The organism is Vibrio celticus, assembly GCF_024347335.1.
Classification (GTDB): Bacteria; Pseudomonadota; Gammaproteobacteria; order Enterobacterales; family Vibrionaceae; genus Vibrio; species Vibrio celticus.
Window position 1 is genome coordinate 519,045 of the sequence record NZ_AP025464.1, and the last position, 57,671, is coordinate 576,715.

52 protein-coding genes and 3 pseudogenes (2 of these 55 cut by a window edge) are annotated in these 57,671 nt (G+C 43.0%); 29 read left to right on the forward strand and 26 right to left on the reverse strand.

The genetic code is table 11. The annotated features are described in order from the left end of the window. Together OCV19_RS18315 and OCV19_RS18320 are read right to left on the reverse strand one after the other, a co-directional pair. Positions 1-263 carry the start of a 5-oxoprolinase subunit B family protein gene (locus tag OCV19_RS18315; RefSeq protein ID WP_065675323.1) on the reverse strand. Its footprint begins 490 nt before the window's first position, so the window shows 263 of its 753 coding nt (coding positions 1-263); the start codon lies at positions 261-263; its stop codon lies beyond the left edge, outside the window. A 163-nt stretch (positions 264-426) separates the two neighbouring features. Continuing rightward, positions 427-1,170, reverse strand: a complete 744-nt coding sequence (locus OCV19_RS18320) for a 5-oxoprolinase subunit PxpA (protein ID WP_065675322.1) — start codon at positions 1,168-1,170, stop codon at positions 427-429. Between the two features lie 170 nt (positions 1,171-1,340). On the opposite strand from OCV19_RS18320, the gene OCV19_RS18325 reads away from it, so the two are divergent. From OCV19_RS18325 to OCV19_RS18350, 6 genes are all read left to right on the forward strand, one after another. Then, positions 1,341-3,404 (forward strand): TonB-dependent receptor plug domain-containing protein, encoded by a 2,064-nt coding sequence (locus tag OCV19_RS18325; RefSeq protein ID WP_065675321.1) that lies wholly within the window; start codon positions 1,341-1,343, stop codon positions 3,402-3,404. After that, the gene (locus OCV19_RS18330; RefSeq protein ID WP_065675320.1) at positions 3,394-3,930 is read left to right on the forward strand and encodes a YfiR family protein; all 537 of its coding nucleotides are present in this window, start codon (positions 3,394-3,396) and stop codon (positions 3,928-3,930) included. The genes OCV19_RS18325 and OCV19_RS18330 overlap by 11 nt, the downstream gene beginning before the upstream one ends. Beyond that, positions 3,930-5,903 (forward strand): diguanylate cyclase domain-containing protein, encoded by a 1,974-nt coding sequence (locus OCV19_RS18335; RefSeq protein WP_065675319.1) that lies wholly within the window; start codon positions 3,930-3,932, stop codon positions 5,901-5,903. Before OCV19_RS18330 ends, OCV19_RS18335 begins: the two co-directional genes overlap by 1 nt. 85 nt (positions 5,904-5,988) lie before the next feature. After that, positions 5,989-7,002: a UDP-glucose 4-epimerase GalE gene (gene galE / locus OCV19_RS18340; RefSeq protein ID WP_065675318.1), complete on the forward strand. Its 1,014-nt coding sequence runs from the start codon at positions 5,989-5,991 to the stop codon at positions 7,000-7,002. Between the two features lie 344 nt (positions 7,003-7,346). Then, complete coding sequence (locus OCV19_RS18345; RefSeq protein WP_261875683.1) at positions 7,347-7,697, forward strand: transposase; 351 nt, start codon at positions 7,347-7,349, stop codon at positions 7,695-7,697. A gap of 112 nt (positions 7,698-7,809) precedes the next feature. Then, positions 7,810-8,691, forward strand: coding sequence for an IS3 family transposase (locus tag OCV19_RS18350; protein WP_261875730.1), 882 nt, complete (start codon positions 7,810-7,812; stop codon positions 8,689-8,691). 75 nt (positions 8,692-8,766) lie between these two features. On the opposite strand, the gene OCV19_RS18355 is transcribed toward OCV19_RS18350, so the two are convergent. Further along, complete coding sequence (locus OCV19_RS18355; RefSeq protein ID WP_065677680.1) at positions 8,767-10,914, reverse strand: TonB-dependent hemoglobin/transferrin/lactoferrin family receptor; 2,148 nt, start codon at positions 10,912-10,914, stop codon at positions 8,767-8,769. Between the two features lie 225 nt (positions 10,915-11,139). Between OCV19_RS18355 and OCV19_RS18360 the strand changes: the two genes are divergently transcribed. Then, positions 11,140-12,027: a LysR family transcriptional regulator gene (locus OCV19_RS18360; protein ID WP_048612676.1), complete on the forward strand. Its 888-nt coding sequence runs from the start codon at positions 11,140-11,142 to the stop codon at positions 12,025-12,027. On the opposite strand, the gene OCV19_RS18365 is transcribed toward OCV19_RS18360, so the two are convergent. Then, a complete protein-coding gene (locus tag OCV19_RS18365; protein WP_048660170.1) occupies positions 12,019-14,700 on the reverse strand; it encodes a bifunctional acetate--CoA ligase family protein/GNAT family N-acetyltransferase in 2,682 nt (893 codons plus the stop codon). The genes OCV19_RS18360 and OCV19_RS18365 overlap by 9 nt on opposite strands. Before the next feature lie 216 nt (positions 14,701-14,916). Here OCV19_RS18365 and OCV19_RS18370 point away from each other — a divergent pair, with 216 nt between their 5' ends. The 4 genes from OCV19_RS18370 (at position 14,917) to ltrA (ending at position 18,727) form a co-directional block, all read left to right on the forward strand. After that, positions 14,917-15,480: an SPOR domain-containing protein gene (locus tag OCV19_RS18370; RefSeq protein ID WP_065677681.1), complete on the forward strand. Its 564-nt coding sequence runs from the start codon at positions 14,917-14,919 to the stop codon at positions 15,478-15,480. Between the two features lie 179 nt (positions 15,481-15,659). Continuing rightward, entirely contained in the window at positions 15,660-16,655 is a 996-nt protein-coding gene (locus OCV19_RS18375) for a D-alanine--D-alanine ligase (RefSeq protein WP_055319530.1), read from the forward strand. A gap of 221 nt (positions 16,656-16,876) precedes the next feature. Then, positions 16,877-17,020, forward strand: a complete 144-nt coding sequence (locus OCV19_RS18380) for a hypothetical protein (RefSeq protein WP_162497971.1) — start codon at positions 16,877-16,879, stop codon at positions 17,018-17,020. Between the two features lie 234 nt (positions 17,021-17,254). Then, the gene (gene ltrA, locus OCV19_RS18385) at positions 17,255-18,727 is read left to right on the forward strand and encodes a group II intron reverse transcriptase/maturase (RefSeq protein WP_065675544.1); all 1,473 of its coding nucleotides are present in this window, start codon (positions 17,255-17,257) and stop codon (positions 18,725-18,727) included. A gap of 232 nt (positions 18,728-18,959) precedes the next feature. Here the strand turns inward: ltrA and OCV19_RS18390 are convergent, their stop codons facing one another. Further along, complete coding sequence (locus tag OCV19_RS18390) at positions 18,960-19,928, reverse strand: tyrosine-type recombinase/integrase (RefSeq protein WP_065676911.1); 969 nt, start codon at positions 19,926-19,928, stop codon at positions 18,960-18,962. Positions 19,929-20,028: 100 nt separating this feature from the next. On the opposite strand from OCV19_RS18390, the gene OCV19_RS18395 reads away from it, so the two are divergent. Both OCV19_RS18395 and yciH read left to right on the forward strand, forming a co-directional pair. After that, positions 20,029-20,397 (forward strand): DUF3319 domain-containing protein, encoded by a 369-nt coding sequence (locus OCV19_RS18395; RefSeq protein WP_065676912.1) that lies wholly within the window; start codon positions 20,029-20,031, stop codon positions 20,395-20,397. 3 nt (positions 20,398-20,400) lie between these two features. Next, positions 20,401-20,712: a stress response translation initiation inhibitor YciH gene (gene yciH / locus OCV19_RS18400; RefSeq protein WP_008221404.1), complete on the forward strand. Its 312-nt coding sequence runs from the start codon at positions 20,401-20,403 to the stop codon at positions 20,710-20,712. A gap of 168 nt (positions 20,713-20,880) precedes the next feature. Here yciH and OCV19_RS18405 read toward each other — a convergent pair whose 3' ends face one another. Next, positions 20,881-21,249 carry a DUF3693 domain-containing protein gene (locus OCV19_RS18405; RefSeq protein WP_061038269.1) on the reverse strand — a complete coding sequence of 123 codons (369 nt, stop codon included), beginning with the start codon at positions 21,247-21,249 and terminating at the stop codon, positions 20,881-20,883. 212 nt (positions 21,250-21,461) lie between these two features. Here OCV19_RS18405 and OCV19_RS18410 point away from each other — a divergent pair, with 212 nt between their 5' ends. From OCV19_RS18410 to OCV19_RS18440, 7 genes and pseudogenes are all read left to right on the forward strand, one after another. Then, entirely contained in the window at positions 21,462-21,758 is a 297-nt protein-coding gene (locus OCV19_RS18410; protein ID WP_065676913.1) for a hypothetical protein, read from the forward strand. Between the two features lie 2 nt (positions 21,759-21,760). After that, positions 21,761-23,791, forward strand: coding sequence for a replication endonuclease (locus OCV19_RS18415; protein WP_065676914.1), 2,031 nt, complete (start codon positions 21,761-21,763; stop codon positions 23,789-23,791). Positions 23,792-23,866: 75 nt separating this feature from the next. After that, on the forward strand, positions 23,867-24,178 hold the full coding sequence (locus OCV19_RS18420; RefSeq protein WP_065676915.1) for a chemotaxis protein: 312 nt from the start codon (positions 23,867-23,869) through the stop codon (positions 24,176-24,178). 269 nt (positions 24,179-24,447) lie between these two features. Continuing rightward, a complete protein-coding gene (locus OCV19_RS18425) occupies positions 24,448-24,684 on the forward strand; it encodes a major coat protein (RefSeq protein WP_016789825.1) in 237 nt (78 codons plus the stop codon). Positions 24,685-24,759: 75 nt separating this feature from the next. After that, positions 24,760-26,256: a hypothetical protein gene (locus tag OCV19_RS18430; protein WP_065676916.1), complete on the forward strand. Its 1,497-nt coding sequence runs from the start codon at positions 24,760-24,762 to the stop codon at positions 26,254-26,256. After that, positions 26,257-26,622 carry a DUF5455 family protein gene (locus tag OCV19_RS18435; protein WP_016789823.1) on the forward strand — a complete coding sequence of 122 codons (366 nt, stop codon included), beginning with the start codon at positions 26,257-26,259 and terminating at the stop codon, positions 26,620-26,622. Continuing rightward, positions 26,622-27,287 (forward strand): annotated as a pseudogene (locus OCV19_RS18440) (zonular occludens toxin domain-containing protein); the annotation flags it as partial. The gene OCV19_RS18435 and the pseudogene OCV19_RS18440, both read left to right, overlap by 1 nt. Before the next feature lie 73 nt (positions 27,288-27,360). Here the strand turns inward: OCV19_RS18440 and istB are convergent. Together istB and istA are read right to left on the reverse strand one after the other, a co-directional pair. Then, the gene (gene istB, locus OCV19_RS18445) at positions 27,361-28,101 is read right to left on the reverse strand and encodes an IS21-like element ISVch3 family helper ATPase IstB (RefSeq protein ID WP_065677598.1); all 741 of its coding nucleotides are present in this window, start codon (positions 28,099-28,101) and stop codon (positions 27,361-27,363) included. 10 nt (positions 28,102-28,111) lie between these two features. Next, a pseudogene (gene istA, locus OCV19_RS18450) lies at positions 28,112-29,642 on the reverse strand (IS21 family transposase). 299 nt (positions 29,643-29,941) lie between these two features. On the opposite strand from istA, the gene OCV19_RS18455 reads away from it, so the two are divergent. From OCV19_RS18455 to OCV19_RS18465, 3 genes are all read left to right on the forward strand, one after another. Continuing rightward, complete coding sequence (locus OCV19_RS18455; protein ID WP_206377713.1) at positions 29,942-30,292, forward strand: P-loop NTPase family protein; 351 nt, start codon at positions 29,942-29,944, stop codon at positions 30,290-30,292. Further along, positions 30,292-31,488: a secretin N-terminal domain-containing protein gene (locus OCV19_RS18460; protein ID WP_065677733.1), complete on the forward strand. Its 1,197-nt coding sequence runs from the start codon at positions 30,292-30,294 to the stop codon at positions 31,486-31,488. Before OCV19_RS18455 ends, OCV19_RS18460 begins: the two co-directional genes overlap by 1 nt. Before the next feature lie 188 nt (positions 31,489-31,676). Beyond that, positions 31,677-32,318: a DUF2726 domain-containing protein gene (locus OCV19_RS18465; protein WP_065677732.1), complete on the forward strand. Its 642-nt coding sequence runs from the start codon at positions 31,677-31,679 to the stop codon at positions 32,316-32,318. A 240-nt stretch (positions 32,319-32,558) separates the two neighbouring features. Here the strand turns inward: OCV19_RS18465 and OCV19_RS18470 are convergent. Continuing rightward, positions 32,559-33,824, reverse strand: a pseudogene (locus OCV19_RS18470) (IS4 family transposase). A gap of 133 nt (positions 33,825-33,957) precedes the next feature. On the opposite strand from OCV19_RS18470, the gene OCV19_RS18475 reads away from it, so the two are divergent. Beyond that, a complete protein-coding gene (locus tag OCV19_RS18475) occupies positions 33,958-34,764 on the forward strand; it encodes a DUF2971 domain-containing protein (protein WP_065677043.1) in 807 nt (268 codons plus the stop codon). An 85-nt stretch (positions 34,765-34,849) separates the two neighbouring features. On the opposite strand, the gene OCV19_RS18480 is transcribed toward OCV19_RS18475, so the two are convergent. Then, entirely contained in the window at positions 34,850-35,218 is a 369-nt protein-coding gene (locus OCV19_RS18480; RefSeq protein ID WP_065677044.1) for a phage protein, read from the reverse strand. 1,179 nt (positions 35,219-36,397) lie between these two features. On the opposite strand from OCV19_RS18480, the gene OCV19_RS18485 reads away from it, so the two are divergent. After that, positions 36,398-37,669 (forward strand): GGDEF domain-containing protein, encoded by a 1,272-nt coding sequence (locus tag OCV19_RS18485; RefSeq protein ID WP_065677045.1) that lies wholly within the window; start codon positions 36,398-36,400, stop codon positions 37,667-37,669. Positions 37,670-38,372: 703 nt separating this feature from the next. Here OCV19_RS18485 and OCV19_RS18490 read toward each other — a convergent pair. The 9 genes from OCV19_RS18490 to OCV19_RS18530 all read right to left on the reverse strand — a co-directional run bounded on the left by OCV19_RS18490 (position 38,373) and on the right by OCV19_RS18530 (position 47,314). After that, positions 38,373-38,525: a YoaH family protein gene (locus OCV19_RS18490; protein WP_004731009.1), complete on the reverse strand. Its 153-nt coding sequence runs from the start codon at positions 38,523-38,525 to the stop codon at positions 38,373-38,375. Between the two features lie 41 nt (positions 38,526-38,566). After that, positions 38,567-39,694, reverse strand: a complete 1,128-nt coding sequence (locus tag OCV19_RS18495) for a conjugal transfer protein TraF (protein ID WP_065677046.1) — start codon at positions 39,692-39,694, stop codon at positions 38,567-38,569. A gap of 49 nt (positions 39,695-39,743) precedes the next feature. Then, positions 39,744-40,631 (reverse strand): DUF2861 family protein, encoded by an 888-nt coding sequence (locus OCV19_RS18500; RefSeq protein WP_065677047.1) that lies wholly within the window; start codon positions 40,629-40,631, stop codon positions 39,744-39,746. Next, positions 40,631-41,290, reverse strand: a complete 660-nt coding sequence (gene vxrB, locus OCV19_RS18505) for a response regulator transcription factor VxrB (RefSeq protein WP_017060099.1) — start codon at positions 41,288-41,290, stop codon at positions 40,631-40,633. Before vxrB ends, OCV19_RS18500 begins: the two co-directional genes overlap by 1 nt. Further along, the gene (vxrA, locus tag OCV19_RS18510; RefSeq protein ID WP_065677093.1) at positions 41,265-42,737 is read right to left on the reverse strand and encodes a sensor histidine kinase VxrA; all 1,473 of its coding nucleotides are present in this window, start codon (positions 42,735-42,737) and stop codon (positions 41,265-41,267) included. Before vxrA ends, vxrB begins: the two co-directional genes overlap by 26 nt. A gap of 631 nt (positions 42,738-43,368) precedes the next feature. After that, positions 43,369-44,766 (reverse strand): Re/Si-specific NAD(P)(+) transhydrogenase subunit beta, encoded by a 1,398-nt coding sequence (pntB, locus tag OCV19_RS18515; RefSeq protein WP_065677048.1) that lies wholly within the window; start codon positions 44,764-44,766, stop codon positions 43,369-43,371. 10 nt (positions 44,767-44,776) lie between these two features. Continuing rightward, the gene (pntA, locus tag OCV19_RS18520; RefSeq protein WP_065677049.1) at positions 44,777-46,324 is read right to left on the reverse strand and encodes a Re/Si-specific NAD(P)(+) transhydrogenase subunit alpha; all 1,548 of its coding nucleotides are present in this window, start codon (positions 46,322-46,324) and stop codon (positions 44,777-44,779) included. A 300-nt stretch (positions 46,325-46,624) separates the two neighbouring features. Further along, a complete protein-coding gene (locus tag OCV19_RS18525; protein ID WP_004731023.1) occupies positions 46,625-46,906 on the reverse strand; it encodes an HlyU family transcriptional regulator in 282 nt (93 codons plus the stop codon). A gap of 39 nt (positions 46,907-46,945) precedes the next feature. Beyond that, a complete protein-coding gene (locus OCV19_RS18530) occupies positions 46,946-47,314 on the reverse strand; it encodes a late competence development ComFB family protein (RefSeq protein ID WP_017060104.1) in 369 nt (122 codons plus the stop codon). A gap of 394 nt (positions 47,315-47,708) precedes the next feature. Between OCV19_RS18530 and OCV19_RS18535 the strand changes: the two genes are divergently transcribed. Further along, positions 47,709-48,950, forward strand: coding sequence for a GGDEF domain-containing protein (locus OCV19_RS18535; RefSeq protein ID WP_065677050.1), 1,242 nt, complete (start codon positions 47,709-47,711; stop codon positions 48,948-48,950). 144 nt (positions 48,951-49,094) lie between these two features. Here the strand turns inward: OCV19_RS18535 and OCV19_RS18540 are convergent, their stop codons facing one another. Together OCV19_RS18540 and OCV19_RS18545 are read right to left on the reverse strand one after the other, a co-directional pair. Then, positions 49,095-50,105 carry a Solitary outer membrane autotransporter beta-barrel domain gene (locus OCV19_RS18540; protein ID WP_065677051.1) on the reverse strand — a complete coding sequence of 337 codons (1,011 nt, stop codon included), beginning with the start codon at positions 50,103-50,105 and terminating at the stop codon, positions 49,095-49,097. Positions 50,106-50,183: 78 nt separating this feature from the next. Beyond that, positions 50,184-51,134: a GGDEF domain-containing response regulator gene (locus OCV19_RS18545; RefSeq protein WP_065677052.1), complete on the reverse strand. Its 951-nt coding sequence runs from the start codon at positions 51,132-51,134 to the stop codon at positions 50,184-50,186. Between the two features lie 152 nt (positions 51,135-51,286). Between OCV19_RS18545 and OCV19_RS18550 the strand changes: the two genes are divergently transcribed. Then, on the forward strand, positions 51,287-51,724 hold the full coding sequence (locus OCV19_RS18550; RefSeq protein WP_017069091.1) for a DUF3069 domain-containing protein: 438 nt from the start codon (positions 51,287-51,289) through the stop codon (positions 51,722-51,724). Positions 51,725-52,036: 312 nt separating this feature from the next. Here the strand turns inward: OCV19_RS18550 and modC are convergent, their stop codons facing one another. The 4 genes from modC to OCV19_RS18570 are packed head-to-tail and all read right to left on the reverse strand — an operon-like array spanning position 52,037 to position 56,120. After that, positions 52,037-53,143 carry a molybdenum ABC transporter ATP-binding protein ModC gene (gene modC / locus OCV19_RS18555; protein ID WP_065677053.1) on the reverse strand — a complete coding sequence of 369 codons (1,107 nt, stop codon included), beginning with the start codon at positions 53,141-53,143 and terminating at the stop codon, positions 52,037-52,039. Continuing rightward, the gene (gene modB, locus OCV19_RS18560) at positions 53,140-53,838 is read right to left on the reverse strand and encodes a molybdate ABC transporter permease subunit (protein WP_065677054.1); all 699 of its coding nucleotides are present in this window, start codon (positions 53,836-53,838) and stop codon (positions 53,140-53,142) included. Before modB ends, modC begins: the two co-directional genes overlap by 4 nt. Further along, positions 53,839-54,597: a molybdate ABC transporter substrate-binding protein gene (modA, locus tag OCV19_RS18565; RefSeq protein ID WP_065677055.1), complete on the reverse strand. Its 759-nt coding sequence runs from the start codon at positions 54,595-54,597 to the stop codon at positions 53,839-53,841. A gap of 56 nt (positions 54,598-54,653) precedes the next feature. Further along, positions 54,654-56,120, reverse strand: a complete 1,467-nt coding sequence (locus tag OCV19_RS18570) for a cobyric acid synthase (protein WP_086738375.1) — start codon at positions 56,118-56,120, stop codon at positions 54,654-54,656. A gap of 286 nt (positions 56,121-56,406) precedes the next feature. Between OCV19_RS18570 and OCV19_RS18575 the strand changes: the two genes are divergently transcribed. Both OCV19_RS18575 and OCV19_RS18580 read left to right on the forward strand, forming a co-directional pair. Further along, positions 56,407-56,799: a YgiW/YdeI family stress tolerance OB fold protein gene (locus tag OCV19_RS18575; protein ID WP_065677057.1), complete on the forward strand. Its 393-nt coding sequence runs from the start codon at positions 56,407-56,409 to the stop codon at positions 56,797-56,799. A gap of 98 nt (positions 56,800-56,897) precedes the next feature. Then, positions 56,898-57,422, forward strand: a complete 525-nt coding sequence (locus OCV19_RS18580) for a hypothetical protein (protein WP_065677058.1) — start codon at positions 56,898-56,900, stop codon at positions 57,420-57,422. Between the two features lie 166 nt (positions 57,423-57,588). On the opposite strand, the gene OCV19_RS18585 is transcribed toward OCV19_RS18580, so the two are convergent. Next, positions 57,589-57,671, reverse strand: the 3' end of a protein-coding gene (locus tag OCV19_RS18585) for an ABC-F family ATPase (RefSeq protein WP_081090187.1). It continues 1,525 nt past the right edge of the window; only the last 83 of its 1,608 coding nucleotides appear in the window; its start codon lies beyond the right edge, outside the window; it ends in the stop codon at positions 57,589-57,591.

Here is a 57,671-nt window from a genome sequence, read left to right on the forward strand (position 1 = left end):
TGACTCAACAAATTATTGAGCTGTTCAATAAGCTGCTGTTCTGATATTCGATAAGGGAGGTAGTCGACCAATATTGTTTGGTAAGCAGGCGTCACATTCATCAACACTGATGCTAAATTTTGGCGAATGGCATCGGAAAAGTGAGCCATATACTGCACATATTCAGCGCTAGATTGATTATTTGAAGGCGATAGCGTCAAGGTCACCAAAACGCTGCATTCCGCGACTGGCGCTATATTGAATTCAATCTTATTCGTCGTCATTTCGTTTCCATACGTTTGTTTGTTTGCCCTTTGTTTGCTTACTTGGCATGTCTCACTTCCGCGAATAAACCAATACAAAGCAATTGAATCTTACGAGCGATTGATTAGGTGCTTGGTTAGGCGAACGAACAGGCCATGCGTCATACCAATCACACGCTTCATACTAATTAAAAGCGTTGAGGTCTTGTCTAATTTTTCTAATTAATGCAATAGATTGAGGGTTATCGCCATGAACACAGATGGTATCGGCTTCAATAGGCAGTCTTTCGCCCTCTAAAGTCGTGACCGAACCGTAGTTAATGATTTGCATGACTTGGTTGTAGATGTCGTCTTGATTGACGTAAACCGAGCCTTTTTGGGTTCGCGGCGATAACTGCCCATTATTCAAGTATGCACGGTCGGCAAACGCTTCAAACAATAGGGGTAAGTCATGATCGTCAGCAATATCTAAATACTGCTGATTGTCTGACGAAGAGAGGATCATTAAGGGGATGTTAAATTCAGCGACGGCTTGGGCTACCGCATTAAACACATCAATGTTCGCCATCATATCGTTGTAAAGGGCGCCATGAGGTTTCACATATCCAACAGATGCATGGTGATATCGGCAAAGGGCTTGTAATGCACCGACTTGATAGCACACCAGTTCACTGATTTCGTCCATGGTGTGTGGAATAGAACGGCGACCAAAACCAACGAGATCTTGATAACCGGGATGAGCACCAATTTGGGTGTGATAGTGCTGTGCCAGTTTTATCGTCTTGGACATAACGTGCGGATCAGACGCGTGGAAGCCACAAGCGATGTTTGCCATATCGACCCATTCCATGACCGACTCGTCATCGCCCATCTTCCAATTGCCGAAACTTTCTCCCATGTCGCAATTAAGCAAAATCTTCGTTGTCACGTGGTGCTAATCCTTTACGTTGAGGTAAGTAATGACGGTCTTATAAATACCATAAATAAACAGTGACCTAACTCAAACTTTCGACACCGTAAATTTACCAGTATGGCATTTTATATATAGTTGAACTATTGATTAAAGGATTAATATCTATCTGTATATTAGGTGAGCACATGATATCCCGCCAGGTTTGCTTAGGACTAGCATTAACGACACCTGTTTTTGTCTCTGCTCAAGAAAACTATCTAGACCAGCTCATGTCGATGAGCCTTGAAGAGTTGTCTATGTTAGATGTCGAAATGGAAACGGCTTCGAAAGTAACACAAAAACTCACTGATATTCCTTCGTCGGTGTACGTGCTTTCTAATGAGCGAATTCAGCGCAGTGGGGCGAAAACCATTGCTGAAGTCCTAACGCTTGTACCCGGACTCAAAGTCACCAAATTCAATGAAACCTCATGGTTTGTTTCGACACGCGGCTTTCATGATGGGCTGTATAACAAGATGCTCGTGATGATGGATGGACGAAGCTTGTTTAGCCCAGTCTATGGCGGTACGTATTGGAGCGACGTTGATTATGTACTTGCCGACATCGAACGTATCGAAGTACTAAAAGGCCCCGGTGGAACAATTTGGGGAGGCAACGCGGTTAATGGTGTGGTGAATATCATTACTAAGTCTGCCAATGATACTCAAGGGACGTATCTCTCTGGTGTCGCCTCTAATACTGATAATTACGAGTTTAGTGTTCGTCAGGGTTTAAGCCTGAATGACGATGTGAATGCGCGTGCATTCTATAAGTACCGAGAAGAGCCCACATATCGCACAAACGAATCTGAAAAATGGAAAGCGCAAACGGCAGGGATGGTATTTCAGCCAAGCAATGCAGAAGAAAATTGGTCATTACGTATTGGTGGTGAGAAGAGCTTTTATGAGTCGGAGTTGTATACGTTCCAATATGATAACTCAGGATCGTTTGTCGGATCACAAGCCAACGATTTTGATAATAAGAGCCAATCTGTTTACGTCCAGTTCAACGATTCTCGCCATTTTGATGAAAGTTCTACACTCTCATATTCGTTATGGGGTGAATATAATGAGGATAACGCGCCAGACGCTCCAGGAAGCTACTCGACCCTCGATTTTGACTCTACTTATATCAACCAGCTGTCGGCAAACCATCAGCTAACACTCGGTGGTGGCCTGCGATATATGTACCTTGATTTCTCCTCAAGCCAAGTTTCGGACGTGGATTGGTATAATCCCGATTACTACGGTCGAGCTTACAACATCCAATCTGCCAACGATTATATTGCGAACGCTTTTATACAGTCTCAAATTCAAATGACGGAAGCGCTGTCTATTACTCTTGGTGCCAAGGTTGAACACTTTACACAGAATGATTCAACTGAGCTTTCACCTCAACTGCGTGGTTTATATAAGTTCACTCAACGTAACTCCGTATGGGCGGGGCTTAGCCGTGCAGTTGTTGCACCATCTTATATGGATTCCAATTCCACCTATTATTTCAATAGTTACAATGCTGATTCAAACAACAGCTACTTAGATGTATATAAATCAAGCTCGAATCTTGAAACCGAGAACGTCGTAACGGCGGAAATGGGTTATCGCTATTCAAACAATTCAAATTTTGAACTCGATGTAACGATTTACCTGAGTGAACATGACAACCTTCGCTTCCACAGTTATGACCCAAATGATATCCCCGCTAATCATGTCTATGTTGGGGCGTTGTCTGACGATTATAAAGCAAAAACTTATGGCTTAGAGTTAGGCGCGAGTTACCAACTCACCGCAGATCTAGCCAGTTACCTGAGCTACGCCTATGCGACGTTAGAAGGTAAGAATAAAGGTGATGCCCCTAAATCTAGTCCTCAAACGAGTGTTTATTACGATATTGATAATGAACATTTAGCCACGGCACAGTTGATGTGGAATATCACAGAAAGTTGGCAATTCGATGTGATTGGCCAATACATTAATGTGAATTACCCAGACTATTGGGTAGCAGGCGATGGCACTCAATATGAATGGCAGTCTTACCCACATGAAATAACCTTTGATGCACGTCTTGCATGGAAAAAATCATCCGCAGCACCTTTAATTGAAGTGGTCGTTGAAAACATTGGTAAGAGTGACGGCTATCAAGCTGAATTCACGTCTGAGAAAAGTGTTAACCAAGAGTCTGTATATGTGAGGGTCTCTCATGAATTCTAAGTGGCTCAAGTACCGTATTAAACTCGGTTTTAATAAACTCAGCCTTGCCACTTTAGCTATGTTTATTGTGCCTTTGAATACATCGGCGGCTAGCTTCAAGCCTTATGAAGTGAAAGCAGTGTACCTTTTTAGAATTGCCAACTTTATTCGTTGGAACGACGAAAGCACCATGAATACGGTTAACTTCTGTGTGATTGGCGATGAGAAGGTAAGCAAAGCACTGACGTCGATTACACAAGGGAAATCTATTCGTTCTCTCGCTATTCAAGTACATCAATTGGTGACTCCGAAGTGTGATATCACTTATCTATCTGTTCTCGATAATGATAAATTTAGCCGTAAAGCCCACTCACCACATACTGTGACGATTAGCGATATCCCAAACTTTACGGACATGGGAGGAGTCATTGAGCTAACGCACATCGATAATAAGTTAAAGCCTAAGATCAACTTAGTGAATGCAAGACGCGGTGAATACGTCATCGGCTCAAACCTGTTACGAATCGCTATAGTGGAGGGCCAATAATGTTGTCTTTCATTAATAATTTATCGATTAAAAACAAGCTGATATTACCGATTGTCATCTTCATCGCGGTTACTTTTGTGACGATTCAATCAGTTAATTACACTGTCACTTTGGAGCGAGAAAAAGAGAGTCTTATTCAGCGAGTTAAAGTGTTAGCACAAGGTGTTGCTTATAACCTACAAGCCGCGATTCTATTTGAGGATAAATCTTCGGCTCAGGAGATTTTGTCAGCCTTCGTTGCGGATAAAGATATCGTCAGGGTGAAGCTCTATGACATTAATGAACAGATTTTTGCGAGTTATCAAGTCAGTAATACGCTGGTTCCAAGGCCGAATACAGATGAATTAAATGACATCGCGGATCACCAATTTGCCATCTCCGAGAATTTCATCTTTTTGCTTGTTCCGGTGACGCTGGATGACGCTGTGATCGCTAACTTGAGAGTGACAATATCAAAAGAAACGTTTAATACGATCTTAACGAATATTTTCAAGGTTGCGGCCGTCTACTTGCTGTTTCTGGTGATCTTAGGCGGGGTACTGGTCAAATTGGTTCAACGCTTGATTATCGATCCAATGTTTGACCTTAATGAGGCGATGCAAGCCTTTGTTGAACGTCGTTCAGAACAACCAAAATTAGTCGCAACGAACCACGATGAGATAGGGGATCTTGTTCGAGCTTTTAATACCATGCTCGAAAGACTTCAACATCGTGACAATCAAATCAATTTTACGCTAGATAAACTACAAGAAGAAAAGTCGTTTGCGAATGAGGTAATTGAAACCGTTCAGCACTCGTTGTTGGTAGCAGATGAAAAAGGGTTCATCGTTCATGCGAACGCTGCCACTCGTGACATTTTTAAGTGTACCGAAGCGTTTCTTGAAAATTTATTGATCCAAGAGTTGATCGCGACAAAGCAAACTGGGTTCTTACAAGAGGTTATCGACGCTAATATTGAGCTGAATGACGAACTACTCGAAACCACCGATCTCTTTAACTCAAAACGCTGGCTTCGTGTGAGCAGCCGTTCGTTGTTAAAGCACGGTCGTATTCTTTATGCAATCCAAGATGTCACGGGGATAGAAACTGCCATGAGTCGCCAGCGTATAGCCGCGGGTGTTTTTGAGAACAGTAAAGACGGCTTAATCGTACTGAATTCATCCAATGTAATTACCATGGTAAACCCAGCGGTCACCCAACTTCTTGGTTATCACGCTGATCTGCTGGTGGGCAAAACACCATTTGACGTTTTTTCTTGGCAACAGTTTTCATCCCTAATGCCGACAATTCGCAGTTCATTGGAAAATTATGGGCAGTGGCAAGGCGAGGTATGGGAGAAGAGTGCATCTGGCACTTTGGTTCCAATGTTTGTAAAAGTGAATCGAGTTTCGTCAGACAACGAGAAAGACGAGTTTGATATGGTACTCACACTGTCTGATTTATCTAATGTCAAAGAGATGGAAAGGCTTGAACACTTGGCTCATCACGACGCATTAACGGGTTTGGCCAACAGAGCTCAGCTGTATAAGGTGATGGATGATGTCGTCACGTCTAGCCATTATTCTAATCAGCATTTTGCGGTTATCTACTTGGATCTCGATGGCTTTAAACACGTTAACGATAACTATGGACACGATGCGGGCGACGAAATCCTCAAAGAAGTATCGAGCCGGTTGCTATCTCAAGTTCGTCCAGGAGATTTGGTAGCACGTTTGTCGGGGGATGAATTTGTTCTTATTATTAAACAGACCAACAAAGTTTTGTTAGCAAAGTTAGCGGAGCGACTGTTGGACCTGATCGGGCAAGAAGTGACCCATAAACAGCGTTCGCTTCATGTTGGAGCGAGCTTGGGCATACACTTAGTTGATGGTTCAGAGCGTGATATAGACGTGATTCTAAAGGTTGCCGATGAGGCGATGTACCAAGCAAAACGCAAAGGAAAAGGTCAATTTGTGTTCTCTCGTGATAGCTAATAGCCATAGGCGTTTGTGACCTCTACCTAAGTTGTTGTATCATAAGTGATAGGTTGAATATTTTTAATTAAAAGGTCTGCTAAACATGAATGTTTTAGTTACAGGTGGTATGGGTTACATCGGTAGCCATACAAGTATCCAGATGATCAACGCAGGAATGACACCTGTACTTTTTGATAGCTTGTATAACAGTAAACCAAGCGTTCTAGAGCGTATCGAAAAAGTATCCGGTGTTCGCCCTAATTTCATTGAAGGTGACGTTCGTGATAAAGCGCTTTTGACTGAAACCATGAAGCAACACAACATTGAAGCCGTTATTCATTTCGCTGGCCTAAAGGCGGTTGGTGAATCTGTGGCTAAGCCTCTGGAATACTATGACAATAACGTAAACGGCACGTTAGTTCTTGTTGATGCAATGCGTGACGCTAGTGTGAAAACCTTAGTATTCAGCTCTTCAGCAACGGTCTATGGCGATCCTGCGAGTGTGCCTATCACAGAAGACTTTCCAACAAGCGCAACCAATCCTTACGGTCGTAGTAAGCTAATGGTTGAAGAGTGCTTAACCGATTTCCAAAAAGCCAATCCAGATTGGAGCATTACGCTGCTGCGTTACTTTAACCCAGTAGGTTCACACCCAAGTGGTGAGCTAGGTGAAGACCCGCAAGGTATTCCAAATAACCTAATGCCATTTGTCTCTCAAGTAGCCGTGGGCCGCCGTGAATTCCTATCGGTATTTGGTAGCGATTATCCAACAAAAGACGGGACTGGTGTTCGTGATTACATCCACGTCATGGATCTGTCTGATGGACACATCGCAGCGCTTGAAAAAGTAGGGAGTAAAGACGGTCTTCATATCTACAACCTTGGCACTGGTAACGGTTCGAGTGTATTAGATATGGTTAAAGCGTTCGAGAAAGCGAGCGGTAAACAAGTCCCTTATAAACTGGTCGATCGTCGCCCAGGTGATATCGCAGAATGTTGGGCAGACCCTGCTAAAGCTCAGAAAGAGCTCGGCTGGAATGCGACGCGTACATTGACTGAAATGACGGAAGATACATGGCGCTGGCAGTCAACCAATCCTGATGGTTTCCCTGGTTGATCTAGTTGTTTCATGAATAGTTAACTTACAAAAAGATGCTTTAGGGCATCTTTTTTGATCTAAATCGAATAAAAAGTAAATTAGTGGTTAAAAAGTATCATTCTGTATCTGTTGTGTTATCATGCACGCGAATTATATGTTTAATGTTAATTTTCTTTGGAGTTAATCATGGAACTAGGCCTAATCATCACTTTCATCATTGCTGCAGCAGTAATGGTTAAGAAAGAAATGGCAGAGAAGTAATTTCACTTTATCCCTTTTTGATACAATTTTTAGTGAAATAATAAAAGCCAGCATTTGAACTGACCCCCAATAGTTGGACACCAATTATTGGGGGTCTTTTTATGTCCAAATATAGCCGAGAGCTAAAATGTATCATTGCTAAGCAATACTTAGATGGCACGTCATCTCTCTACTTAGCAAAACAATATTCAATTTCTTCAAGGCAGATACGGTATTGGGCTCAAGTCTTTGCCATCCATGGTACTGATTCATTTTTACCAACTAAGCATGCCGCGACTGCTCAAACAAAACGAAAAGCATTGAATTTAATGTGGACGAATGAATGGTCTCTCACGCACACTAGCGCAGTATTAAACCTCTCATCCCTGGGACACTGTCTGCCTGGCTCAAACGATTTAATGAGCTCGGTATCAAGGGGCTCAAAATGCGCCAGAAAGGAAGACCCTCAATGAAACAGCAACCTCAACGAACCACTAAGCCTGATAATGAAATGACACTTGAGGAGCTAAAAGAGGAGTTAGTCTACTTACGAACCGAGAATGCTGTTTTAAAAAGTTGGAAGAGTTGGAGCAGGAAAAACCGTCGAACAAAGAAAAAGCGGTCATAGCTCTAACTCTTAAAGGCAAGTACCTGTTGAAGCACTTACTGCAGACTCTACAGCTGGCAAAAAGTGTCTTTTATTATCAGGCTCAAACGAGCAAGCGCCCAAATAGCTACGAACGTGAGCTGCGGTTGATAAAGTCAATTTATCATGAACATAAGGGCCGATACGGTTATCGTCGTATTCATTTAGAACTAAAAAATCAGGGGGTCTCGCTTAATCACAAAACGGTTCAAAGGCTTATGGCTCAGCTCAACCTTAAATCGACGGTCAGGATTAAAAAGTATCGTTCATACCGAGGAGAGTCAGGAAAAGCTGCTCCCAACGTGCTTGAAAGAGATTTTAGTGCGACTCAACCCGATGAAAAGTGGGTAACTGATGTCACGGAGTTCAAAGTCAAAGAGCAGAAAGTATACTTGTCTCCAGTTGTCGACTTGTTTACTCAGGAAGTGGTAGCTTATAGAGTGGCCAAAAATGCCTGCTTGCCGCTTGTCACGGATATGTTGACGGAGGCTATATCAACGCTGAAACCCAACTCAAAGCCAATTATACACAGCGATCAAGGTTGGCAATATCGCCATCGACAGTATCAGAAAAAGGTAGCGGAGAGTGGGTTAACGCAAAGCATGTCGAGAAAAGGTAACTGCTTGGATAATGCTGTTGCTGAAAACTTTTTTGCTTTACTCAAAACCGAGATGTATCACAACCAAAGCTTTGAAGATGCAGATGCTCTGATAGAGCAAATTAAAGAATACATCGAGTACTACAATACCAAACGTATAAAAGTGAAACTAAAAGGCCTGACTCCGATAGAATATCGAACTCAGGCCTTGAAAGCCGCTTAACAGAAATGTCCAACTTTATGGGGTCACTTCAATTTAGCTGGCTTTTTAGTATCTGCAATTCAGGTTTTTAACGAATTAGAATTCGTATTTAGCTGAAATACCGTAGTTTCTTTCCGCTTGTGAGTTCTCTTTATAAAGCTCATCATCGCCGCGAATGTCGTTCCAACGGTAGTACTCTTCGTTAGTTAAGTTGAATACACCACCACGAATAGTAAGATCTTTCATTGGCTTGTAGTAAGCTGTCAGATCAACAACCGTAGCACTCGGAAGCTCAGCTTGATCAGCGTTGCCGCCGCTTTCGTCCTCGAAGTTGATGTCTGAACCAGACTTGCTAGCTGTGTAGTTTAACTTAAGGCTAGTACCCCAGTTTTGGTTTGGCGCATCATAGTTAAGACCAAATACTGCATTCCAAGGATTAACACTATTCAGTGCATTACCGTTTCCATCTTCACCTTCTGTGTATGAAGCAACGAAGTGAGTTGAAATACCCTTAGGTGCACCAACCAAAACATCCCATAGTAACATGTTAGAGAATTCAACCCCCTTAATTGTTGCCGAATCTAGGTTAACGTTAGAGTAGTGTGTCGTTCCGCCAACTTTTTTCGTTACCACTGTTTCGATGAAGTCATCGTAATCACTGTAGTAAGCCGCAATTTCAGACGATGAACCCTGTGTATTATGACGGTAACCTAGCTCGTAAGAGATACTGGTTTCTGACTTAAGGTCCGGGTTTGGATCGTTTACGTAACCATGTCCTGGGTTATCATACGTGTAGTACAGTTCATCGAAAGAAGGGGCTCTAAAGCCTTGGCTAATCTGGCCAAAAATGGTGCCTGTATCAGTAAGTTTGTATGTTGAGCCTAAACGTCCAGTTACCGCAGAATCAGAGAAGTCCGTAAGTGACTCACCCGTATTTTTACCAGGGTCTGTAGAGAAGTAATCGAAACGAACACCTGGAGTAACAACAAGTTTGTCGTTCATTAAGCTAATTTCGTCTTGTACAAACAGACCAAACTTTTGCTCTTTAGCATCAGGAGTGTATACATAAAGCTGATCATCAGTATCAGGATCAGAGTTGTACTCCATGTTTGTATTGCTAATATCACTATGTGTGTATGTTGCACCATAAACTAGGTAATGGTTGTTAATCTCTTTATCTAGCTGAGTTTCGATCTCAAGCTTATCTTCGGTGTATTCATAGTCTTTTGTTTGAAGATTGTCATTGTTAGCAGGGACATAAGGTGGGAAACCAGGACCTGCCGGTTTAAAGCGCTTCGTCACCCCATTTTCTTCTTTAGAGATGTATGACACTTTGCTCGTCACTGTGTCAGCGATAGCGCCATCAGCGAACCAAATGTGTTTAATAGCAAATCGATTTTGCTCTGTATCATCTGCACCCGTGTAGTTATCGTAGCTTGAGTGATAAATATCAGAGTCAGAAGTATCCTTAATTAGCTCAGCTAGAAACTCGATACGGTGGCTTTCGTTCAATTGGTATTGCAATTTTACCAATAGGTTATCTGCAGATGTATCTTGATCTTCTACTGCGTAATTCTCTAAGTTATTAGAGTCGCGGAAGTTTTGAAGCTCTTCACCGTCACGGCGAGTGTAAGCAACTAATGTTTCTAAATCACCGAATCGATTAGCTAACGCAACGTGCTCACTGAAAGAGTTATCTTCTGAAGAGTACGACAGTTTCGCTTGGCCGCCGAAGTCTTCGCCATCTTTCAAGAAATCAGAAGGGTCTTTAGTTTCGAAAGCAACAACGCCACCAATAGCGTCACTTCCGTGTAAACTTGAAGCAGCGCCTTTGATGATTTCAACGCTTTTCAGCATATCTGGGTCGATTGAGATACCGTTGGAGTTAATAAATGCGTAAGGACCACCATCAAATGAACCTGGTTGCGATGAGCCATCTACTAGGATCTTGACGCGCTTACCTTCCATGCCACGAATGTTGATGGTTTGTGCACCTTGACGAGAGCTTGAGTTCATCGTTACACCTGGAGTGTATTCGAAGATTTCATTCACGTCTTTCGCCATATTCTCTTCAATTTGCTTATCCGAGATAACAGTAACAGAAGCTGCTGTATTGATAAGTGTTTGATTAGTACGAGTCGAAGATACAACAACCTCGTCAAATAGGGCATAATCTTCAGCAAAGGCTGATGTTGATGAAAGCGCTAAAACGATTGAAGCAGAGAGTAGGGATTGCTTATACATCTGATAGTTACCTTAATTCCATAGTATTATCTTGATTTGCGAAAGATAATATTGGATCTAAATGATAATTACTATTATTTGCATTTCAATTTATTTGTACTTTTGTCATTAAAAACATGCCTAGACCGTATAACTCATTGTATTAAAAGACCTTTAATGGTTCCATTTATCTGGTGAATGCTTCCATTTTTGTGATTAACCTCTCATTTACAAAGTAGGAAACTGATGCATAGTCCAATAACACTTGAAGCGTTACACATCCTAGACGCCATCGATCGACGAGGAAGCTTCGCCGCTGCGGCCAATGAAATGGACAGAGCGCCTTCATCACTCAGTTATCAAATACAGAAGCTTGAACAAGATCTGGACATCATGATTTTTGACCGTTCTGGACATCGTGCAAACTTCACAGAAGCGGGCCAGTTGATACTTGAGCAAGGTAGGGTAATTCTTGGAGCAACAGAACGCCTTGTTAACGAGGCAAGCATTCTAGCCAATGGTTGGGAGCTCGATTTGACCATCGCCTTTGATGGTATTATCCCGATTGCTAACTTTTTCCCTCTGGTAGATGAACTAGGAAAAATCAGTAAAACACGTGTTCGTTTGCAAGAAGAGATCTTAGCAGGGTGTTGGGAATCCCTTTCAGACGGCCGAGCAGATTTACTGGTGTGCCCAAAGGTTGACACTATCCCAAACGACATGAAAAGTGACGTTATCGGTAAAATGGAAATGGTTTGGGTAGCGGCATCGAACCACTATGTTCACAAACGTTCTGGTGAATTCGACCAAAAGGCGAGAGAAAGTTACAGGGTTATTGCTATTGCAGATACCGCGCGCGATCAGCCAGCACTAAGCATCAATATTCTAGAGAAACAGCCACGTTTAACCGTGACAAGCTTTCCTGCGAAAGTAGAGGCTTTGACATCAGGACTAGGGATTGGCACTTTGCCGAATAGTGTTGCTAAACCTTTGATTGAATCTGGCGTACTACAGCAGATCTCCGGTACCGAGCCGCAGCCTATTGATATCGTAATGGCTTGGCGACGCAACAAAATGGGCGACGCCAAGTCTTGGTGTATCCAACATCTTAAAAAGACATGGGCGTTAAAGTAACGGTAACACCATATCTGCAGTACCGTCTTCAAAACTGATATCTAGCTTAAAACCGAGCTTTTGAGCTAGTGTTAGCATCCCTCTATTGGTTGGCATTGTCATACCCGACATCTGTTTAGTCTGCTTCGCTCGGCAGTAATCGATAACTTTCGTCATCAGAATACGACCTAGACCAACACCTTTCAGATCGGAACGTATCAGAATCGCAAACTCGGCATCGGTGTTCTCTGGGTTAATCAGCGCTCTCGATACACCGATGATTGCAGGAACCCCTTGTTCTTCACGCACCACAACAAAGGCGATCTCTCTATCGAAATCAATCTGAGTAAAATTAGCCAACGCTTCATGATTGAACTCACCGACATCACTAAAGAAACGTTTATAAAGATCCTCTTTAGATACGCGATTAATAAAGTCAGCATGGAGCGGTTCATCTTCGGGCAGAATAGGGCGTAACAACACTTCGGTTCCATCTTTTAGCTGGATACGTTCTTCAAGCTCGACTGGGTAAGGGCGAATGGCCAACCTTTCTTGCGGGTCTCCTTCGTAAGCTTTCAATATGATATCGGCATCTAAGATCGTGAACTTGTCTCCGTTGGCCAGTACTGGATGGATATCTAAATCATGTATTTCAGGGCAATCAACGACCATCTGCGATATACGAACCAATAATTCAGAAAGGCCCTCTATATCAATCGGGTTAGGGAGCTTTTGTAGGCGAATCTTGCCACTTTTTATCGCTCGAATAATCAAGTAGCGCGCCAGTGTCATGTTGAGCGGTGGGAAAGCAGCGGCCGCATCAATCGATTCATCCCACTCCGAACCACCTTGTCCAAGTAAAATGATTGGGCCAAAGGTTTCATCGGTTGTTACTTTGACTCGTAGCTCTTGGCCACCCGCGAGCTTGGCCATACCTTGAATTAACAAGCCGTGGATGTGAGCTGTAGGGAAGGATAGTTGAGAACGATCGAGAATTGCCTGAGCAGCATTCGCGACTTCACTACTGTTTCGTAAATTGAGCATTACACCTTGAACATCTGACTTATGCGCAATGTCTGGCGAGCGAAGTTTTACGGCGACCGGGTAACCGATCGTTTCAGCAATGTGCACCGCTTCACTTGGGTCAGAAGCAATCCATGTCGGTAGCACATCGAGGTTAAAACTCTTGAAAAACTGGCTATTTTGGTGAGTATCAAGACTAACTGTATCTTTATCCAGTAGTTGTCGTTCTATCCAACTTTTCGCATCTGCTAGATCTTCAATATGTACTTTTTCTGCCGTGGTAGGCGTTTCCATTAACTGACGTTGGTTTCGTCTGTACTCGACTAAGTGCATGAATGCGACCACTGAGCTTTCAGGCGTTCGATAGGTCGGGAAACCCGCTTCGGTAAACAGCTTTCGCGCTGGCCTAGCTGTTAACTCACCAGACCAATTCGTCAGGATGTTAAAGCGCTTGTGGCGAGGGTGCTTCTTAATCGCTTCAATAATTCGTTCAGCCGTTCTAGCGGAATGTGCAATCGCAGAAGGGCTATGCATGATAAGAATCGCATCCGCTTCATCGCCATCGAGTAAGATGTTTATGGTATCGATATAACGCTGATCACCAGCATCACCAACAATATCGATAGGATTGCTGTGAGACCAACTAGATGGCAACACCTTGTTCAACTTATCAAGAGTCTCTTGTGAAAACTCTGCGAGCTTGCCACCGCGGTCAAATAGCGTATCCACGGCCATAATCGCCGGGCCGCCACCGTTGGTAACAATAGCCAAACGCTCACCACGCAATGGTACTGAATGAGTCAGTGTCTCTACCGCAGCAAACAATTCATGTAAGTTCTTAACTCGCAACATGCCACTACGGCGAATCGCGGAATCGTAGATAATATCTAAAGTATCGGCACCACCGGTGTGTGCCATTGCGGCCGCTCGCCCTTTCGCTGTTCGTCCGCCTTTTAGCACTAGAATTCGTCTGTTGCGCGATGCCGCACGCGCTGCAGAAATAAAGCGCCTCGCATCAGTAATGCTGTCTACATAAAGTAATATCGCTTCGGTGTGAGAATCGGTACTCAGATAATCCAATAACTCCGAGAATTCGATGTCACTGCCATTACCTATAGAGATAAACGCCGAAAAACCGATCTCTTTGTCATTAGCCCAATCGAGAATCGTGGTACACACAGCTGCAGACTGAGAAACAAAGGCGATCTTACCGGGTAATGCTGTCACTGGAGAGAATGAGGCGTTTAAATTTAACCAAGGGACAATTACTCCCAAACTATTGGAACCTAACACTCGAATGTTGTGTTTTTTGGCAATCGCTAGGCATCGTTCATCATACGTCTCACCATTATCGCTTTCTTGCTGCATGTCGGAAGAAAGCACAATGACAGAGGCTATACCTTTCTCGGCTAGTTCTTTAAAAATGGCGACATTACGGGTCGCATTGGTACATAAAATGGCAAGGTCAGGAACGATCGGTAGCGACAAAATGTTTTTATAAGAGAGTACGCCTGCCACAGAGTCATATTTTGGCGTAACTGGCATCACTGCACCTTTAAAATCCCCGTGCAGCAAATTGTTCATGACGATATACCCTGCACGCGTTTCTCGTTGAGAAGCACCAACAACAGCGATTGAACGGGGTTTAAGTAGGGGATCAAGATGATTCATAGACATATCCTAGCAATGCACGTAAGTTCATCGTAACTTACTTTGCACTCACGGGTTGATGGCAAATTCACCGAATTAAGATGAATAAGCAGACACTGCATAAAGTTTGTGAAATAGGTCACCCACTAATGGTGTATAATCTCAAAGTTAACTTGATTCTAAACCGACGTATCGGCATGATTTATGGTAATTATTATTAAGGATATAGAGCTTTCCATGAAAAAATTTGCAATTGTGACTTTGCCACTGCTCTTGGCTGCATGTGTATCTGACGACTACGTTACCAATGTCACTTCAGATAGTTATCAAGAAGAATACAAAACGGCCAAAGTTGAAGCTCTAGTTGTATCTCAATCTGAGCAAACAGGCGTTGTTGAAGAAAACGTTGTCAACGTGATCAGAACTGAACCTGTTGAACAGAAAGTCACTCAAACGACTCAAGCGAAGCCAGTTGCAGTAGTGACAGGCCCAACCAAGAAACAGCAAGACATGAATCAGCGTTTTGGTTACACCGTTCAAGTTGTTGCTGTTGGCAGCCAAAGTAAAGTCGATTCTTTCGTGAAAATGCTACCTACGACTTCTCAACCAGTTTGGGAAAACTACAAAATGGTTAACGGTACCAAATGGTTCACCGTACTTTACGGTGACTACGCAACGCGCTTAGAAGCTAAAAAGGCAATCTCAACACTGCCGAACACTTTCCAAAACTTGAAGCCGTTTGTTAAGAGCATTGATGACATCAAGAACTCTGAATACCCTACGCTTAACAAGTTGAACTAAGTTTTGATTCATAAAGAAGGGGCAAATGCTCCTTCTTTTGTTTTAAGACTCGCTGTTTTGTTTAATAGTTAATCGCTCGATCTTTCGAACGTAATTTTAACAATCAAAACACTGTACCTATCTCGACTTTTGTTTATCATTGAAGTCAGTATTCCTAGTTTCAAGGACCGAATTTACCCATGAACACCACAAACATACTTCTACTTTGCGGCGGTGGATCTTCAGAGCATGAAGTGTCTTTAGTATCAGCCAATTACCTTTTCGAACAACTCAATAGCGTTGCAGATTTCAACGTTGTGAGAGTTGAAATTAAAAACGAAGGCTGGTGTCTTGATTCAGGTGAATTGGTTTATCTTGATATTAACGATCAAACCCTGCGCGGTGACAATTTAGCATCTAAAGTCGATTTTATCGTTCCTTGTATCCACGGCTTCCCAGGTGAAACAGGTGATATTCAATCACTGTTCGAAATGGCGAAAATCCCGTACTTAGGCTGTGGTTCTGAAGCTAGCAATAACAGCTTCAACAAAATTACGTCAAAGCTTTGGTATGACGCACTGGGTATTCCAAACACGCCATATCTATTCCTATCTGACAACAATGATCAAGCACATTCACAAGCAACTCAAGCTTTTGAAAAGTGGGGTAAAGTGTTCGTAAAAGCAGCTCGTCAAGGTTCATCTGTTGGCTGTTATCAAGTAAACCAAGTAGAAGATCTAAGCGAAGCAATCAACAAAGCGTTTACCTTCTCAGATCAAGTGCTTGTCGAGAAGTCAGTCGTTCCAAGAGAGCTAGAAGTTGCTGCTTATGAAATCGATGGCGAGCTACATATCAGCAAACCGGGCGAGGTGATTGCACCGAACGGCGCATTTTACTCTTACGAAGAGAAGTACAGTGCAGACAGTCACTCGATCACTGAAGTTGAAGCAAGCAACCTCACTGATGAGCAGCGTGAACTGATTGCAGAAAGCGCTCGAAAAGTCTTCACCCAGATGAAGCTTCGTCACTTGTCTCGTATCGACTTCTTCTTAACGCAAGACAACGAGATCTACCTGAACGAAGTTAACACCTTCCCAGGCATGACGCCAATCTCCATGTTCCCTAAAATGGTTGAGCATGACGGCCACAAATTCAGCCAGTTCTTGGAGAATTGCGTGAGAACGAGCCTTTCTTAGGTTGTCTAACTCATTTTCGTTCGTGCGACCTGAGGTCGTATGAAGCGTTGTTCACCGCTTTATGAGTGAACCATCTGTATCACCAGATGAACCTACGAGCCTGAATAAAGCAGCGGCTCGGACAATGTAACGAAACTTGGCCGTTGGGCTGAGTGGGAAAAGAATCGTGAGAGGACGTTCCTCCTGAAAACCACAATTCGGGTAAGTGCTAGGTAGTCAGTATGATGAACGTATGTGAATCCATTCAAGGTGCGTTATATGATGAAGCAGCGGAAGTGGTTAATACGCTGTGGCCAAAAGGCAATGAGAGTTGGAAAGAGGTTGGACAGTACTTTTTCGTGGTCGCCGTACTCTCCGCACTATAGTGGGCATCTAAGCTGACATTTTACGTAACATACGGAACAGGGTAAGCCTGTATCACTCCCTTTGGGAAAGCCTTTGTGGCCGATAGTGATGCAGGTATAGGAGGTCGGAAAAAGCGAAAGCTACATTGTAATGATGCAGATACAGACTTATGTCTGATCACGAAAGTGAGCCCACTTCCGACTGGTCTCCCATTGCGAGAGAATTTGAAGAACTTTATTCAAGGAGAAAAGCAAATGGTGATCTCGAAAGAGATTAGTGCATCTTCTGACGGCGCTAAATGGCAGTCCATCGACTGGAAATCCGTTGAAGCGCACGTATTGAAGCTTCAAATGCGTATCGCAAAAGCAACGAGAGAAAAGAAATACGGTAAGGTGAAGTCCTTACAGTGGCTCTTGACTCATTCTCGCTCAGCCAAGCTTCTTGCGGTTAAGCGAGTCTCTCAGAATAAAGGCAGTAAAACGTCTGGAATAGACGGTGTCACCTGGAACACAGATGTACGCCGTATGAAAGCAGTCAATCAACTGAGCCGCAAGGCTTACTCTGCAAAACCACTCAAACGTATCTACATCCCCAAAAAGAACGGTAAGCTCAGGCCATTGGGTATTCCATGCATGATTGATAGAGCGCAACAAGTCCTCCACCTTCTAGCATTAGAACCAGTGTCCGAAACGCTCGCCGACCTCAATAGCTATGGGTTTAGGCCAAATCGCAGTACGGCTGACGCCGTCAGTCAGTGTTTCAAATGTTTGGCTCTAAAGCGATCAGCGAAATGGATTCTTGAGGGAGATATTAAGGCTTGCTTCGACAAAATCGGGCATCAATGGCTTATCGACAATATCACGGTTGATAAACGTATGTTAGAGCAATGGTTAAAGTCTGGCTATGTGGATAAGGGTCTGTTCTATGATACCGATGAGGGCACACCTCAAGGTGGGATAATATCTCCAACCTTGATGCTAATGACTCTCGTGGGAATAGAGCAACGAATAAAATCTACAGCTCTGAAAATGGGTGCTAGGGCCAACTTTATTGGTTATGCGGATGATTTCGTGGTCACCTGCTCTTCAAAGGAAGTGCTAGTGAACGATATCAAACCGTTGATTGCTGACTTTCTGGCAGAAAGAGGGTTAACCCTCTCCGAAGAGAAAACGAAGGTCACTCATATTGATGATGGCTTTGACTTTCTGGGTTTCAATCACAGGAAGTACAAAGGGAAATTGCTCATTAAACCGAGCAAATCTAACACGCTGTTATTTCTTAGAAATCTACGTGAACTTATTAAAAAGCACGCAACCATCCCTGTTAACGATCTTATCAAGTTGATAAATCCGAAACTTAGAGGGTGGGCGAATTACTATCGCCACTGTGTTGCTAAACAAGTATTCGGGTATGTCGGCCACAAACTATTCCAAGCGTTATGGCACTGGGCAGTTAGACGTCATCCAACCAAGTCCAAAGACTGGGTTGTTCATAAGTATTTTCTCAATCGTAAAGGCCAGTGGCAATTTCACGGTTGGCAGAAAATCATGGACATGGACTGTCACTTCAATCTGTTCCAAATAGCTAAAGTGCCCATCGAGCGACACGTAAAAATCAGGAATGCAGCGACCCCTTTTGACCCTCAATACCAAGAATATTTGGTGAAGAGAAAATCTAAAAGGCTAGCTCGTAACTCTTGGAAAGAGCCTGTCCCGACTGCGTTATAAGTTGCTGGGTATCAATGATGCCTTAGTGGAGGCTTGAGCCGTATGCAGTGAAAGTTGCACGTACGGTTCTTAGAGGGGCGGCACTTGGTAACAAGTGTCGTCTACTCGACACTTAGAGCTGAACCAACAAGTGCCTTGAGCTTTCTGCCAAGGCACTTGTTGTTTTTAAAGCCAGCTATTTTAAAAATCTATCGTTTGAACCGCAACTTATATCCAAGTAATCTGCGACCCGTCATTGCCAAGGTATTAACGCCTTAAACTTCATCTTCTCACTATCAGCCGTTTCCGTGAAACCGACATATTGAGCTGGCATTGCCGGGCTAAGCCAACGACCAAAGTCCTGAATCTCTCTCACCTTAAGACCTTGTTTCGACAACTCTTGTGCAGCACCAACACGAATCGAATTTCCAGAGAAATGGTGATTTTCTGGCAGTTGAAGTAAGTCGCTAGCTCTTCTCAAGATCCTGTAGATGGACGAATCATCCAAAGGCTGCAAACCAATATTTTCATGCTTGTCTATCGCACGAAATACTGGCAAGTCATCTTGTATACCAGTAAACGAAAGCCAACGTTGAAGTGCAACACTGGCTATTTTTGACAACTGATAATCAGATTCTTTGACTGTTACTTGGTAATGATCTTCAACGTACTCAACATCACTCATCGATAACACCTTCAGCTCTGAGCGTTTTAAAGCACACTCGAACATCACGTTATAAATAGCGATGTCTCTGATTTCTTTCAGGTTTGCTTTCTCATGGGAGAGCAACGTATTTAAATCAATGAGATGCACAGATGTCATAGCATTGGTTTGTTTAGCGTCACCGGCCATTTGAGATTGTAAGTGGAGTAGGGTAAAGCGAACTTGCCTGTGCTTGATCGGGTTAGCAAAGCTCAACACAGTGTGTAACACACTAAGCGTTGCAGTGTAACGTTTTAAGGATGCGTATTTTCTATCGTTAGACTCCGTTTCAAGAAAGCGGCGAACAGCAGTTATAGATGCGGGAAGTGTGTTAATACGATGTTTGGTACAGAACGCATGATAGCGATTCCAATCACTGTAAATGCCCAACAGTGAATTGCGAGAGTATTGAAATCCTGTCAACTCATCTATAATTTCTATTGTCGCGTTACTGTTTAATTTTTCAACAAATGAACCAATTATCACCGAGTCAGTTAAAATAGGGACTTTTTTTCTCAAATTACCATACCTCGACAGGTGTTTTTACCATATTATGCTTGATATCATTATTAGTATACTTATGATTAATGCAGTGAAAACAGAAAGATGATTAATAGATATGGCTAATTCAATTTACCGAAGCGTCCATCTTCAATCGATAGATGCTAACAACACAGTTTGGCGTGCTAAGTTAAAAAACAACGTTATTCAGGGCAAACTAGCTGCCGTGAAAAAAAGTATTGATTGGTGGATTGATACCGCATCTATTATTGATCCAAAAGAATTCATGTCATTAAATAAGTCGAGAGGAACTGGTGGCTCTACTGAAAACTTCAACGGCTACCAAATCAAGAATGACACCGGTGAGCCTAATGCGTGGTATTGCATGTTTAACGGTCGCTTAATCAAAGGCGGCAAGATTGCAATTCAACGCCATATAGAAGCTTACTTACTCGCAAAACAAAAAGCAGAGCAACAAAAGAAGTAAATTATGAGCCTAGTATATTCAACAGAAACAGGTCGTATTAAGCCTGAAGAAGAGAAAGTCCAACGTCCTAAAGGCGATGGGATCGTTCGAATCCAAAAAGAAACCAAAGGCCGTAAAGGCAAAGGCGTTTCTGTAGTAACTGGCTTAGACCTAGATGACGCACCATTAAAACTAATGGCAGCAGAACTCAAGAAAGTTTGCGGCTGCGGTGGCTCAGTAAAAGATGGCAACATCGAAATTCAAGGTGATGCTCGAGACAAGATCAAAGCGCACCTTGAAAAGAAAGGCTACAAAGTTAAATTTGCTGGCGGTTAATCTCTAACTAATACCAGGGCTAAAATCGAAGATTATTATCACTGGTTATTAGGTATTTTATGGTAAATAGCCAGTATGGTTAAATACACAGTATAAATTAGAGACTATCGACACAATACAAAGGCAGGGCATCACACAAAGATACCTGCCTTATAAACCCCAGACTATTTAACATAACGTACATAATACGCAGTTGGCTAGTGCTTTATTTGGTGTGGCTGCCATCAACGCTAATCCCGCGCAAGTCATTGAAATCGCTTTTAATCCTAGCCCGTTGCACTTTTTTGCTATGTGTTCCCATAGCTGTTTAATTTCTGGATTTTCGTTGCGGTCAACGTGACAACCAAGCAATGCCATCTCTGGATCAATTCCTGCGCTTTCCGCAAGAAAAACTGCTTCTGAATCAGATATATAGCGAGTTCCTTTTCGCATTTCACCAATCCTTTGTCTAGGCAGATTCAAATCATGTGCAATCTGCTTATCTTGTACGTAGTTTTGAGCCTTTTTGTAGGCATCTAACAGTTCATTTTGATACATAAGACATTCTCCCTTTAACTACATTCTAGCTGATTAGGCATGATTTTCCGTGCTTAACAGGCACAACTTTTCGTGCCTATAATCCTCATCAACGAACCAAATTTACTTATTTAAGCATTTTGACTGTCTAGGTCTGGGCTGTTCGCCCTTGACGCTTACGGCTCGGTTTAGACGGTCAATCCCCATTCTCAATAATCAGTCAGGTGGTTGTTATGTTTACAGTTGAATCCATTCAATACGGCTCTGTGCTCAAATCTGAACACATTAGCTTCTCTAACTACCCAGATTTCACACACGCGTCTGTGTCTCTTCATAACTCACCACTTGAAATCTGCTTTGAGTTCCTTGTTGGCGAACTTGAGTTTGGTCAACGCACTATCGGTGAAGAACGTTTCCACACTGTGACTTATAAGAATCCGCTTTATAACTCTGAAGACTCTTTCACTTTTACGTTTGATAACGACCAAGAGCTTGAACAGTTCTGCTCGTTCTACGGTTTGGAACTTTAATCATGGCTTACGAGCGCGTTTTCGACCTCAAAACAAAAAGCTTTGAAATGATTGATTTTGTTCAAGCTCAATCATGGGCTACGGCCGACCGTATCCACGATAACCGTTTTGATTATTTGTCTTCATACAAAGACCATACGCGCCCCGCTTATCCTTTGGCCGCTTCGGTTGTCCCTGCGTTAAATCACCAAATTTATGCTCATGATGTTACAGGGCTTTCATTTACTTCCTATCGCCCTGCTCCATTGCTTTGTAATTCTTTACCGTTTGGATTAAAGCGCAATGGTGATTTCACTCGCCATATGCTTCGTGCTTATAAAGATATGTGTAAGCAAAAGGAAGAGATCGAAGCGGCTTACGCTTTACACCGTGCACACGAACGACTGACAAAGAACGGTTATAGCGCAGCAATGCCAGATGACGATATTCGCCAACTTGCCGAAAACAAATCTAAGCAGTTCGGACGTATCGTTTCGAGTCTTCCTGATGTTGAAACACAATTCGAATCTTGCGTTGAGCTTTTAGCTTCTCTTGGCCTTGGCTTTCGTGAAGATACGATTAAAAAAGCTGAATCTAATAACGAGTTACATTCTCTTGTTGCTCGTGCGATTGATAACAACTGGCTTGTTCGCCAGTTACGTAGAAAGTGTGCTTATGAAGTTGAACAGGTGGCGAGAGACTTGGCACTTGTTGAACGTCATAAGCAAATTTACTGCTCTGATTTTTCAGTTCGCAGACACCGTGACCGTATGAAATCAAATGAGGTTGCACTGGATAAAACAGTGGCATTTGATGAGAACGACCCTCAAACGTTTTTTACTCTTTCTGAGTTGTCGGCTAAATCAGTTTCAAATCCAGAATTAAGACGCAATGAAATGTTTGCCCGTCTAAATGGCTTCGAAAACATCGCTAAAAAATCTGGTCATGAAGCGGTTTTTTATACCGTTACTGCTCCATCAAGATTTCACGCGATTTCTGGTGGTGTGACTAATCCCAAATGGGAAAAAGCAGGACGACCGGACGCGAAACAATCACACGATCATTTGATTAGTGTTTGGTCTTCGCTCCGTAAAATCTTGGATAAGAACGATATCAAAATTTACGGTATGCGCATTGTTGAGCCTCATCAAGATGGCACACCGCATCACCATATGCTGCTATTCATGGAAAAAGAACACCGCGCTTTTGTTACATCAGAATTTAACCGCTTAGCCCTTGCTGATACGCCTAACGAATCAGGTGCTAAAAAGTACCGTTTCAAATCTGAGCTAATTGATTTTAGTAAGGGCTCGGCTGTTGGTTACGTGGCTAAATACGTGAGTAAAAACGTTGACGGTAAGCATATCGACAAAGACCGCAGTTCAAATCTAGATGGCATTGCAGCTGCTGAGCGCGTGGTCACTTGGGCGCGTGTGAATCGTATTAGACAATTTCAATTTATAGGCGGTGCTTCTGTCACTGTTTGGCGTGAGCTTAGACGTTTACGCGAAGAACTTAACGAGGAAGACGCCATGTTTTCAGACTTAAACAACGAAGAGCATCTAACACTAGAAAACGTTCGCAGGGCTGCGGATGCCGGTGATTGGGAAGCGTTCTGTTATGCAATGGGCGGTGTGTTCGTCAAGCGCAAAGACCAAACCATCAAGGCCGCTTATGAAGTGACTAACACTATCGAAAAGCTAATTGAATCCGGTGGTGAATACTCTACTACTCGCTATGGTGACGCGGCTCAAGCTCGTATCTCTGGCTTGATGTTCCGTGACGTTCTTGTCGTTACTCGCTTCAAGTCATGGAAAGTTGAAAACAAAGACAAATTCATCGCATCACAACAAAAAATTATGTCTGGAACTGTGGACTGGTTTGATGCTTTGGAGCGCGAGAAAGAATACGAATACATGCTCGATAGTCAGTATGAAGAATACGAGAAACATATGGCTCGTATGGATGAAATTGAGGCGCTTGTTCTCTCTGGCTCTTTAGAACCTCATGGGGCGTGTTCGGTGGGCGCAGCCCCGCCGGACATGCTCCATTAGGTTCCTTGGACTTGTGTCAATAACTGTCTTTTTCTCTTTTAACCAAAAAATTTACGTCAAGAAAGGAAACACAATATGAAACTCGAAGGCTTAATTTTAGACGATACCGATATCATTCAAGAAACTAAACCCGCCCGTGGTACGGGTGAATCTTTGACTGTGGGTAAGTTGAAACTAATCACCACTAACCCGACCAACACTATTGAAGTAAAGATCTCCTCTGAGCTTTGGAACGGTGGAAAAGCAGGTGAAGTGCTGAAATCTTGTGTCGGTCAACGTATGCAATTTAACGTTGAATACAAAGAATTTAGCTTTGGTAATGATGAGGGTAAGCACGTTGCTTTAAATGGCTTCCACTTGTTCGACTTACCGAAAGCAAAAGGTTAATCAATATGACTGCTGACCAATTTGACGCGCTTTATGCACTCAATGAAACGACTTATATCATGCAATTTTGTATTGGTCTTATGGTCTGCTTTCTTCTTGGTTGCATGTATGGGGGGCAGCGCTAATGCCTACAATCGAATTTGTTATTGGTGCCCTCCTTACTTCTTCCGTCTTTGGGTACGTGTGCGGAGCTACTTTCTTAACTTTCAAGAAAGCGGCTGAAGTATCTAGTTAATTTTATTTAATCACTCTAAAAAAGGATCAATCCTATGAAATACATGAACGTCGTTAAGCGTCACGCTTCAAAAATCGCTGTTGTTGCTGGCTCTTCTCTAATGGTTGGCTCTGCTAACGCTGCTCTTTCAGCTGAAGCTGAAGCGGCTGCAACGGCAATGACTACAGCTGCAACGGATTACATTGCAATGGCTTGGACAATTGTTCCTATCGTTGTTGTTGGTTTTGTTGGTATTAAGCTATTCAAGAAAGCTGCAAACAAAGCAACTTAATACTAGTTGTTTTTGGGAGGGGTTCGCCTCTCCCTATCCTCTTTTAATCTTTTTTTTCTAATCTGGTAATAAGCTATGAACATTAAAACAAGCATCTCTCTTTTTATCTTGATGATGGTTTCTTCTTTTAGTGTTTATTCTCAACCTATTTCTTACATGCTGTTTGGTGAAAAGCAATTCGCTAGCAGTCCTCAGTCTGGTGCTGACTCCTTATTAAACACATATTGTTCTTACTCTCCATCAAGACGAAAATATCAAGGTCTCACTTCTGTCAGCGTCAGTTCGAGTAAGTTTACTATTAGGTCTATTTTTTACGAAGATGAGGGTTGTACTGGGGCTGTATCTTCTCCCGGTTCATTTTCAATTAATTTCATTTACGAATCATGCCCAAATGGGCAAGAAGTAAGTGATCTTACTCAATCTTGCGAGGCGGTTTGCGATCCACCCTCTATATTAAATCCTCATACTTCAGAATGTTACACTCCTGCTTTTTGTGATAGAGAATCGACTAATGATTCTTTATTTGAGGCTGAACAATCTTGCGCGGCCAAGGGCGGTATTTTCTCTCATCAATGTTCTGATTTCCTTGAATCGTTAGAGACTCGCTGCACTCAATCTGATAAATGTGCAATTGGTTTCCCCGATTGGCCTGACTGTATTCAGGATTTAGATCCAACTGATGATATTACACCGCCTAGTGGTGGTTTTAATCCGGGTTCGGGTTCAACTGCCAACCCTGACGCACCCACTTTTGACAAGCCAGAACCTGACGATGTTACTCCCACTGACACTACAGATGAGGCTGTATTAGAAGCTATTCAGAATTCAAATAGGGATTCTAACGAGGGTTTTAAGGCTCTTAGCACAGATTTAAACAACGGCTTTACTGATATTAATAATTCATTATCAAATCTTAATGCTACGAATACCGCTATAGGCGAATCCGTTGTTGAACAAATGAATCAGGATTATCAGATATATCAAGCTAATAAGGACTTAGCCCTGCAGCAAACGGGCGCTATTACTGCGGGTGCTTCTAGTATTACTGACGCGTTAGGCGCTCAAACGGGCGCTTTAACGGGCGCTCTAGGTGAACAAACGAGTGCTTTAACTGATGCTCTTGGAGAACTTGCCGCTAAGCTACCCGAGCAATGCGACCCTACTGAGGATAATAATTACTGTCAGTATCCTCACGGTTTAGGTTCTGAATTTATTAGTGATACTTTCGGCCAAATGGATAATCAAGTGGGCGGTATTATTTCCGGTGGTGAAAGTCTTATTGAATCAACTTTACAATCCGTTATTGATAGCCCTTTAAATGATGAAAATGAATCAATCATGAATAACGCAACTGCCGTTCTTTTAAACGCGCTTGGTTTTAATGAGTCATGTTCCCCTTTGACGTTTGAGGCTAACGGGAATACTTATTCTATTGACTGCTATGTCAGTGAAAAAATTAAGCTCATTCTTTCTTTCTTAATTGGCATGTATACGCTTATGACGCTCACAGACATTTTATTAGATGGCATTACACCGATAGGCCGTAAGCCATCAGCTACGAGGTACGCATAAATGGCAATTGCTTTACTTCCTATTTTATCCGGTATCAGTGGCGCTTTGTCATTGCCTGCCCTTGCTGCTTTTCTTGGTGGCCTCGCTACTAAAGTATTTGAGTTCTTTTTTCTCAAATTTACAAAGCAAATGGCTATTAACCTAACCATTGTCACAATGATTATAGGTATGGCTACGGCTACCAGTTACGCCATTTATGCCATGCTCACGGGTTTGCATTTTCTGGTGCCTCCGTTCCTATCACAAGCTTGGGGCTTCTTTGTTCCTGACGTTGCTGTTCCTTGTGCCAGTACCATTTTAAGCGCTCGTGTTATGCGTTGGGCGTGGGAATGGCAAGTGTACGCGGTTACAAGGATTGCTCCGTAATGGCTAGCGTTTATTTTGTTACGGGTAAGCTCGGTTCCGGTAAAACTCTAACGGCTGTCGGTAAGATTCGAGAGGCGTTTATGCGCGGTGTTCCAGTAGCAACCAACCTAGATATTAACCTTAAAGAAATGCTAGGTGCTAAGAAGAAAAACACGCGCTTGTATCGTATCCCTGATAAGCCAGTCGTTGAAGATTTGACTGCGCTCGGCTCTGCGAATAAAAGTTATGATGTCACAAAGGACGGGCTAATTGTTCTTGATGAATGCGGTACCTGGTTCAACTCCAGAACGTGGAACGATAAGAACCGACAAAAGTTAATTGATCACCTTTTGCATATTCGAAAGCTTGGTTGGGACGTGATTTTCATCGTTCAAGATATCTCAATCGTTGATAAACAAGCGCGTCTTGCTCTCGCTGAACATACTGTTTTTTGTCGTCGTTTGGATAGAATGCAGGTTCCTATCCTTTCGACTCTTGTATGGTTTTTGACGCTTGGTCAAGGCCGCTTACCTTTCCCAAAGCTCCATATTGGCATTGTTAAGTATGGCGATAATCAAAATTCTCTGACAGTTGATAAATGGGTGTTTTTTGGTAAAGACCTATACACGGCTTACGACACTAAACAGATGTTCCGATCTAACTATGAGGACGGCGTTTATTGCGTATTTCGGTGATTGCGATCGCTCGTTTCGGTTTATTCCGATCACCTGATCCTACCGTTTTTCCCTCTTCTTATTTTTACTCTAAGTGATCGGATTGCGCCAGTTTTCTCATTGACTCACCTCCCAGTTCTATTCTATGACTATTGTGTACTAGCCGATCCATTAGCGCGTCCGCGACGGTGGCGTTGCCGATCATGTTGTACCACTCCCTTACAGGTAACTGGCTGATGACGATTGTGCTGCTGTTTTGATAACGCTCTTCCAGCACTTCTAATAAGTGACCCGCATGCTCTTGAGTGAGTTTTTCCATCCCCCAGTCGTCGAGGATCAGTAAGGCTTTCTTAGCCAGCGATTGGAGTTGCTTTTGATAGCTACCATCCAGACGACCAGCGGTCAGGTCGTCAAGCAAGCGAGTTAATCGGTAGTACTTAACCGTTTGTTGTTGGTCACAGGCGCTGGTTGCCAGTGCGCAGGCAAGATACGTTTTGCCTGCGCCTGTTGGGCCTGTAACCAAGATGTTCTGGTGTTTGTATAGATAACTGCCCGTCAGAAGTTCGCTCATCTGTTTACGATTGAGGTTTCGTCCCTCCTTATAGATAAGTTGGCTCGGCTGCGCATCTACTCTCAGCTTGGCTTGTCGTTTTAAGCGTTGGATTTTGCTCTGATTGCGATTCAAGATCTCGCTTTCCAGAAGTAGGCTTAGCCTTTCCTCGAAGTCCAGTTCTGCGTAGGTGGTCAGTTGCTCTTGCTGCTGCTCTAATGCTTTCGCTGCATGGCTCAAGCGTAGGGTTTTGAGTTGGTCGTTCAGTGCATTCATATCCTTTCTCCTAGTGATAACTGTTCGGGCCACGAACATTGCTATGAACAAGATTTGGCGTACTCGTGTTGTCTTTACTCAGTTGTCCTTCACGATTGTTTTCAACAAATTGCTGATGAAGGTGTAATTGGATTTTGTCAGCATCAGCGCATCTTTACAGGCTTGCTCTAGGCGCGATTCGCCATAGGTTTTACTGAGGCTGAGCAAGCCAAGGCAGGAACGATAAGACTGCTCTGGATGAGGCTTGGAGTTCAGCATCTTATTGACGACTTCTCGTGTGGCTGGGCCGATATTGGCTCCCCAGCTAAGCAAGCGCCCTGGCGACCACTTCTGATGTTGATGGTTGCTTGGCATGTGCTCTGGTTGGGTGCTGTTTCCTCGCTCTCTTTGGCTACGTGGATGCTGGGCCACCAAGTTACCTTGATGGTAGATCTGCACCAGGCGATTAGAGGCTTCCAACTCGACATGGTGACCAACAAGTTGATGGGGAACCGAGTAGTAATGACGGCGATATTCGATGTGATAGTCAGGGCCAACTTTGGCTCGTTTAGTTTCGGTATACAGGTAACGCTGCCTAGGCAGTGGCTTTAATGCAGGTTTGTCGAGTTTATCGAACAGCGCTTGGCGGCTGGCGCCATACTGTTTCATCTCACGCTGATTTAACTCATTCATGAGTTCACGGATGGCGAGATTCAACTCTTTAAAAGTGTGGAAGGCTTGGTGTCGCAACCGCATCATGATCCAGCGTTCTACTAGGAGCACGGCATTCTCTGCCTTGGCTTTGTCTTTCGGTTTGTAGGGGCGAGCAGGCATCACGGCTGTTTGATAGTGATTAGCCAGCTTTTGATAGCTGTCGTTCAGTCTCGGCTCATAACGATTGGCTTTGGTGACTGCGCTGCGTAGGTTATCGGGAACTAAGAGTTGTGGTACGCCACCGAAGTGTTCGAACGCATTCGCATGCGCCTCTAACCAGTAGGGCTTCCCTTGGCTGGGAAGGCTTCAACATAAGTGTAATTGGACGCGCCTAAAGTCGCGACGAACACCTCCGCTTCGCGCACTTCGCCTGTGTCAGGGTTGACCACCTGAAGCCGAGGCCCACAGTAATCGATAAACAGTTTATCACCTGCAACATGAAGCTGGCGCATGCTGCGTTTTTGGGTTTTGAACCAACGAGTGAAGTGCTCGCAGAACTGAGTGTAAGCGTAAGCTTGCTCTTGATATTGCTCATGATACTCCTGCCAGAGCAGCATCTTTGTCATACCTTTACGCCTGAGTTCGACTGCGTATTGAGTGAAGTCTGGCATAACTTTATCTCGACTGACTTTCTTGCCGTGATACAGCGCCTGTGTGAGATCTGCATCGCTGCAACTGTCGGGTAGAGGCCAACCAAGTTGGCTTTGTTTAAAGCGAGTAAGGAGTTCTGATACGGTGGACGGGCCGAGTTTAAGGCAAGAAGCGATACCACGATTTGAGAGACCGCAGTCGTATTTAAGGCGTAATACCTCTTTGATTTTGTTCATTGGAGTTCTCTTTTTGGCCATTGTCGCTTCCTTTCCTTCTTGTTTAAGAAGTAAAGAATAGCGAGCTATTGATTTAAAAGAGAAAAAGGAAGGATTTCGGCCATTACGATCGCGGTTTTCGCTATTCCGATCACCGATTTCGGAGTTTGACTAAAAGTGATCGGATAATCGCGGAATCAGTGATCGGTTTAAACCGAAATGGGTGATCGGATAATCCCGAAATGACTGATCGGAATGCTCCGAAATATGCAGTTTATAGCGTTCTGCCTCCCTACTACACTCACGGCCGTTATACTGTCCCTTACAATTTAAGGAATATTATGAGACTTACTAAAATTCACGCTCGTAAATATTCACGCTTTCTTTGCTTTGCTCTTGGCGCTTTACTGACGCTTGGCATGTCTATGTTGCTGATGCCAGAAACACCAGAAACAACGGTTCAGATTGTTGAAGCAAAACAGGACGCTGACCAACTGAAAGACCTATTGGACGGTTATCGAATTGTCAGTGCTTGGAATCCGCCCAATCAACTGCCGTCTTTTGAGTTGGATAAATCGGGTAATCGCATAACGAGTGTTGAACTCCGTTCGATGGGTTTTGATGTGACTGTTTTCTCTAGCTGCCGCGTGTCTGTATCCAGTGGTACAAGTTCTTATGAGGTACATTGCTAATGCTTCGTGTAATCCTTTTAATCACCTTTTGCTTATCGCTTCCGGTTCGCGCATCTGCTCCGGCTGTTTTTGAGTCTCGCAATACTCCAATCGCTGAGTTTGTATCATGGTTTGCTACTTATACGGGGCAAACCGTTGTACTTGGTCAAGGTGTGACGGGTAAAGTTAGTTTTACCGCCCCTGAACTTAAACAATCTGAGTACGCATCCTTTTTCGATTCGGTTTTGCGCTCTCATGGTTACGAACTCGGGTATTCAAACGGTGTGTATACCGTGTCCGTTGATACTGATACGTTTTTACCTACAGAACCGCCAGTCGTTAAGCTTTACCGTTTCCAAAACGTCAGAAACACAAAGGTCACTGAGCTTGTTAATTCGATGCTGAGAGCAACGCAAGCGCAAACGACACAGAAGCAATCTAACTCAAATTATGATGTTCAAATTCTTCCTACGACCAACTCTATTATTGTGACTGGTGCGCCCGACCAAATCACCAAGATTGATACACTCATAGCAGGTATAGACCGACCTCAAAAGCAAGTTTTCATTGAGGCTATCATTACTGAAACCCTGATTGATGATAGCGAGGAGTTTGGCGTTAATTTGGAATTAGCACTGGATAACGCTGGTTTCATTACTCAGCCAATCGCCATTGATAAAGCGGTCGATAACTTACTTTTCTATGATAGCGGAGATTTTTCTGCATTGGTCAAAGCTGTTCAATCTAGTGAAGATACCGAGCTGTTATCACGACCTAATATGCTAATTATGGATAGGGAGAAAGGTTATATTACGGTAGGTCAAAACGTCCCTTTCCTTACTTCCAGTGAAGTCACGGACGGTGGTAACACCATTCAACGCATAGAACGTCAAGACGTGGGCGTTTCTCTTGAGGTTGTGCCTCATGTCCTTGGTGACGATGTTGTATTGATCATTAATCAGGAATCTAGTTCTGTTACTAACTCTGCTATAGCTTCCGATATCATTACCAACAAACGAACCTTGCAAACTGTTGTTAAGGTTAGAGATAGACAAACAATCGCGCTAGGTGGACTCATATCGAGCGAGGAACGGAAGTCCGTTTCAGGCGTCCCTTTACTTATGGATATTCCCCTGCTTGGTGGTCTATTCCGCTCTGAGGGTACAAGCCAAATAAAAAAAGAACTCAAAGTCGTTATTAAGACTACGATTCTTTAATCCAGCTCGCTTTCTGCTGCTATAAGCTTGCTTGTAGAGCATAAAGGAGCAAACAAGCGTAGCGCGTTAGATATTCCCAATAACGTATATCGAATTATTGGCTTTCGGTAACACTATGATACAAAACCTTTATACCCTTAGATGTGAAACCAGTATGCTACTTGTTGACCATTTTAAGGAGGGGAATTGTGTTTACATTATTGATTGGACTACTAGCAATCGGCTATGTCGTCTATAAGCTTACAGAAGATACTCCTAAACAAGATCCATGGGCCAACAAGACCAACACCACATATCGATTAGAGCCTAAGATTGAACCAATTCGACGACCTCAGCCACCGCGTTCAGACAATGTTCCAATACCCTGTACAGCGGAAAAAAAGCTATCGATTACAAGAAATAAAGTCGATACATTTTCGAACAAGGTTGAGCATAAGCGTTCGGAGTACCTGACTTCGAAAAATGAACGTAATTTTTATATCGCCCTAAGAGAAGCCTTACCTGATGACTACATGATTCATTGCCAAACCTCATTAATGGCATTAATTCAACCTGTAGAATGGAAAAACAATTCAAGAACTTGGGCAAAGCGCATGGACTTCGTTGTAACTGATAGCACCACCAAAGTTATATGCGTAATTGAACTAGATGATCGTTCTCATCAACGTGCTGACCGAAAAAAGCGTGACCAATACGTTAATGAAGCTCTTGATGGACACCACAAACTAATCCGCTTCAAAGCTTCTTGGACTTATGATTCTGAGAACATTTACCAAAAGCTGAAAAATGAAATTGACTGCCCTCACCCTCGTTTTGTATCACGGGGGTAAATTCGACCTAGCTATCAGCACTCACACAACCCTGCTCTAGTTGCAAGCTTGCGCGCTAGTTTCTTAACTAGAACTAAACAGATTATTATAGGCTTCTTCGTTTTTTTGTGTATAGAGGTAAGTGATTGTTAATAGGTTAGAACTTCTAGTAGAATTGCTTTAATCAGGATAATGGCAAGAATATTTCCGCACTGAAATATTAAGAAGTTTCTTACTATGCGCTAACTCATAGACTGAACCTTAAGCATTAAGACCAGCATAAATCCCGTCTAACGTGATGTTTTTCTTTGACTTCCTCTGGGCGGACTTTTGTGCGTTCTTAAATATATAGCTAGAGGCCCATTCCAGTTTATTGCCTATTTCTGACCATGCCTTGTGGCTGATACATTCAAATATGGGCAACAGCCACACATCCACATTTTTTGCCGCCTTAAACAGCGAGACCGATGGCATTATCTGAAGCGCAGTACTGCGCCTGATGATCAGCGAGAGTAAACTGGCCCAGATAAGCCCATCAACGATGGCCTTTTGTGCGGTGACAAATCGTTGCCAGTTTGTGTGAGATTTTAATTCTTTAAAAAGCAACTCCACCTGCCATCGACAGCGGTAGATCGCCATTATGTCATCAGCAGTATAGGTACCTGAAGGCAAGTTAGTTAACCAAATACAGAATCGCTTTTCTTCTGCAAACCAACGTCTTACCACTCTAAATTCTTGCTTACCACTACGAACTTTAAGGTCGAGTACCTGTGAGCGATTAGTACCTCGAGTGATGTCTTTGAGCTTCTTTCCTTCTAGTTTAGATAAATGCCGGCCCTGACCGTTTCTCGCTTCTATAACATGAGGATTCAGGGACTTTGCTCCTCGAAAATATAGAAACCACCATACAGTTCAAGCTCAGTAAAGAATTGGAAGTCAGGGTACCCTGCGTCAGCCAACAACAATTTGTTACTCATTGTTTTGGGGCGGGCAAAAGTCTCTTTCTGATGCTGTATCAGCGCTGATGCTCATTGCGACTGGAGAAAAGCTTTTTAAAGACATTGTCATATGGCATTCAACTGCGGCTGGATTGCGTTTAAATCGGCTCGGGTAAACGTTCGAAAGGTCACGATGAATGTGGAAAGAGCTACCATCTTGAAGCAGCACATCATCAAAGGTGGCGAGTTTATCTGGTAGGTTGGCACTCTGCTGGCGAGCAAACTGAGCTATCGCTCGCATGGCCAATTGGCGCATGAATATCGGAAATTCTTCTTTTCTTAACTGGTTATGGTAGGGCTTATAAGCCACAGTATCTTTAGCGCTTAAGCACATCCCATTGAATTGCCTTAGTAAATCGGCAATAGATGAGCAGTTTCCTTTGCTCAAAGCGGCCACTAGGCTTACTACTAGCTGGTCGGGTAAGATAGCCCGACATCGCTTCATAAGTCCTGTACTTTTCGCCATTTTTTGAAGGCTATCAGCATTAAAGAATTGCTTAAACTGCTTTTGTAGGGAGATAATCGTCATCGGCTTCACGGTTGATATGGGTGGTTTGTTTGGCGACGATTATCTGATCATAAATGAAGCCTTTTTTCTATCTAAATAAATAGCTTAGAGCTTAAGATCCTGTCTATGTGCGCTAACTAGTTTAAGGATAAGTATGGGATATCGAGGAAAAGTTTATAAAGGTGACTTTAAGTATAAGTACGTTCCTTATGGAGATGGAGCCAAGGCCATCATAAATGATGCAACTATGAAGTTTACAGATCCTATAGACTTCAATGACCCTTTTGATTGTTCTCCTTCATATATGGTTGGTGATTTTAACGAGTTGATGAAAATTAACCAAGAGGCCTATAAAAATGCAGGTCGTGATTTAAATCTTTCCCCAGCTCAAAGGATACAAGAAAAAGGCAAAATGAAAGCTCGATTACAGAAAGCTCTTGAGGATGGGAGCTGGAAGAGAACATTGCAAAACAGTATTGGGATTTGTTCCATGACTACCAAACCTTGCAACCTTTTAATGTGGGCTCATTATTCAAATAACCACACAGGTATTGTCTTTGAGTTCAGTAATGTCTTTCCTAAGATGGTAGACCTTAAAGAATTCTATTTATGCGCATTCCATGTTAATTATGAATTAGACAAGCCAGTAGCAAACCTTTCAGAGGCGCACTATGGAACTGATTTTTTAACAAAGGGCATTGATTGGGAATACGAAGATGAAATTAGGTGCCTTAACCAAGAGAAGAAGTCTGGTATTCATGATTATAGAAGGGATTTGCTTAAATCAGTAATACTTGGTGCTCGAATTGATAGTGATGACGAAGCTGATATCAGGAAACTCGTCAAAGAGGTAAATCAACGCGAAAATGTATCAATTATCGTTTATAAAGCTCAAATGTTGGATGATAAGTACAAACTTATTATTCCTAACCACCCTGTTTATGGTGACCCAGATTGGTGATTTTTTAATAGGCTTATATCAAAAAAAACCGAACTCAATTAGTCCGGTTTTACTGTGATAAGACCAAAACTATACTTGTCTAATTCTATTTTTTAATGCTGGCTATCGCCCTCGCAAGTCCAAGTAAGTGTGTTGACGTTTTGATTTCTAATTCCGACTGAATCCCCAATAGCGCAATCCCTGCTAGTATTTGTTGTGGCCTCACCACTTGGCCAGTCGGCAGCTCCATCCTGTCGTATAACATTTTGAACTGCACCCAATCTTCACTAATGCTTAGTTCCCGACCTTTTGCCATTCTCATAAGTCTTTTACACTCGGGCGGTATTGGATTTCCCTCATCCCAACCTGTGACAGTTCTCACAGATTTAAAACACAATTCGGCGACCTCTTCCTTGGTCATTTGGCATTCCAGTTCTCGAAAAATGTAATTCTTACTCATTTCGCGATACTTCAATGATAAAACCTCTAAATACAAGAGGTTGCACTGAATTAAGGAGATATGCACCATTAAACATAATCAGACATAATACGCAGTCACGTATAGTTAATTCTAAAAGTAGTATTCTTATCGTTTCGCCTTAAAACCCTTGTTCCAACTGACTCTCACGCTTATTGCGCCGTTCAGAGTTTTCTTAGCGCATTTGAAATCTAATAATTATATGTGCGGCCAAACGTCTACACAATCCAAGCCTGATTCAGCAAATCTTATTGACGCGAAACTTTGTCCATCTGGTTTAACTTATATGCCACTTCTCTGTTTGCACTAACGGACCGCGCGTTGTGTGTAATTCTTGTGAGCATTGCTGTTGTTTCTTTTTCAGATTTCACACACGCGACCAATGTTTTTTATCAGCTGCACATGCTAGCTCTCGTTTAAATCTATCAACTAATAAAGTTCGTGTGTCTTAAGTAGATTCGCGCAAAGGTTTTGCAAACCTTGCTAACAATTCTCTCTAGAGCTAGTACTTTGTGTTTATCGAGATTATTAAATGGCAATGGCTTGTCCTATGTTGTTTGAAACACCATGCCAAGCTGCCGCAAACATGTTTGCATAGATTCGTTACACTTATACGCTGGTACACAACACCGATACTTGGGAAATCCATAATCACGGTTTACCCTGAAATTACGTTCAATTGGATTTAGGTAGCTTTGGTAATAAACCTAAGAGTTGCTTAAAACCCATTGCGCTTTGTTTTGCTTTACCTGTTTTCTCTAGCTGATATGCCCGCTTTTGAAGTCGCAATGGTGTTACCGCCTGAGATTAGAAACTTAGAAAGCGTGTATTGGTTTATCGACACATGTAGTCAACAAATAAAGTGACACTGTAGCTAGCTGTACAGGTAAAGCTTGGTCCTATTGAACACAAAATAAAGACCCCAAACAATATCTGTATATATATACAGTTAAATTATTAACCCGTTAAAAACGTCACCTTTCGTATAAATACCGAACAAAAACAACGCTATTTAGGCATATATCGATCGCTGGGCGCGTAGTGTTTGGTGAAGAACGACAGTATCTGGCTTGTTGAGCAAACGATACTAGCCAAACTCAATTCAAAATCGAATCCCTAGTTGCACCTGCATACTCCATCACGCATAATGTTACAGGTTTACGTACGAAATATATTATGAGCGACAAAGCATTCAGACAACTCAACATCTTCTTCTCTGTTTTTTGCCTGGCAATGACCGTACTGTCGCTGATCTCTTTTCATACCATCATGGATAAGAATTACATAATCACACCAGACAGAAACCCTACACGCGTAAACACAGATAGAGACCATGATGGCGGCACTATAGGGTCATTACTCAGGTCAAAGGACAAAGTTGAGTTACAGTGTGACTTTAATCGTACCTATAGTTCACCTTTCTGTGAGGTTGAATTTGTTCTTTCTACTGAAGGTAAAGGCTTAGATCTTTCCACATTTGATTCTGTGACCATCAATATGGAATATGAAGGTCAAGAGGACCCAAGGTTTCGATTCTACATACGTAACCACAACGAAAACTACAGCGTCCAAGGCGACCCTATTTCTAATAAGTTCAATCGCTTAGACTTCTCACTCCCCGATAGAAAACACATCGATTTAGCTTACTTCAATGTCCCTTTATGGTGGATTGACTACTACAATCACCCAATAACCAACAGCGGAGTCGATATTACTAACGCTGTTTCAGTTGAATTGGGGCTGGGAGCTAGCACGCTAGATGGCCCCCATACTCTGACGGACGAGAGCATCGTTTTCCACGGTAAGATTATGGACAAGGTTATGCTATGGAAGATCTTGATTAGCTTATGGGTAATCTACGCGGTCTGCTATGTCTGTGGGGCGTCATACGTAGCTAGGCGAGCGAGAATTCTATCAGTAAACCAACAGCGCTTGTTATTAGCCCAAGAAATTGAAGAATTAAAGATAAAGGCGACTACCGACCCTCTAACTGGCTGTCGCAACAGAACCGAAGCGTTAGATACCTTTTATGATTTTGAACGCCTCGCAAAACAAGGGAAGACAATTCACATTGCTCTGTTTGATTTAGACCACTTCAAGCAGGTCAACGACCAATACGGTCATGAAACTGGCGATCAAGTTCTTATTCTGTTTGTCTCAACGGTGATCGACAACCTTGGAGAGCAATACTTATTGTATCGTTGGGGCGGTGAGGAGTTCTTGTTAGTTTGCATAGAACAAACAACGCTACAGTGTAATGCAACTATTGCCAAACTCTACTCTTCAATGGGCGAAACCACTTGGCCCAAAGGGCTTAACATCACCGCATCCGTTGGTTTTACCCAACTTACACAGAATGAATCGATTCGTTCAGCCATTAAGCGTGCAGACAAAGCACTCTATCAAGCTAAAGATAACGGACGAAACCAAGTCGTTACGTTTGACTAAGCCTCGCCAGACTGGCCTGCAGCTCAATATTCAATGCTCTATCAACACACAATCAATACCTTGTCGATATCTACTCTCTATTTAGTCAGCAATTACATAATTACATTTTTAACGGCTGACTAAACAAGCCCATAAGCTTTGCTTTCTCATCAGAATTCTATTCGATTCGTACACACATTATCCTTAATACCGCCATCATTAGCATTCTCAAATTGATACGCGTCGTTCCTTAATCGACTTCTACACAACTCCTTTACGCCTCGTAAGCGGTGATAAGTCACTCGCGGTATCGATTTTGAACATTACCGCTGTGGCTTATCTCACTCTGTTCTTCGATAAAATCCTCATTTGTCTCCTTCTGAACATTCATGGATTCTCGTCCGTTCAAAATAGAAGTCACAACGTCACTAGCCGTAAAAACGGCATATATTTAGTCATCTAGACATGGTGACACAAATACTGACACCTAAAGTGGCGATTGTTTTACTTTCAGATCTTGCTGTAATTTAATTACAACTCAAAGCCAAGTAGAGCCTAAGAAATTAATTACTCTGACGTAACTTATTGAATAAAAAGTATTTAAGAGTTTCGGGCAGGACGGGATTTAGAGAAACTAAAGAGTAGGTATGTACGAGATAATATACTAGAGGGTAATGTATTTAGTTATAGTGCACTATTGTATTAAAAAAGAAGGGCTGATGCCCTACTCTTCTTTATTACTCATTTCTTCACGGATTTGCTCAGCAACGATTTTGATAGCTTGTGCTGTGCTGATGCCTTGGGTCATCATTTCTTGAATTCGTTCAACAGCTTTCTGTTGTTCTTCGTGAGAAAGGGTTGGTAAGTCGTTTAGCATGCTCTGCTCCTTTATTTAGGTGCAGAACTATATAAGGACTGTTAGTAACTAGCAAGGAAATTGATGGATGCACCCATTGCATTTTCATTCGTGTAGTTAACACTTAGATCTAGCTGAAACAAGTTCAATGGCGAGATACCAACACCAGCTGTCACTGTTCCTTCTGAATCAGAGTAAGCCAGGTTCTTGTAATACCCTCCCCTTAGCTTAAGCTGACGTAACAGGTCGACTTCAGTACCAACACGAATCATCTGTTCGTTGTCTTCGAACGAAGTAAACTTCTCTGTCTCGTTTAGGTCGTAATCAACACTCAACGTAAAGTAATCAGAAACGATACCTGCCCCGACAGTGTAAACAGGCTCTAATTTGTAGGCGTATTGTCCTCCAACTGAACGTCCGGAGATTACTGTTGTCGTGTCTTTTGTTTCGATGTCTCGAGAGATTAAGTTAGTCGCTGCGAATCCAACTCTAAACGGGCCAAAGAACCACAGGGCGCCAGCATCTATATTAAAAGCCGTTTCACCGTCACCATTTTCGCGTACGTCAGACAAGTCATAATTATTGACCGATGCAACATAATTGTACGTGTAGATACGCTGTAGTTTCGGTGAGATGCCAAACGATAAGTGATGCCCCATAAAAGTTTGATACTTCGCTAAAGAAAGACCAACTTCAGCAACTCCAATTGAAACCGATTCTACTGCCGAGCGCTGCAAATTATCCGTGTCACTTCCCGACGTATATACATCTGGTGTAACAAAACTTTCAGTGTATGCTTTACCAAATATATTGGCTGCAATATACTGATTAGGTAGTGCAAAAGCTACCACGCCACCTAAATCAAAGTTCGCTTGATTACCATCAAGTTTCTTCAATCCATCTGTAATATCACTGCCTGAAGCATCGAGTACCGCATCGATGTTAGACTTCATGTCGTTAGGGTCATTGTAATTACCGCCAAAACTTGGCGCAATCATTCCCACGTCATCATTACGACGATAAATAGCTACTAGTGCTGGGTTATAGAATGGAGCGGTTAGGAAGTTAGCCGAAACAACACCCACACCACCCATCGCATCACCACGCGCTTCAATGGCGTAGTTTGCTGCTGAAAGAGGAAGACTGGCGAATGCAATTGACGCTGCGAGTAGTTTAGTAGTTTTTTTCATGCCGTTTATCTTTGTTTGATCCGTACATAGTTAACGGCACAATTTTAAATTACTTTAGCTCTTCTTCGCTAGAAATATCATAAGTTTTGCTGATAGTTTGTGCTTGTTCTATCGCTATGTCGCCTTGCCAGCGTGAATGCACCATTGAAACCGCCAAGACATAGCGATCATTGGGAAGTTCTTCTCCAGTGAGGTTCATTGGATAATCAGATTCGTAGCTCTTGCCCCACACCTGTTCATAGTGTTCATCAACGTAATCGTACAAACCGATTTCAAGCTTAGGGAGCGGACAATAAGGATTGAGTAGTTCTTTTTTATCGATTCGCCACGTGTCTTTTGATGCCCAGCGAACTTGTTGACGCATGGCAACTTCACCCAAAACAACCCAAGTGCTCCAAGACTTTCCGCCATCACCTTTAACGCTTAAACGGTATAAACCGGATTCAAGTTGAGAGGCTAAATTGTAACGCTTGCGGTATAGACTCACCGATGCGTTGTTAACCACTTCACTGTCTTTGGTTAACTCACTGTCCGAAGAAACGATCTTATCGACCCACTTCTCGAAGGTAATGTCTTGAATGTTGTTTTCGGATTCAACATTAATCGATACACGAAAGGTATCTCGGCCAGGGCTTTGAATGATGTGTCTTTTAACGACGACTGAACTAATCCAATCTGGGAGTGTTTTTCTAGTGAGAGTTTTACCACAATCTTTGTTCAATGCTTGATCGAACAGTTCATTGAGGTGATCTTCTCGTGATTGAGACGAGTTGATTTGCCAAACTTCCACTAATGAGTCAAACATCTGAGGTAAATCATTATCTAGCAGATGTTTATGAACTTGAGTCAGAGCATCGCTGCTCTTAAACCAATCCGTTGCTTGCGCGGTATTCGCTACGCAAGAAAACATTAATAGTGGAAGTAAGGCTAATCTCATTACGCTTTCATCTTGTAACCAACGCCACGCAGCGTTTCAATTTCTAGACCCGGCAGTTTCTGTCTTAGTTGCAGAACATGCGTGTCTACCGTACGTGTTGTTGGGAAATGGTTGTAACCCCATACATGGTCAAGCAGTTCATCACGTGTAAACACACGTCCAAGGTTACTTGCCAAGAACAGTAGAAGGTCAAATTCAGTGCGCGTTAACGTTACTTCCTGTTCATTGAAAAACACTTCACGTGTCGCTTTATCGATAACAAGATTCTGAGCGATAACTTTTGATGCATCTTGTTCTTCAGAATCTGGCAGGCGAAGTTGAGCACGAATTCGAGCAAATAGCTCAGCCTCTGCGAATGGCTTTGTTAAGTAGTCGTTTGCACCTGAATCTAGGCCCGCTACTTTATCTTTTACTGTCACGAGAGCCGTCAGCAAAATAACTGGGATATCTTTCTTTTTCTTCCAACCTGGAAGTGAATCTACTGAGTCGCCATCAGGAAGTTGACGATCTAGAATCACTAGATCCGCTTGTTCCCAGTAGCCTTCAACTTCAGAGATCAGTTCTGCATGCAAACATTCATATCCAGCTTGCTCAAGGCTAACTAATAAACCGTCAGCTAAATTTTTATCATCTTCAACGAGAAGCAATGTCTGTTTCACAAGGTATCTCCAAAATAAATGTTGTTGGGGGGCCGATAAGCGTCATGTGACCGCCCATTTTTCCGACCATAGATTCCACTATCGTCAGACCTAAACCGAGTCCACTCTTACTTACGAATGGCTTTCTTAGTTGCCCCCAATCTTTGCGAGACAAGTCTCCATTATCTATAACTTTGAATGTCAGCTTCTTGTCAGAAGTATTCAGTTCTAGAATTACTGGTGCGACACCGTATTTCACGGCATTTCTGATTAGGTTATCGATACACGTTCCTAACCAATATACGTTCACTTTTGCAGCAATATCTTTGTTTACACGCAGTTCAATTCCCGGTGCAAAATCTTCTTCAACTTTGTATTGGAGCCACTCTTCAACACTTGGCACCCACTCTGTTGCGAGCGGTTGGTTGTCTGATTGCAGGTAATCTTTACTTGCTTCCGCCAACTGTCTTAAACGGCGTGTATCTTCACACAGCCTACGGAACTCATCATATACCGATTCTGGTAAGTGTTCGAACTCACGCCTGAACCCTTCCACCGTCAATGACAAACTCGCAATCGGCGTTCTTAATTCATGCGTTAGGATTTGAAGAACCAGCATACGACTCTTCATCTCTTGTTTCTTACTGTTCCAGCGGTAAATCGCCCAACCTAAGACAAGCATGATGTTGGCGATCACCAAGATAAACATGGCGACTTGCAGAAGCTCCGAATGATCTTCTATTTCCCAACACACGTTACCACGCTGGACAAAACAGCTTTTGCCTTCTGAAGACAAGCTAAACGATAACCCAGCAAGCGTGGCGTTTTCGTTCCAGACTGATTCTTTATACAGGTAATATCTGTCGCCGCGTTTTACCCACATCTCATCGAGCTCAACAAACATACTGGCACCAGCAAGCAGCGCGGTGATGGCTTCGCTATCCATTTGTTGCAAGCGAGACAGCAGTTCGTCATGTTCGGTATTTGGTCGCTCTTGAATATGCATAAAGCGCTTCAGAGAGTCGAACTTTTCTGGGTACTTCTCAACGTATCGTGCAGCATAAGAACCACCACCAGGGTGAATCAAACCACTACGGCTAAACCAACGGTCAGAAAGCTTGGTGCCTTTACACATTGCACGAGTAAAAACTAAAGGCTCAGTAATCAACGGGCTTAACGGCAGTTTACCGCTACAGGTTTTTGATAACTGGTATAAGCGCTGGATGTCTTTTAATGGATACTCTGCTGTTTGTGGCTGCATAGAAGACGGCATGATCAAACGTGTTGGATAATCAGCCTGTAGCACTCGAATATCGTAAGATTCGATTGCCATTTCATGATCAAAGAGTTTGGTGAAATTATCGATACGCTCAGGTAAAGAGTCAGCAAATGCGTTTGCAGACACAGACAACGTAGCGATAAGAAGAGTAAATGTTCTTTTGATGATCACAAACCAACGCAAATTCATATAGATCAACCAAATATATACCATTCGCTATCAAAGATAAATTTTTAACCGCATGAAAAACAGTGAGAATGACGAGTTACAGAGATAAAGTCCGATATATTACGGCCACTTTGTACAGACGTACTAGTAGGCTGATTGGCAAGCCCAACCTCAATTGCGATAAGTTTCTGCTAAGCTTCGTAGCAGCTGAGCTCACACACAGGGTCACTCTCGTCAGATAAAAAAAGGAGCTCAAATGAGCTCCTTATCGAGTTATTACAGATTACTTAGAAGCACTTTCTATAGATGTTCTAAGATGCTTAGACAGCTCTTTTTAGCATCAACCAATGGTACCTAAGGGTGTTTTCTTGAAAGTTCAGTGGGTTATACCTCCCTCTAAAGTCTAGCATCAGTAAGAGCTAACTTAAACACAACTTACATCACGTATTACACTGTCACATAGCGAATCTATCACTATCTACTTTACCCATTAATTAATATCTAGCTCATTCAGTACCTAGAAGACGCTTTATTGAAGCTGTTCTTTGAGTCGAAGGTGGAGCTAATAGCCCTACTGAATAAGAACTTGAAGACAATTAAAATTAAGGGCCCTTAACGAGCCCTTTTGATAACTATTGACAGGTTAACCCATCTAAATTAAAGCACTTATATTCAACAAGCTCGCTTTTGCGTCGCCAAACAGCATCTGCGTGTTCTCTTTGAAGAACAGTGGGTTTTGCACACCGGCGTAACCTGTGTTCATCGAACGTTTGAATACGATAACATTCTGAGCGTTCCAAACTTCAAGTACTGGCATACCAGCAATTGGGCTGTTTGGATCTTCAAGTGCTGCAGGGTTTACGGTGTCATTCGCACCAATTACCAATACAGTATCTGTCTCATCGAAGTCATCGTTGATTTCGTCCATTTCTAGAACGATATCGTAAGGCACTTTCGCTTCAGCAAGGAGTACGTTCATGTGACCCGGTAACCTACCAGCAACTGGGTGGATACCAAATCGAACATTAATGCCCTGCGCTCGTAGTTTCTCTGTGATTTCATGCACTGGGTATTGTGCTTGAGCTACTGCCATGCCGTATCCAGGAGTGATGATTACTGACTTAGAGTTTTTCAGCATATCAGCCACATCTTCAGCTGATGTTTCGCGGTGTTCACCCTGCTCTTCATCGCCATCAGACACAACCACTTCTTGGCCGAATCCACCAGCAATAACGCTGATGAAAGAGCGGTTCATCGCCTTACACATAATGTAAGACAGAATCGCACCCGACGAACCAACCAATGCACCAGTTACGATAAGCAGATCGTTTGCAAGCATGAAACCTGCCGCTGCTGCTGCCCAACCAGAGTACGAGTTAAGCATAGAGACAACTACTGGCATATCTGCGCCGCCAATCGATGCCACTAAATGGTAACCGAATGCGAATGCGATAAGCGTCATCACCATTAGCGCGAACATGCTGCCGTCCGCTTTAACGAACATGATCATCAGTAGTGTAGAAACTACGATAGCCGCTAGATTCCACTTGTGCTTATGAGGGATGTTCAATGCAGACGAAGAGATCACGCCGCGAAGCTTACCAAACGCAACAATAGAACCCGTGAACGTCACCGCACCGATAAACACGCCAAGGAACACTTCCACTAGGTGGATCACGTGCTCTGCATGAATATCTGCAGGGTTGATAGAAACAGTAGCAGGTGGATCGATATAGCTGTTATAACCTACAAGTACCGCTGCCATACCTACGAAGCTGTGCAGAATCGCCACCAGCTCTGGCATTTCAGTCATTTCTACTTTTCTTGCGTAGTGGATACCAATGCCACCACCGATCACCATAGCAATGATGATCCATACAATACCTGCAGAGTGAGGACCAAAGATCGTCGCGATCAACGCAATTGCCATACCAGTAATACCGTAATAGTTACCTGCACGCGCAGATTCCTGTTTCGATAACCCAGCCAAGCTCATAATAAAGAATACAGCAGCAACAATATAAGCTGCTTGTACTAATCCTTCAGACATCTGTTACTCCTTAGTCTTTACGGAACATTTCAAGCATACGTTTGGTCACGGTAAAGCCACCAAAGATATTGATACTTGCAATTAATACGGCAATAAATGATAAGAACGTGACGACGCCACTTCCTTGTCCGATTTGTAACAGTGCACCAACTACAATGATGCCTGAAATCGCGTTAGTCACGGACATCAACGGCGTATGCAGAGAATGGCTTACATTCCAAACTACGTAATAACCCACCACACAAGCGAGAACAAAAACGGTAAAGTGAGATAAGAACGCAGCAGGAGCAACCGAAGCTACCCAAGCGAATGCACCAACACCTACCGCCATACCCGCCGCTTTCTTCATTGGAGAAACAGGTTCTTCAACTTTAGGCTCTGGTTTGGCCGCTTTTGGCTTAGCTTGTTGTGGTTGAGCTGAAACTTGAATTGGTGGAGCTGGCCAAGTGACCTCGCCCTCTTTAACGACAGTAACACCACGCAGAACAACATCTTCAAAGTCGATATTGATGTTGCCATCTTTCTCTTTGCAAAGCAGTTTCAGCAGGTTAACTAGGTTCGTTGCATACAGCTGAGATGATTGAGTCGGCAGTCGACCAACCATATCAGTGTAACCAACCACCTTAACGCCGTTAGCCGTTGTAATGACTTGATCCGCAACCGTGTATTCACAGTTACCGCCATTGGCTGCCGCAAGGTCTACAATCACACTACCTGCACTCATGCTGTCTACCATCTCTTTGGTAATCAGCTTCGGAGCCGGGCGACCTGGAATCAGCGCTGTTGTAATGATGATATCAACGTCTTTCGCTTGAGCTGCATAAAGTTCTTCGGCTTTCTTATTGAATGCTTCAGACATCTCTTTTGCGTAGCCGTCACCAGCACTGGTATCTTCCTTGAAATCCACTTCCAAGAATTCAGCACCCATCGACTCCACTTGTTCTTTAACTTCAGGACGAACATCGAATGAACGAACGATCGCACCTAAGCTACCCGCAGCGCCAATTGCCGCTAGGCCAGCAACACCAGCACCTGCAACAAGTACTTTTGCTGGTGGAACTTTACCCGCAGCCGTAATCTGACCCGTGAAGAATCGACCAAACTCATGCGCCGCTTCAACAACAGCACGATAACCCGCGATGTTTGCCATAGAACTCAATGCATCTAACGCCTGAGCTCTTGAAATTCGTGGAACAGAATCCATCGCCATCACGTTGATGTTACGACTGGACAATTGTTCCATTAATTCTGGATTTTGAGCAGGCCAAATAAAGCTGACCAATGTTGCGCCATCTTTAAGAAGATCGATTTCATTTTTAGACTCGTCAACGATCGGAGCGTTAACTTTAAAGATAATATCGGATTTCCAAGCTTCATCTGCGGTGACAACCTTTGCTCCAGCTTGTTCATAAGCTGCATCTTCAAAACTTGCTAACGCACCTGCTTGTGATTCAACACAAACTTCAAATCCTAATTTTAGAAGCTGTTCTACCGATTTCGGCGAAGCAGCGACTCGCGTTTCACCTGCGAGCGTTTCTCTTGGTACACCAATTTGCATAGCTATTCCTTGACTATTGGCACGAATGACTTATTCGTTTGTATCTAACGACAACTAATACTTCAAGCGTTTTGTTCAAAGAACAGGAAAAGTTATTACTTATAACGATTTGGATGGAATTTGAGCGCTTCATTTGAAGAAATGACGACCGTCTCGAACGGAGAGGTCAAACCACTTGCAAATAATCCTTTAAATAACAACTTACTAGCTGTTCTTTGTCCCTAAAACTAAAAAGAGCTTTCAGCATATACACTGAAAGCTCTCTAAATTATGACCAACATCAATTCTAACCCTATTTGGTTAGCTAAATATATTGTCGCCCATTTGGTCGATGAACATCTGCGATTTTTTTAGCATCAATTCATCGGCATCTTGTTTGTTTGAAACAACATCTGAACGAATAAAACGGTGAGTTTTGATTTCACCGTCGAATTCTTTCTCGATTCGCCCAGCAACACGGTATTGACCAGATTCTGCAATGGCATCTTGATAGATATTGAAACCTTTATATTCGACTGGCTCAATCTCTACTTTTTGTTCGGTTTTTTCTTTGCCACCAAATAATCTAGAAAAGAATCCCACGTTTTTTACTCCTTAAATGACCGTATTCACCCTAAACTATCATGACTGTTTACGGTTCAACAACGGCTTTTCGTACCATTGCAATTCTACGTCATCATCAAAATTGTGTTGACTAAATATAACGGGCACATTGTCGTCACGTTCACGTCTTCGATCGTCAATGATCATACTTTCAGCATTTTTGACCGCGATCTCGCTATTGCGTTTATAGAGCACCAATTTGTCTTCTGGCAATGCTGAGAGAAAATCGATATCAAAACGAATATAGATAGGTTTTAGCTGACCTAAAGCCAAGCACGCGAGGTCGGCCAACTGTTCATTGGTATAACTAGACACATATTCCTCCGTAGCCAAAACATGACCTACCAGAGTTTCCATATAGTTATGTACATCAACACTAATTTGCATACCACACCTCCATTTGTAGCGGTTGTTTATGGCCTAGTTTTGATCAATCAACAACCTTATCCCAGAACTTACATTAATTCCGTTCTAGACCTTACTCGAACTTCATTACAGATTTACAGTTCTCGCTTGTTGGTCATCATGTAACCATTAAGTACAAACCACCTAGATTTTGCTAAGTATCTATAACGACTAATTAATTTCTCATATATACTGTTTAGTTCGTTCTATGGTTAATAGCAACTCAAATACATATAAAAATGGTTGCACCAATAGCGAGCTATGGCTATGTTTTTGCTCTCATTTAAGCAAAATGCTTGGCAATTGCTTGTTTAACCGTATCCTACGTATAGTATTAATTAATAAGAACATCATTATAGTTAGGCTCACCACATAAATGGCATCTTCTTTTGTAACGTCGAGCATGTTTCGATTCTGCTTTCCCTTACTTCTATTAGCAATGTTATTCGTAGGTATGAACAACGTCATTCTCGTGACAGATTCAAACTTAGGGTTTGCTAGCAACCTTCCGTATATTTTATTAAGCGTTGCCGTTTTGCTGTGTCACACATTTAGGCAAGGTCGTATGGCTATGGTGTCTCTCACCATGCTTGTCGCTTATCTGATCATCCAAGTTCGCTTACAGACGCCTCTCAATACCGGCACAACACTATTGGAGCTATCAATACTTGCTGCATTAGTACCTGTCACTTGCCTACTTGTTTATGCCTTCCCTGATAACGGCGTAAACTCAAAGTCGATGCTGCTCTACGCCATCGTTCTTATTCTGTTTATGGTGTGGGCGCAATTAATCGTCTCTCACTTCCACGCCGGCGGTTTTAAATCATGGAGTGAAGGTCTTCTGTTTATTGTTCGAGACTTCTCCAAGCTGCCTTTTGTTTTAGTGTTGTATAGCCTTTGTTTGCTTGGCCTTACTGCCATTCTAGTGTTGGTGTATAACCGCTCTATCGATGTTGTGGTTTACAGCGCTATCCTACTTTCTTGTTGTACGTTCATCTTCTTTGACGTTCAGTACATCTCCAGCACCATGTTCTCGTTGTCAGGCACGTTGATCATCGTCTATGTGATGTCCGCTAGTCATGATATGGCCTTTAATGACCAGCTGACCAACATCCCGGGTCGACACGCCTTAGAAGTCGATATGAAGCACTTAGGGCGTAAGTATTCGATGGCGATGGTCGATATCGATCACTTTAAGCAATTCAACGACACCTACGGCCATGACATTGGCGACGATGTGTTAAAACTGGTGGCGCGTATTCTGAGGGAAACCACAGGCGGCGCTAAAGCTTATCGCTATGGTGGAGAAGAGTTCACGATTATCTTCAAAGGCAAACATTCGGAACAAGTTAAAGAGCACCTTCAAGCTCTGATTTCCGAAGTTCAAAACTACGACATGACGATTCGGAATAGCCATGAACGCCCCGACGATCATGAAGTGGGTATGAAAAAGCGTGGCAAGAACGGTAAACCATCGGAAGTGGTGAATGTGACGGTGAGTATTGGACTTTCCGATAGCACTACCACCAGACATCCTGAAGAAGTGTTGAAGCTTGCTGACCAAGCGCTGTATAAAGCGAAAGAAACCGGTCGAAACAAACTATGTATTGACCGTTAACAATGGTTGATAGCGAAAGATATTGAGTGCTAGAGATCTAAATAGCTTAAGACGTTAATAGCACTCTGCTTCAATAAATATCTCTTTCAAGTACAACAAGCCTCAATTGGTTGAGGCCGTATAGCTCAACTGGAAAAAGAGAGCTTAATCTTGGTTGAAGAATATAACCAAGCTGCCACCTTTCAAGCTACTTCCGTAGTTAATCGTAAAACCTATTCCCACGTTATCGACCCACTCATTAAACAGGTTTGGATTAAGCAACCAACCAACACTGCCCTCGTAGTAAGATGTGGTACCCATAGAGGCCACCGTGTCACCACCAATATCAATTCGTCTTATACTCGAGTACATCGATGTGATGTTCTTATCCCAACGAACGAGATCATAGAAAACCTTGGCTTCATTGGCGATATACCACCCTTCTGGATGACCGACATTACCATTATTCGCCTCGCCCCAGCCTATGCCATTAAAGTAATGCCAACTGGTGCTCAATTTATACTTTCCCCAGTCATTCTTATCTTCGTACATCAGCTTGATTTTAGGCTCGATGATGTAAGCCCAAGCATCAGTATTGAGATATACGCCATCCAGTTGGTCTTGAATAGGCTTTAGAAACGAAGCGCGATATTCATAATCATTACGGTAATAAGAGATGTGGTTACCGATTGCTGAGCTGAAGCTCCAATATTCATCTAACTGGGACACATTCGCGAATTCTACGTAGCCAGACACTACCGACTCTTTTTGAAAATCGTTTTTATTTGCTGCCGCGTACTCGACATCGTTCTCGATCCGCAATGCAGACAAGCGCAGCGTCACCTCTTGATGGTTGTCTTCAATGTAACTGGGTAGTTCAAATGTGTAAGGCAAACTCAGGGAGGTAATGTTTTGTCGACGACTCACCGAATCATTCGAACCGATGTCTTCATTGTCCAAACTAAATACTTTATTGGGATCAAAGTTGTTGATGCCAAAAGTGAAAACATCGGTGTCGTTGAGCAATACACTGGTGGCAAAGCTCTGCTCTAGATCCTTTCGAAAAAGATCAGATAGCGTATTGGCATTAACCGTGGTCGGCAAAGCGGTAAAAAATAGAGGGACCGCAAGCGTCCAAGATGTGTTAGTCATAGAAAATGACTTTGAATGTGGCATTTCTTTTATCACTTAATGCACTTCCTAGCTCAAACGCTATTAGAAGTATAAATTCAAATATCTAAAAGAGCTCGCCAACTAACGAGCAAGCTCCAAAATGTTGCGTTGTACAAAGGTATTTCTACCACTTTGCTTCGCTTGATAAAGCGCTTGATCGACCTTTTCGTAAATAGAGGCGATAGGCTCGCTACCCTCTGGCACAAATGACAACACACCTTGTGACGCTGTCACTCTATCCGATACCGTTGAGTGCTCATGAACGTAGTTCATCTCATGCAACGCTTCTTTTATACGTGTAGCTTGCAACATAGCAGCGTCACTGTCTGTGTCACTTAGGATCAAAACAAACTCTTCACCGCCGTAGCGGCCGACAAACTCTCCCGCACGTACAAAAAGCTGCTTCAAGGTATCGGCAAGCCCTTGCAAGCACTTATCCCCTTGAATATGACCGTAATTATCGTTGTAAGGCTTAAAGAAGTCTACATCTAGCAATATAACTGTCATGGGTATATTACGCCTTCCATGCCACGCAATGCTCTCTTCAAGCTTAGTGTCCATATATCGACGGTTGTTCAATTTGGTCAAGCCATCTTCATTGGCTTGTTGCTGCAGAAGGATGTTCAGTTCTTCGAGTTTGGCTGTGCTTTGTTTTAGCTCTCGTCTCATGTGCGCGATACGTTGCATCGCAATCAACTTAGAATTTAAAACGACCTTGTTTACTGGCTTGATCAAGTAATCATCGCCACCAGCGTCAATCGCTTTAGCGATCATCTCAGGTTCTTCGTGGCCACTTAGAAAGATGATCGGAACCCATTCTGGAAATTGCCTACGAACCTCGTTAGCCACCTCAAAACCATCCATCTCTGGCATGCTGATATCAAGTAACACAAGTTCAGGATCAAAATCAGAATAAATACTTAGGGCTTCTTTTCCGCTACCGACAGCTTCCACAATATGACCCAGTTGCTTGAGTCGGATAGCAAGTTGCATCCTATCTAGTTGAACATCATCAACTAGCAATATGCGCATCGAAGATCCCTTTTCTATCATCACATCACCTTTATCTAGTGTTGAATATTCAAAGTAGCTCAAATTTGGGCTTAAATCATGCCCTAATCTCTATATTATATTGACTTTTTTACAGATCTTTTTAGCATTGTTTCTTTTTAAAGAGAAATACTATGTCAGACGCTACAAACAACGAACAACAAGAAATCGATTTAACCACCATCTCACCAGAACTTCGTCAAGTTATCGAATTTGATGGCGTGCCAAAAGAGATGCACTTTATGGTTACTTCTATTCACGAAGTGTCTGAAGAAGCAGTACGCGAAGCTTGGGACAGCCTTCCAGCAAGCGCACAAAATGTTTTAGACAACTTCGAGCAGTTCCACGCTCTAATCTCAGTTAGCCAAGCTTTCGCTGGTGTTAACGTGATGGAAGAGTTCCCTACTCTTAAACTTCCAGAAGACATGACTGACGAAGAAAAAGAAGAGTACCGTGCTCAACTGCTAGACCAAGTTCTACACAACTGTGTAAAAGACATGGTTAAACAAATCAAGAAAGCTCGTCGTGATGCAATCTTGAAACGTGATTTCAAAGAAGTTTTTACTAAGTAAGTCGCTAATCGCCTAAATCTAGGCAGAGCGCTAACAGTAATACTTTAAATTAAGCCGCATGTTTCTTTAAACACGCGGCTTTTTTATATCCGCTATTTTCTGTTCGTCGATCGGCACGTCTGTATGTTCTTGTTGCTAATGTTCATATGACTCGACAAATCATATGCTTTAACATTCATACAGTGTGGCGCAAAACTGGCAGTTATACCGTATAAAAATGACGCATGTATCCATTCATGGAATCAAGATCGAATTTTCAGAACCTATAACAGGCAGTATCGCGACAATATCGAAAAGCTGACCTTGTCAGGTTTAATGCGTTACCGCGATATCTCTTTGAGCGACACTCACACCTTTAATTTGAGCGTAAACACGCTGCCCGATTTCTAGATTTAACTCATCCAGCGCCCACAATGTAATGGTTGCCCAAAGGTAGCACCCAGACTCTAACTCTAGCTCGACCGCGACACTCTGCTTATTTGTGCCTTGCTGGTGCGTCTCTACGCTTTTAATGGTGACAGGAAGGATGTTACGTATAGAAGTCCCTTTCGGCCGTTCTAGCGTGATAGAGACGTCATTTGCCCTAACTTGTAGCCTCACTGTCGTACCAAGCTCACTCGACACTTTCTGAACCCACAATGACGTCGACTTTCCTAACATCAAACGAGACAGCGCATAATCGTCATTGTGTTCCGCTAATGTCGCTTCAAACAACGAGCTTTGCTCTGAGAAAGATTGCCAAGGTTGCATGGCTCTCGATGCCCAAACCTCTTCCGTCACACCCGACGAAATCACTTTGCCTTGGTCAATAATCACAAGGTGATTTGCCAAGCGTAAAATTTCATTGAGGCTATGAGTGACATAGATGATCGGTATTTGGACGGTTTCGGATAAGTTTTCCAGAAATGGCATTACTTCGCGCTTACGAGGCAAGTCAAGAGACGCTAAAGGCTCATCCATCAACAGAATGCTCGGCTTTGACAACAATGCGCGGCCAATCGCCACACGTTGCTTCTCACCACCCGACAAACGAGCTGGGTAACGGTCTAGCAATAAACCGAGAGATAACAAGGAGACAATCTGATCGAAATGCGTTTTATCAAAGTCTTTGATGCCATATTTAAGATTGCCTGACACCTTCATGTGCGGAAACAATCGCGACTCTTGAAACACATAGCCGACATTACGTTTGTGAGTCGGCAAGTTAATGCCCTTATAACTATCAAACAAGGTGGTTCCCGATACGCTGATCAAGCCCTTATCTGGCTGTTTAAGACCACTAATCGCATTGATAAGCGATGTTTTACCCGCGCCAGAACGACCAAAGATCGCAGTAATACCGGAACTTGGGAGTTCTAGGTCGATATCAAAGAAAGTTTCACCCAACTGTTGCTGGTATTGGAGGATCAAAGCACTCATGCATTGCCTCCTAGTCGCTGTGCAGACTTCTTATTGAGCCATTCAGAAAGCATCAATGAACCAAGCGCTATAACAATTGAAATGACACACAAACGTGCCGCTTCCATTTCAGCGCCAGGGGTTTCAATAAAGGTATACATGGCTAATGGGATGGTTTGCGTTTCACCGGGAATATTGGAAACGAAGCTGATTGTCGCGCCAAACTCACCCAAGCTTCTTGCGAATGAAAGCATGGTGCCGGTAATAATCCCAGGGATCATCAGCGGTAATGTAATAGTGAAGAACACACGAATCGGTGAAGCGCCCAATGTAGCAGCGGCCTCTTCAAGCTTACTGTCTACGGTTTCTAGGCTCAGCCTGATGGAGCGAACCATTAATGGCAGTGCCACAACCACGCAAGCGAGTGCTGCGCCCTTCCAACTAAAGCTGAATACAATACCAAACACGTCATTGAGCCACGAGCCTATGATGCCTTGCCTACCCATCATCACTAACAGTAAATATCCGATGACCACAGGTGGAAGTACCAGAGGTAAATGGACAATGCTCTCTACAATGCTTTTGCCTACAAATTGTTTCTTAGCAAGTAGCCACGCCAAACCAATGCCGATAGGAATAAGCCATAAGATGGCAAACCCAGCGACTTTCAAGCTCAGCATTAAGGCTTGGTATTCGTATTCCGATAAGTAACTCATTTAACGCACTTCAAATCCAAAACTGTTCAAGGTCTCTTTCGCTTTTTCGCTCTTTAGGAAAGTATAGAACTCTTCTGCAACGACTTTATCGTTCAATTTCGCTACAGGGTAACGTATTGGTGTGTGCAGATCAGATGGGAACGTCAACACTAGATTTACTTCTTTTGAAAGCAATGCTTCCGTCTTGTAGACAATCCCAAGCTTAGCTTCACTACGCTCTACTAAGGCTAAGGCCATACGAACATTGTTACTTGGTGCCAATCGAGTCTTCACATCGTCCCATACACCTAACGTTTCTAACGCTTCTTTCGCATAGATACCAGCAGGAACCGATATGGTGTTGCCCACTGCAAGCCTCTCATTAGTAAGCAGTTTAGCCCATTGATTACCTTTTGATAGGTCTAATGTTACCGATGTCTCTTTAGGGGAAATCAGCACAAGTTCGTTTTCACATAAATTTGTGACATTGTCACTAGAAACCAATTTACGATCGACTAAATGCGTCATCCATTTTTCATTTGCCGAGATAAAAATGTCTGCTGGTGCTCCTCTTTCGATTTGTCGCACCAAAGACGACGTACTCGCATACACAGGAATCACATCGACAGAATGGTCTTTCTCAAACTCTTCAACCAACAGATTAACCGCATTGGTCATCGACGATGCAGCGTAAACTCGTAGCTTTTCCGCAGCAAAAAGATGACTAGAACTCAATGCCGAAGTTAAGGCAATGGTTAAAAGGAAGACTCGCTTTTTCATTGTTATCACTTATCTATTGTTCGTTTAGGTTCTTTAGCTAACTTCTAAATGGCGGCTTAAGCTGTTAACTCTGGCCAAAGCAGCTCTAGATTTAAGTACTCTTCGATGGCATCAGCGATTCGATTAATACCCAGCTCTTTAAGCTGTTCGTGGTCAATCGCGGTCACATCGCTGGCTCCTGCCCATTCGCAAATAAGCGACAACGCGTCACTGTTATCGAATACGCCATGCAGGTAAGTACCAAAAATCGAGTTATCTTGATTCACAGCGCCATCTAGGCAGCCAGATTCTAACTGAACCGGTAAGTCTGTTTCTTTGACATCAGTCCTACCTACGTGGATTTCATACCCTTTTACCTCTGCTGTTTTTCCATCCAGCGTCATGGTGCCGCGTACGTTGGTTAAGGTTTTCTGCTGTGTAAGGGTTGTTTCAGTATCCAGATACCCTAACCCTTCGCTGCTGCCGGGCGCGCCTTCAACACCATCAGGATCGTGGATGATGTTACCTAACATTTGGTAGCCGCCACAGATACCCATCACCTTGCCGCCTAAGCGCAGATGGCGTTGAATATCTTTATCCCAACCTTGTTGCTTTAGGTAGTCCAAATCTGCCCTTACCGATTTTGTACCCGGCAAGATAATTAAATCAGCGTTGTTTACACGTTCACCTTTACCGACATAACGTAAATCAATTGAAGGATTCAATCTTAACGCGTCAAAGTCTGTATGGTTGCTGATTCGGGTTAGCACCGGCACCACCACCTTAAGCTTAGCTTCTCCGTCAGACTCTTGAGCAGAGGTAATGGCATCTTCCGCTTCTAAGTTAAAACCATGCAGATATGGCAAAACACCAATGACTGGCTTGCCGGTTTTTTCCTCTAGCCAATCTAGGCCAGATTGAAGCAGTGCGATATCGCCTCTAAAACGGTTTATCACAAAGCCTTTTACGCGAGCTTGTTCAAATTCAGACAACAACGCCAATGTGCCGTAGAGATGCGCAAAAACACCACCACGGTCAATATCAGCAACGATGATCACTGGGATGTCCGCTTTCTCAGCAAATCCCATGTTAGCGATATCATTTTCGCGAAGATTGATTTCGGCTGGGCTCCCCGCACCTTCAATCATCACGCTTTCATACTCTTCAGAAAGTCGGTCAAACGAATCGATAACCGTATCCATCGCGACTTTCTTGTAATCATGATAGCCCGTCGCTTCCATGTTGCTTAGCGCTAGGCCTTGCAAAATCACTTGCGCGCCGGTATCTGAATTAGGCTTTAGCAATACAGGGTTCATGTGAACGGTTGGCTCTATATTACAAGCTTGCGCCTGAACCGCTTGAGCGCGACCAATTTCGCCACCATCTTTTGTCACAGCACTGTTCAACGCCATGTTTTGTGGTTTGAAAGGTGCCACTTTGATTCCTTTCCTTGCCAAAACACGGCATAAACCTGCCACCAAAACACTTTTTCCGGCATCTGACGTTGTCCCTTGAACCATAAGGGCACTTAATGGTGCTCGCATTTGTACTTAAATCCTTAATTTCTTAATTTCTTAATTTTCAATTTGTAGCTATGGGCAATATTTCTCTGCGACCATCTTAACGTCATTGCCGAGTAGATGCTCAATAAAATGAATGGAAAATGAATACCTTACTCACTCTGGATTCAACCCTAGTGTTGTTTAATAGCTCCATCGAAACGAAGCTTGTGAACGATAACAGGCGCTTCAACGAAAAACGTACTAACAAAAAGAAACGTTTCAAATTCAGAAAAACGTTTCTACTAAAAACAACATTAAGGGATTCACCATGAAAAAGACTCTATTAGCTATCGCATCTACTATTATCCTTGCTCCTACTTTCGCAATGGCTAGTGAACACAACAACAATAATAATGTCAACAGCAAGCACGAAAGCGCTATTGCTTACACTGGACCGATTGAAACCGTTTCTGTTGCGACACTACTTGCCGACACAAGCATGTTCGCAGAGCAAGAAGCAATTGTGGATGGCAAGATTGTTCGTCAACTAAAGAATGACACGTTTGTCTTCTCTGATGGCCAGAGTGAAATTCAAATCGAACTGGATGATGATATCCGCCTAGCACAACCACTGACCGCTGATACAAAAGTTCGTATCTTCGGCGAATATGAAGGCGGCAAGACACCGGAAATCGAAGTGGACCACATCCAGATTCTATAAGCGATTAATATAAAAATACCGACTTCAAATAATTGGCCTGCATATTGCAGGCTTTTTTGTATTATACTGCCGCAAAATACAATTTATATGGAGTCACCATGCTAGGTTGCACGAATAAGACTGTCCTTTTAGGACTCGCTGCACTGTGTTCATTCTCTGCGTCTGCAAACAACTTTAACTACAACACATTCGAGCTGCGCATGGGTACTAGCCCAAGTACTTTCGGTGGTGAAGTCACAACAATGTTCACTCAGAACTCTCACTTTGTTGCTCGTATCGATTCAGAATTTGAAAGTGATTGGGATGCAGCGGTAGGTATGGGGTTCAACGGCCCAATCAATCAATTTGCTGACGTTACTGGCCAAATGTTACTGCACAACATTGAACGTAATGACGACAACCACATCAAAACAGAAATCAACATTGGCTTGAGAGCTTGGTTAATGGCAAACGTTGAAATTAATGCGCGCCTTGGTCAACTGATCGACAACGATGACACTCGTTCAATTGTGGGTATCGGTGCTCGTTTCCATTCAACTGATCAACTGTCTGTTGGCCTTGATATGCGCAATAACGGCACTTACGGTCACCAAATCTTAATGTCGGCTCGATTTGGTTTCTAATCTAGATTTCGTATCTAGGTTTTATTGATCAGCTTAGGTTTAGTTACTGAGTAATAAATAGCTAAACATATTACATAGAAAAACCCCGAACACATTAATGTTCGGGGCTTTTTTTGTTAGTTCCGCTGACTGTTAATCGTTTAACAACCGAAGCTAACAACTTACTCTATAAGTTAACCATCAGCATCTTTTTCTGGTGGTCTAAGTACTCTTCATAAGTACCTTGGAAGCTCACTAGCTGTTGGTCTT

Excerpts from the sequence above, each read along its gene's own strand:
- OCV19_RS18435 (WP_016789823.1), top strand. The coding sequence starts at position 26,257 with ATGGCAATTGCTTTACTTCCTATTTTATCCGGTATCAGTGGCGCTTTG.
- OCV19_RS18325 (WP_065675321.1), top strand. The coding sequence starts at position 1,341 with ATGATATCCCGCCAGGTTTGCTTAGGACTAGCATTAACGACACCTGTT.
- modA (WP_065677055.1), bottom strand. The coding sequence starts at position 54,597 with ATGAAAAAGCGAGTCTTCCTTTTAACCATTGCCTTAACTTCGGCATTG.
- yciH (WP_008221404.1), top strand. The coding sequence starts at position 20,401 with ATGAGCCTAGTATATTCAACAGAAACAGGTCGTATTAAGCCTGAAGAA.
- OCV19_RS18460 (WP_065677733.1), top strand. The coding sequence starts at position 30,292 with ATGCTTCGTGTAATCCTTTTAATCACCTTTTGCTTATCGCTTCCGGTT.
- OCV19_RS18370 (WP_065677681.1), top strand. The coding sequence starts at position 14,917 with ATGAAAAAATTTGCAATTGTGACTTTGCCACTGCTCTTGGCTGCATGT.
- OCV19_RS18580 (WP_065677058.1), top strand. The coding sequence starts at position 56,898 with ATGCTAGGTTGCACGAATAAGACTGTCCTTTTAGGACTCGCTGCACTG.
- OCV19_RS18360 (WP_048612676.1), top strand. The coding sequence starts at position 11,140 with ATGCATAGTCCAATAACACTTGAAGCGTTACACATCCTAGACGCCATC.
- OCV19_RS18475 (WP_065677043.1), top strand. The coding sequence starts at position 33,958 with ATGGGATATCGAGGAAAAGTTTATAAAGGTGACTTTAAGTATAAGTAC.
- OCV19_RS18380 (WP_162497971.1), top strand. The coding sequence starts at position 16,877 with ATGATGAACGTATGTGAATCCATTCAAGGTGCGTTATATGATGAAGCA.
- OCV19_RS18545 (WP_065677052.1), bottom strand. The coding sequence starts at position 51,134 with ATGCGCATATTGCTAGTTGATGATGTTCAACTAGATAGGATGCAACTT.
- istB (WP_065677598.1), bottom strand. The coding sequence starts at position 28,101 with ATGAATGCACTGAACGACCAACTCAAAACCCTACGCTTGAGCCATGCA.
- OCV19_RS18335 (WP_065675319.1), top strand. The coding sequence starts at position 3,930 with ATGTTGTCTTTCATTAATAATTTATCGATTAAAAACAAGCTGATATTA.
- OCV19_RS18570 (WP_086738375.1), bottom strand. The coding sequence starts at position 56,120 with ATGCGAGCACCATTAAGTGCCCTTATGGTTCAAGGGACAACGTCAGAT.
- OCV19_RS18415 (WP_065676914.1), top strand. The coding sequence starts at position 21,761 with ATGGCTTACGAGCGCGTTTTCGACCTCAAAACAAAAAGCTTTGAAATG.
- OCV19_RS18490 (WP_004731009.1), bottom strand. The coding sequence starts at position 38,525 with ATGCTAAACGACTTACCAACCCTTTCTCACGAAGAACAACAGAAAGCT.
- vxrA (WP_065677093.1), bottom strand. The coding sequence starts at position 42,737 with ATGAATTTGCGTTGGTTTGTGATCATCAAAAGAACATTTACTCTTCTT.
- OCV19_RS18420 (WP_065676915.1), top strand. The coding sequence starts at position 23,867 with ATGAAACTCGAAGGCTTAATTTTAGACGATACCGATATCATTCAAGAA.
- modB (WP_065677054.1), bottom strand. The coding sequence starts at position 53,838 with ATGAGTTACTTATCGGAATACGAATACCAAGCCTTAATGCTGAGCTTG.
- OCV19_RS18530 (WP_017060104.1), bottom strand. The coding sequence starts at position 47,314 with ATGCAAATTAGTGTTGATGTACATAACTATATGGAAACTCTGGTAGGT.
- OCV19_RS18330 (WP_065675320.1), top strand. The coding sequence starts at position 3,394 with ATGAATTCTAAGTGGCTCAAGTACCGTATTAAACTCGGTTTTAATAAA.
- pntB (WP_065677048.1), bottom strand. The coding sequence starts at position 44,766 with ATGTCTGAAGGATTAGTACAAGCAGCTTATATTGTTGCTGCTGTATTC.
- OCV19_RS18405 (WP_061038269.1), bottom strand. The coding sequence starts at position 21,249 with ATGTATCAAAATGAACTGTTAGATGCCTACAAAAAGGCTCAAAACTAC.
- OCV19_RS18430 (WP_065676916.1), top strand. The coding sequence starts at position 24,760 with ATGAACATTAAAACAAGCATCTCTCTTTTTATCTTGATGATGGTTTCT.
- ltrA (WP_065675544.1), top strand. The coding sequence starts at position 17,255 with ATGGTGATCTCGAAAGAGATTAGTGCATCTTCTGACGGCGCTAAATGG.
- OCV19_RS18575 (WP_065677057.1), top strand. The coding sequence starts at position 56,407 with ATGAAAAAGACTCTATTAGCTATCGCATCTACTATTATCCTTGCTCCT.
- galE (WP_065675318.1), top strand. The coding sequence starts at position 5,989 with ATGAATGTTTTAGTTACAGGTGGTATGGGTTACATCGGTAGCCATACA.
- OCV19_RS18365 (WP_048660170.1), bottom strand. The coding sequence starts at position 14,700 with ATGAATCATCTTGATCCCCTACTTAAACCCCGTTCAATCGCTGTTGTT.
- OCV19_RS18410 (WP_065676913.1), top strand. The coding sequence starts at position 21,462 with ATGTTTACAGTTGAATCCATTCAATACGGCTCTGTGCTCAAATCTGAA.
- OCV19_RS18485 (WP_065677045.1), top strand. The coding sequence starts at position 36,398 with ATGAGCGACAAAGCATTCAGACAACTCAACATCTTCTTCTCTGTTTTT.
- OCV19_RS18540 (WP_065677051.1), bottom strand. The coding sequence starts at position 50,105 with ATGCCACATTCAAAGTCATTTTCTATGACTAACACATCTTGGACGCTT.
- OCV19_RS18500 (WP_065677047.1), bottom strand. The coding sequence starts at position 40,631 with ATGAGATTAGCCTTACTTCCACTATTAATGTTTTCTTGCGTAGCGAAT.
- OCV19_RS18345 (WP_261875683.1), top strand. The coding sequence starts at position 7,347 with ATGTCCAAATATAGCCGAGAGCTAAAATGTATCATTGCTAAGCAATAC.
- OCV19_RS18495 (WP_065677046.1), bottom strand. The coding sequence starts at position 39,694 with ATGAAAAAAACTACTAAACTACTCGCAGCGTCAATTGCATTCGCCAGT.
- OCV19_RS18355 (WP_065677680.1), bottom strand. The coding sequence starts at position 10,914 with ATGTATAAGCAATCCCTACTCTCTGCTTCAATCGTTTTAGCGCTTTCA.
- OCV19_RS18395 (WP_065676912.1), top strand. The coding sequence starts at position 20,029 with ATGGCTAATTCAATTTACCGAAGCGTCCATCTTCAATCGATAGATGCT.
- OCV19_RS18535 (WP_065677050.1), top strand. The coding sequence starts at position 47,709 with ATGGCATCTTCTTTTGTAACGTCGAGCATGTTTCGATTCTGCTTTCCC.
- OCV19_RS18455 (WP_206377713.1), top strand. The coding sequence starts at position 29,942 with ATGAGACTTACTAAAATTCACGCTCGTAAATATTCACGCTTTCTTTGC.
- OCV19_RS18550 (WP_017069091.1), top strand. The coding sequence starts at position 51,287 with ATGTCAGACGCTACAAACAACGAACAACAAGAAATCGATTTAACCACC.
- OCV19_RS18425 (WP_016789825.1), top strand. The coding sequence starts at position 24,448 with ATGAAATACATGAACGTCGTTAAGCGTCACGCTTCAAAAATCGCTGTT.
- modC (WP_065677053.1), bottom strand. The coding sequence starts at position 53,143 with ATGAGTGCTTTGATCCTCCAATACCAGCAACAGTTGGGTGAAACTTTC.
- pntA (WP_065677049.1), bottom strand. The coding sequence starts at position 46,324 with ATGCAAATTGGTGTACCAAGAGAAACGCTCGCAGGTGAAACGCGAGTC.
- OCV19_RS18375 (WP_055319530.1), top strand. The coding sequence starts at position 15,660 with ATGAACACCACAAACATACTTCTACTTTGCGGCGGTGGATCTTCAGAG.